This is a genomic window from Paenibacillus ginsengarvi, from assembly GCF_003626695.1.
Lineage (GTDB): Bacteria > Bacillota > Bacilli > Paenibacillales > NBRC-103111 > Paenibacillus_AB > Paenibacillus_AB ginsengarvi.
Genome location: NZ_RBAH01000009.1, coordinates 57,672 through 115,342 on the forward strand (window position 1 = coordinate 57,672; position 57,671 = coordinate 115,342).

Genomic DNA, 57,671 nt, shown 5'->3' on the forward strand with positions numbered 1-57,671 from the left:
GGCGGCAGGGGGGACGCAGCAGCTTATTGTGACAGCGCTGCCCAAGTCGGCCAGTTCGCCGATTTCGATCGAAATTGTGAGACAGCTTGGCGGCATCCCTGAGCTTGGAGCGGTGCTTACCGTATTAACCGGGCTCGTCGGCAGTATGATCGGGCCGGCATTTTTGCGCGGGATCGGCGTGCGGGACGACGTGGCGCTCGGAGTTGCAATCGGAACCGCCTCCCACGGTATAGGGACGGCGCGAATCATTCGGGAATCCGAGCTTCAGGGCAGTGCGGGCGGACTGGCTATGGGGCTTGGCGGCATCGTTACGTCGCTAATATCTGTGCCTTTGTACTGGCTTCTTCAATAAGCGTTCGCGGCGAATAGACGAAAAAAAGTTCCCGAATCGAAAAAACGAATCGGGAGCTTCCCTTTTTTCAGGAATGAACGTGCTGCTTGATGGCGCGATCGAGGCCGTTCCAGCCGAGCAGCGAACAATTGTGACGGGCTCTGAGCTTGTGGATGCCGGACAATGCGAGTGCATCTCCAAGCTCCTCTTCGTCCTCCGGCACTTCGCCGTTTTTGATCATATCGGTAAACAGATGAATCAGATGTTCCGCTTCCTCAACCGTCTTGCCTTTCACCAGATCGGTCATCATCGAACACGAAGCCATGCTGATCGAGCATCCTTCGCCTTCGAATTTGACGCCGCTGATTTTGCGATTTTCGTCGATCGTCATGTACAGGACCATTACATCGCCGCAGGTCGGATTTTTATATGGGAATTGGATCGCGCCTTCCCCTTCGAGCTTGCCCTTGTTGCGGGGATTTTTATAATGATCCATGACGATTTGCTTGTACAAGTTTTCCAGCATGAGTCGTTCACCTCGCGAAAGTTACAGAAACCACCTTTAAGCGCATAGTCGGTTTTCTGCACCAAGAATAAACTGCCAGTAATGAATCATCACATTTATTGATTTATATATTCTACACCAATTACAGCGATATGAAAACCGAGTGAGCTGCAAATTTTCGCCGGCCCCGCCCGGATGATATTCGTTTTCATGGACAAACTAGGTGGCGGAGCGTATGAAAAAGGGGGGATCTGGGGTGCATTTGAACAAGCAGGACTTGACGGTTATCAAGATGGCCTTAACCATTGCCCAGAAGTTCGATCATAGCCAGCAAGCCTCTTACAGTTATCGCGAGGTTCTCGCTAAGCTTGCAAACGGGGGATTCTACCGCTCGGGCGAAGCAGAAAACCGTTATGCGGAGCGGGATGAAAGGTCGAGCTTCGATTACGACGATGCCGCGGAAATATAAAAAACTTTCCCGGGAAAGCGCAGGAATTGACATAAGACGAGCGGATTTTTATCGGAATAGTCTGAATATTCTATCTGAAGTGACAAAAAGTTAACGGTTTTGACTCGTTTCAGGGGAGTATCGCTATCCCCTGGGGAATAACGGAACGTGTCGATAATCTGCTTGTTCCAGCTGTGCAGCCTTGCCAATAAACAGAAGATCAGGCCACTCGGAATTGTTTCCGGATGGTCTATTAAACGTTTAAAACTGTTCCCGGGACTGTTGTCATGCGAACGTGTATTCTGTACAATTGAAGAAACGGACGCGTGTTTTAAGGGGTGGCTGAAATGCTAAGAAAGAAGCAGCTAACGCAGTTGATTCAGGAGTTAAGAACAAACGAAAATATTGTAAACTGGCACGAAGTCGAGCCGGTTGAAGCCAAAACAAAACCTATGCCGGGCAGCGTGGATACACGAATTAAAGCCGCTTTAGCCAAACGGGGAATAGAGCAGTTGTACACACATCAGTACACGGCCTACGAAACTATACGCCAATGCGAGAATATTGTAGCTGTAACTCCCACGGCGTCGGGGAAAACGCTCTGCTACAACCTTCCGGTTTTACAGGCGATAGCCGAAGACGACGGCAGCCGCGCTTTATATTTATTTCCTACAAAGGCCCTGGCCCAAGACCAAAAAAGCGAATTAAACGAAATCATTACCGAAATGGGGATCGACATCAAAAGCTTCACCTATGACGGCGACACTTCCCCGGCTATTCGGCAACTGGTTAGAACGGTAGGTCATATCGTAATTACAAACCCCGATATGCTGCATGCCGCGATCCTTCCGCATCATACCAAGTGGGTAAGCTTGTTCAGCAATCTGAAATTTATCGTTATTGACGAATTGCATACATACAGAGGGGTATTCGGCAGCCACGTAGCCAATGTGATACGCAGACTGCAAAGAATTTGCAAATTTTACGGCAGCAATCCCCTTTTTATTTGCACTTCCGCGACCATTGCGAACCCGAAGGAGCTGGCCGAACAGCTTACGGGACAGCCGATGCGATTAATCAACGATAACGGCGCGCCAAGAGGCAGAAAACATTTTGTTTTCTATAACCCGCCTGTGGTTAATAAGGCGCTTAATATTCGCAAAAGTGCCGTCGCAGAGGTAAATCATTTTGCCAAGGAATTTTTAACGAACAAAGTACAAACCATCATATTCGCCAGAAGCCGGGTCAGAGTAGAAATTATATTAAGCCATCTGCAAGAATTGATTAAAAACGAGATAACGTCCAAGTCCATAAGGGGATACAGGGGCGGCTACTTGCCGAACCAACGGCGGGAAATTGAGCGCGGGCTGCGCAGCGGCGATATACTGGGAGTTGTAAGTACGAATGCACTGGAGCTAGGCGTAGATATAGGACAATTGCAAGTATGTATCATGACTGGATATCCCGGCAGCGTGGCGAGTACGTGGCAGCAGGCCGGCCGGGCCGGAAGACGTCACGGTGAAGCGCTGGTCCTGATGGTCGCCAGCAATACGCCCATAGACCAGTACATCGTCCAAAATCCTGAGTATTTCTTCGACCGGTCCCCCGAGTCGGCCCGTATTAATCCGGAAAACCTGCTTATTCTTGTCGATCATCTGCGGTGTGCGGCGTATGAGCTTCCATTCAAGAAAGGCGAACCGTTCGGACCGAGCGACATCGAGGATGTTTTGGACTATTTAGTTGAAGAACGGGTGCTGCATCGAGCGGCGGATTCTTATTTCTGGGCGAATCAGTCTTTCCCGGCAAGCGAAGTCAGCTTGCGCTCAGCTGCACAGGAAAACGTAGTCATCATCGACCAGTCGGACGTAGCGAATGTAAACATAATCGGGGAAATGGACCGATTTAGCGCAATGACGCTGCTGCACGACGAAGCCATTTATTTGCACGAAGGGGTACAGTATCAAGTTGAAAAGCTGGACTGGGATCATAAAAAGGCGTACGTTCGGGAAGTCGACGTCGAGTATTATACAGACGCGAATCTAGCTGTTAAACTAAAAGTGTTGGGCATTGACCGCACGGAGAACAGGCGGGCAACTTCGATTAATTACGGCGATGTTCAGGTTAATGCGATGCCGACTATTTTTAAGAAAATTCGCTTAAGCAGTTTTGAAAATATAGGCTACGGTCAGATCAATCTGCCGGAGGAAGAATTACATACTAGCGGCACCTGGATCGAGCTAAAGGATAGTTTAAACACCGACACCAAAACGCTGGAGCAGCTGCTTTTGGGGATATCTCATGTGCTGCGGCATATAGTACCTATTCATGTCATGTGCGACCGGAACGATATTCATGTAGTTTCGCAGATTCGGGCTGAACATACGCAACTACCTACCGTTTTCATCTACGACCATTATCCGGGCGGTATTGGACTAGCCGAAGACGTATACAAACGTTTCGACGAGATTAAAGCAGCAGCGAAAAACCTGATAAAAAAATGCCCTTGTGAAGATGGCTGCCCTTCCTGTATAGGCACTGAAATAGACGGGCTCCATGCCAAGCAAAAAAGCATAGAACTGTTAGGAGCCCTATGAGAAGTCGTGCTTGAATATATCATTAACGCCCTTAGAGAATCGAGGTGAATCCCGGATGAGCTCTCTAAAAGAACGACTGGGTCGGCTTAAAAAGAGCGCCGGCGTCCAGGAGGAGGCTTCCGGCGCGGTTTCGCGGCCGCCGGAGCGGGAGAAGGAGCCGGAGCCGCAGGAGCCCGCCGGGCTCGGCGCCGCATGGGAGCGGCTGGATGCAACGATGCAGCATAATGACTGGGGACAGTTCATTATGCGGTCCCGGCGGTACCCGCTGCAGCACGCGCACGGCACGTACCGCCTTGGAGAACTGTGCGGAGAGGCGGAACCTCTCGTCGCCCTCGCTGCGGCGGGCACGAGGAAGACCGGAGGCCAAACGGGGCGGCGCGGGAAGTCCGCGGTTGCCGAGGCTGGCGCCGATTTGGAGCCATACGCCCTGTCGGTTCTCCACGGAAGGCTGCTGTTTCTCGATACCGAGACGACAGGGCTGGGCGTCGGAGCGGGCAACGTGGCGTTCATGATCGGGATCGGCTTTTACGAGCAGGACTGTTTCGTGGTTGAGCAGCTGTTCATCCGCAATCCCGCCGAGGAAGCGGCGATGCTGCAGCATTTGCGCCAGCGGATGGAGCAGCGGGACATGCTCGTTTCTTATAACGGTAAATGCTTCGACTGGCCGATTTTGAAAAACCGGTACATCTTGAACAGGCAAAAGGAGTACGCGGTGGACCCGGTCCATTTCGATTTCCTGTATCCGTCGCGGAGCTTGTGGCGCAATACGCTGCCGTCATGCCGGCTCAGCATGGTCGAGAAGATGAGGCTGGGCCTAAGCCGTCTGGACGACGTTCCCGGCTCGCTTGCTCCGGCGCTGTATTTTCAATATTTGGCGGAAGGCGATCCGGCGCTGCTGGCTGGCGTATTCGACCATAACGAAATGGACGTTCTCACGCTGGCCTGTCTAGCCGCCCATTTCGCGAAGCTGCTGCAAGGCGAGGTGTCCCGCGCCGGAATGGACGCAGAAGAGCTGTACCGGCTGGCGCTCTGGTTCGACAAGCTGGGCCGGGCGGATGAGGCCGACGAGGTATTCCGCGAGCTGCTCGACCGGGAAGCGGAGCAAGCGGCCGATTACTGGCTGCCCGTTGCCGAGTTTTACAAGCGGCAAGGGCGTTACAGCCCGGCCATTTCGCTATGGGAGAAAACGATTGAGCGAAAGCGGCTTTCGCGAATGGCGCCTCTCGTTCCTTACATCGAGCTGGCGATGTTCTACGAGCACCGCGATAAAAATTACGAGCAGGCGCTCGCTTACGCGGAACAGGCGCTTGAACGGGCCAGGGAGAGAATGTCGGCGGCCCGGATGAACGAGGACGGGGCCGAGGATCTCGAGGCGGTCCGTAAGCGTGTCGAGCGTTTGCAAGCGAAGCGGGACGCCGCCTTGCGAAAAGGAAACGCGGATCGTAAGGACGTTCCTGTCAAGTCCGGGAAAAAGGCGGCGAAGGCCGGCCCGCGAACGGCAGTTTGGCAAGAGCTGCTGCCGATTGAAAGTATAGAGAGGCGAAATGCCGGCAGGACGGAGCGGAGGGCGGAATCCAGATGAACACAAGCACAAAGGCCGGTTTTTTAATTGATCTCGACGGAACGATGTACGCCGGGCATCGTTCGATCCCGCATGCTGCGGCATTTATCGATACGCTCAGGGAGAAGGGGCACCCGCTGTTGTTCGTCACGAACAATTCGTCCCGGACGCCGGAGGCGGTTGCGGACCACCTGGCCTATCACGGGATAACGGCGTTTGCGCAGGATATTGTCACCTCTTCGCAGGCTGCCGCCCGTTATGTTGCGGAGCGCGGACGGGGACGCCGAGTGTACGCGATCGGCGAGGAAGGGCTGCGCGCCGCTTTGCTCGAGGCGGGGATGGAGCTTGTGGACGATCGTCCCGATTATGTCGTGCAGGGGATTGACCGCGAGTTTTCGTACCGGAAGCTGGAGCAGGCTGTCGGTTACATAGCAGCCGGAGCCGAATACGTGCTTACGAATCCGGACCGGCTGCTTCCGGCGGACGGCAAGCTTGTTCCCGGCGCCGGCGCCATAGCCGCCTCGATTCGCGAGGCGCTGAAGCAAACGCCAACCGTGATCGGCAAGCCGTTCGAGCCGATTATGCGATATGCGCTGGAGCGCCTTCCCTGCGACGGCGAAGTGTGGGCGGTCGGCGATAACCCGGAAACGGACATCGGCGCCGGGAAGGCGGCGGGCCTTAAGACAGCGCTTGTTTTGACCGGTGTCGCCACGCCCGATAATGTGGACCGCCTGCTGATGGAAACGCGAGTTCGGCCGGATCTTGTCTGTACGGACTTGGCGGAGCTGCTGGATCGTCTCGGAATAGCCGGGTCCCGCTAGCGCTTCCTGCTGCATACGTTGCCGATGAGGGTATGAAAGGGGCATCCGCGTGGGCAAAATATGGAAAAATGCGTAAAAAGGAAGGTGCCCCGCATGCCCGAGCTTCCGGAAATGGAGACGTACCGAACGCTGTTGTCGCAGCGCATCTTGCACACTCCTATCGCTGCCGTGCAGGTGGAGCGAGAGAAGTCGATCAATGTGCCGGTTCCGACGTTCCGCGATCGAGTGGAAGGCCGAACCATAACCGGCATATCGAGACGAGCGAAGCATTTGCTTTTTCATTTGGACAGCGGTTCGGTTTTGCTGCTGCATCTCATGCTCGGCGGCTGGATGTTTTACGGCACCGAACGCGAGAAGCCGGACAGAACGACGCAGGTCGTTTTGTCGTTCGGGGAACGCTCTCTGTATTTTATCGGGCTTCGTCTCGGTTATTTGCATCTGCATACGACCGAAGAAACGGCCGAAAGGCTGTCCGAGCTAGGGCCGGAGCCGATTGCCCCAGATTTTGACGCGAAGGTTCTGGGACGGCTTCTTACCAGCAAACGCACAACGCTCAAGCAGGCGCTAACCGATCAGAGGACGATGGCTGGAATCGGCAACTGTTATGCCGACGAACTCGCCTTCGACGCTGGAATACTACCTACGCGGAGAACGAATACGCTGTCGGCGGCAGATCACGAGAAGCTGTTCCACTCGATGCGAAGCGTGCTGGCGGAGGCGATCCGATTCGGCGGATATATGGAAAATCCGCTGTTTCCCGGAGACGCCTTGACCGGCGGCTTCGATTCCCGCTGCAAAGTGTACGACCGCGGAGGCGAGCCTTGTCTGCGATGCGGCAGCCCGCTCGTGCAGGAAGAGCTCGCTTCCCGCAAAGTGTTTTACTGCTTGCAGTGCCAGGAGTGAAGGGGGGCGGGCCGCTTGAATTACGGAGCCCATGTCAGCATACGCGGCGGTTTTCTGGAGGCGGCGAAGCTGGCCCGTCGAATCGGCGGGACGTCGTATCAATATTTTCCGAAAAATCCGCGCAGCTTGACGCTGAAAAAAGTGGATAAACGCGATGCGGAAGCATGCGCCGCCTTTTGCCGGGAGCATTCGCTGCAATCGATCGCGCACACCCCTTATCCGACGAATTTGAGTGCCGACGCGGGCGAGCGAAGAGACTCGGTCGTAGCGTCGCTGCTGAACGATCTGGAAATCGCCGATGCTTGCGGATCGGTCGGCATCATTGTTCATTTCGGCATCTATAAAGGCGCGGTGCAGCTGGACGGCTACAAAAATATTGTGAACACGCTGAACGAGGTGCTGCTTCGCTGGAGCGGTACGACGAAGCTGCTTATCGAGAATCAGTCCGGGGAACATGCGAGAATGGGCATGACGTTTGAGGAACTGGTCGGCATCCGCAATTTATGCGCCAAGCCGGAGTATGTCGGCTTTTGTCTGGATACGTGCCATGCGTTCGCAAGCGGGCTCTGGAACGGAGCGAATTGGGCGGAAGTCCGCGCCAAAGGCGAAGCGCTCGGCTATTTTCAGCATCTGAAGGCGGTTCACTTGAACGATTCTGTTTATCCGTTTGGAGCTTATAAGGACCGTCATGCCAATATCGGAAGAGGGGAAATCGGGGAGGCGGCTTTTCGCGATTTTTTGACCTCGATGCGCTCGCTGCCGATTCCGGCCGTGCTGGAGACGCCGGTGACGGAAGCGATAACGCATGAGCGCGAAATCGGAGAGCTGTACCGGTTATCGGAGGGGAAACGATGATCGATCTGTATATGGACGATGCCCGGGCTTGTCCGAAGGGGTTTGTACTGGCGAAAAATGCGGCCGAATGCAACGAGCTGCTGCTCGGCTGCGACGTTCGCGTCTTGTCGCTCGACTACGATCTGGGCTGGAACGAGCCAACCGGGATGGACGTCGTCCGTTTTATCGTAACGGAGCGTAAGTATCCGGCCGTCATTTATTTGCATACGTCGAGCGCAGCCGGCAAGCAGGCGATGTACCAGGCGCTTTATATGAACAAACCGCCGCATGTCCGCATCTATAACCACCCGGCACCGGATCGCGTGCTGCACCAAATCGCCGAAGGAAATTTCCAAGTGGAAAACGATGGCGAAGCTGCGCTACAATGAGTAAGGTGCTTTAACGGGGTTATGAGTTATTCCGTCCAAAGCTCCTATGAACTCATTCATCGCATTGGATATGGAGGAAGGGGCTACATAGCATGATCCGCTTGGACAACATTCATTTTATTCGCGGCGAACGCAACATCTTAAACGATGTCAGCCTGCATATGAAGCAAGGGGAAAATTGGGTCATTCTCGGCAAAAACGGCTCGGGCAAAACGACCGTGCTCGAGCTTATAACCGGCTATCAGTTTCCGACATCGGGCAAAGTGCGCGTGCTTGGACAGCCTTACGGCGAAGTGGATTTGCGGCTGGTGCGTCACAAAATCGGCTACATTAGCCAATCGCTTATGGAGAAGCTGACGATGCGCGACCCGGTATGGGAAGTCGTGGCGACGGGCGAATACGGCTTTTTGCGGTTTTATCAGGACATTCCGGACGAGGTCAAGCAGAAGGCGATCGAGAAGCTGGAGCAGGTCCGGCTGCCTCATGTGGCGGAGCAGCCGCTGGGCACGCTGTCGCAGGGGGAACGGAAAAAAATTATGCTCGCCCGCGCACTCATGACCGACCCGTCTGTACTCATTTTGGACGAGCCGTGCTCGGGACTCGACCTGTTCGAACGCGAGCAGTTGCTTGAAGATATTCAGGAGCTCGGCAAGTCGGGACTGCTTATGGTATACGTGACGCACCATATCGAAGAGATCGTTCCTGTCTTCACCCATATCGCGCTCATGGATCAAGGCCAGATTGTTGCCCAGGGCGAGAAAAAACAAGTGCTCACGAAAGAGCTGCTGCGGGATGCGTACCACGTGCCGGTTGATATCGAATGGTTCAAAGACCGTCCTTGGATTCATGTTGTGTAATAACGGATTATTTTATTTTATGGCGTTAAATAGGTATGGGATTAAACATAGGGCGGAGGTGCTTTCATGAACGAACTAGCCGACTCCGCGGACGTGTCGCGATTTGTCGTTACGTCCAATCGCGGATTCGCGGCTTACGCGCAGGACGAACTCCGCTCGCTTACGCCGGGAACGAAGTTCGACGAGTTGATCGCGGCGGAAACGTACGTGATGCGTATTCCGCTGGACCGCGAAACGGCGATTCGCCGCATTACCGGCAACGAGCCGATCTTTCTGCGGCATATGTTTCCGATCGACGAAACGGTCGCTTACTCCGGAGGAAACGAGGACATAGGAGCGATTGCAGCCGCCGTTGCCAAGCTGGCCCCTGCCGCGGGCCGCTCGGCAGCCATCCAGATCCGCAAAGCAGAGCGCTTGTCGCCTGGCTTTGAAATGAGCGAGCTGAAGCTGGGGATTGTGAGTATGCTGCACGAAACGTACGATGCGGATGCCGTAGCCAAGGATGCGGATTACATCGTATCTGTGTTTTTGACGGAGGAAGCCGCCTACATCGGCATCTCCGAGCCGGAGCAAAATTTGTCCGATTGGCCGGGAGGCGCAGTCCGCTTCCGTAAGGAGGAGGGACAAGTATCGCGTGCCAAGTTCAAGCTGCTCGAAGCGGAGTACGAATTCGGACTCGACTTGAGCCGTTACGCCAAGGCGCTCGACATCGGAGCAGCTCCAGGTGGCTGGACGTCGCTGCTGCTGGAGCGAGGCGTGGAGGTAACGGCGGTGGACCCCGCCGATTTGCATCCGGACCTGCTTGGTCATCCGAAGCTTACGTTTATGAAACGCAACGCGGGCGATGTCAAGTTTTGCGAGCATTCCTATGACCTGCTGGTTTGCGATATGAGCTGGAGTCCGAAGATGATGGTGAAGCTGATCCTGCCCCTGCTTGAAGCGCTTAAGCCGGGAGGAGCCGCGATCATTACGCTCAAGCTGATGCACGGCAAGCCGTTCCAGACCGTCAAAGATTGCGTACGGGCGATGCAGCCGGGAATGGAGCTGGTCAAGGCGAAGCAGCTTTTTCATAACCGGGACGAGCTGACCGTCTTTTTAACCAAAAAATATTGATCTTCGTTGTATGTTATGTTATATTAAAAGGCAATTATAGTAGTAAAGTTGATGAAGAGGAAGAGTACTCGCTTTCCCTGTTCCCAGAGAGTCGGCGGTTTGGTGCGAGCCGATGTGCAGACGGCGAAGAATATCACCTTGGAGATGGAACCCGAACTTAGGTAGGGAACACGGATTTCCTCCGTTACAGGGAACGGCATATGATGGTATGCCGGTCAGAAGCGCCGAAGCTTCGTTTCAGGCTTTATGCCGCAGCGAATTCGGAATTAGGGTGGTACCGCGAGAACGCTCTCGTCCCTTGAGGATGAGAGCTTTTTTTGTTTTCTAAAATTGTTCGATGAGGTGGTTTAGATGGGGATTACCAAGTAGGATACCAGGATATTGTGCAAGCCAAGTTCAGATTGAACGGACATATTCACCGGACGCCGCTCGTTCATTCGCAAACGTTCAGCCGGATGACCGGTACGGAGCTGTATATGAAGCTGGAAAATATGCAGCGGACCGGGGCGTTCAAAGTGCGGGGAGCGATGAACAAAATCGCGACCTTGACCTCGGCCGAAAGGGCAGCCGGCGTCGTAACCGCTTCGGCGGGCAACCATGCGCAGGGCGTGGCGCTCGCGGCGGCGCAACTGGGCATACCGTCGATCGTCGTCATGCCGTCCGGAGCGCCCGAGGCGAAAATCGTGGCAACCGAAGGGTATGGCTCGAAAGTGATTTTGCATGGAACGAGCTACGACGATGCTTATGAAGAAGCTCTGCGTCTATCGCGTTCGAATGGCGCTACACTCGTACACGCCTTTAACGATCCATATGTGATCGCAGGTCAGGGAACGGTAGGGTTGGAGCTGCTGGACGATCTGCCGAATGTGGACGCGATTCTAGTTCCCGTGGGCGGCGGTGGTCTCATCTCCGGCATAGCGCTCGCGGCGAAAACGGTGCGTCCGGATATCCGCATCATCGGGGTGCAGCCAACGAACGCCAGCTCCGGCCACGATTCCTGGCGCAGCAGGTCGATTGTGCGCGTCGAGAACCCGACGTCCGTCGCCGACGGGCTGCTCGTCAAAAGGCCGGGCGATCTGACGCTGCCCATGATGCTGAAGTACGTCGACGACTTCGTGCTCGTCTCGGAGGAAGAAATCGCCGAAGCGATGGTGATGCTTCTCGAACGGGCCAAGGTGCTCGCCGAAGGCGCTGGGGCCGTCTGCCTCGCTGCGGTCATGAATCGCTCGCTGGGTCTCGAGAAGCGCAATGTGGCGCTTGTGCTGAGCGGCGGCAACGTCGATCTGCTGCGCTGGGCTCATACACTTTCGCCGAAGACGGTTCACCATGCTTGATCCGGGAGTCGCTGGCATAGTTGCCGGGCGCTTTGCATAAAAGGAAGTATGCTTCAAAGGGGAGGTTGCGAAGTTGACCCATTCCGCCGGGGAAAACGGAGATCAGTACAGGCCGGGAGCACGCTTTGTGATCCATACACCGGTCGCCACCTTATGGGGGGAGCCGAACCGGAACCGCCCGCTTGACGAGGCTTCCGTCGCCGCCGTAACCGATATTCGGGCATGGGCGCAAGCGATGACGCTCGAGCAGAAGCTATGGCTCGTCGGCAAGCTCGAGACGCAGGCCTTATACGGCGAGAAAGCAATATTGCTGGAAACAAGGGGCGACTGGGCGAAGGTGATCGTGCCGGAGCAACCCACTTCGCGCGACGAACGGGGATACCCCGGCTGGTTGCCGCTGTGGCAATTGTCGCCGGAAAGCGAGCCGGCAGCGAGTCTGGACAGCCCGACCGCAGTTATACGGACCCGATCGGCCTTTCTGTTTGACGATCCCGAAGGCAAGCAGCCTTTTCTCGAGGTAAGCTTCAATACGAAGCTTCCGGTTGCAGAGGAGCTTGGCTCGGTTTTCGCTGTATGCACGCCTGCGGATGGGGTCAAATATGTGCCGAAGGCGAGCGTGCTGTACATTTGCGGCAATGGTCCCGGAGATGCGGCTCCTCCGATCGGAGAGCAGCTTGTACATATGGCGAAGCAGTTTCTTGGTCTACCGTATTTATGGGCCGGCCTTTCCGGTTTTGGCTTCGATTGTTCGGGATTTACTTACTCGCTTTACCGCTTTTATGGCATCCCTATCCCGCGCGACGCCTCGGATCAGAGCAAGATCGGCCGTGCTGTCGACAAAGACGGTTTGCGGGCCGGGGATTTGCTTTTTTTCGCCCATCAGGACGGCAGTGGGAGCATTCACCATGTCGGGATGTACGCGGGGGACGGCGAAATGATCCATGCGCCGAATTCGGCGCGGTCGATTGAGCGCATTTCGCTGGAAGCCGATCCGTACAAGCACGAATATGCGGGAGCAAGACGGTATTTGCCGGAAACCCGCTGACGAGAAACGGCATGAAACGACGCCGGTTGGCAAGAAATGGTGGAAACGTACCGTCGTTTTCCGTTATAATGGGCTATACATCCATTACTATGGGGGGAAACGATGGATCGTTTTTTTGACGATACGGGAAGCGGCGTCCGCTTGGCGGGCACCGTGTTCGGCGGCCGGTACCGGATCGTCCGGCCGTTAGGGGAAGGCGGCATGAGCGCCGTTTATTTGGCGGAAGACTTGAAGCTGCCGGGCAAAAGATGGGCGGTCAAACGGACGCGCGAGTACGGCATCTCCGAGCTCTCCGCTTCGCGGGAAGCGGCGGTGCTTATGAAGCTGAGCCATCCTTATTTGCCTCATGTCGTCGACTTTTTTCCGCCGGATGAAGAAGGATACAGCCATCTCGTGATGGAATATATCGACGGCGTTACGCTGCAGCAATTGTTCGAGCAAAACGGGGGCGAGCTGCCGCTGCAAGCGCTCATTCGCTACGCGGTTCAGCTTTGCGAGCTGCTTCACTATTTGCACGGACTGGAGTCGGGACCGGTCATTTTTCGCGACATTAAGCCGTCGAACATCATGGTCGATACCCAGGATCATGTGCGTCTGATCGACTTTGGCATCGCCAGAAAGCATACGCCGGGGCGCGAGACGGATACGGTTGCGCTTGGGACGATCGGGTATGCCGCGCCTGAGCTGCTGGAGCAAGGATATTCCGACTATCGGTCGGATCTGTATTCGCTTGGAGCGACGCTGTACTACTTGCTCAGCGAAGGGCGTACGTTTCATGCCGCAAGGCAGCCGCTGGAGCTCTCCGGTCAGACTCGCGAGCGTATGGTGGCCGAGCTGGTGAACAAGCTGCTCGACGATAGGCCGGATAAACGGCCGCAATCGGCGGCCGAAGTGAAAGCGATGCTCGAGATGAGTCTGGAATCGGACAAGCCTCGGACTTATGCAGATTCCGTTAAGGATCAGGCTTCGCTGCACGAAGCGCGCCGAATCCGAATTGTCGTTGGTGGCTTGTACGCGGGAGCGGGTGCGACCTTTACCGCCGTCGCGATCGCTTCGCTGCTGAGCGATGCGGGGGTCACGAATGCCGTCGTGGAACATCCCGCCGTGCGGCCCGATCTGTACGGGCTGCTGGACGGCGAGCGGAATGCGCCAGCTAACTACGACTACTGGTCTGCGAGGCCGGACAGCGGCCGGACCATTTGGCGCAGCGGTAGAACCGAATGGGTGGCGCTGCATCCGGACGAAGACAAGCTCCATCCCGTGCCGGTTCATCATCTCGAGCAGCGTCTGTTCCGGATTCACGCGGCGGTCACGATTCTCGATATCGGGGACCGGTGGCACGAGCCGGGCGTATCCGAGCTGCTGGATGAGTCCGATATCGTCGTCGCCGTTGCCGATCCGTTGCCGTCGCGCTGGATGCTGGCGTCGACGAGGGCGAACTGCGAGCTGCTGATGAAGAGGCACGAGATGATGAATAACGTACATTTTATCGCCAACAAGTCGATCTCGTTCAGCGGAGGCAAAGAATGGCTCGCCTCCTATCCGATCCGGCCGTCGGCCATCATCCCCGGCGTACCTCTGGAGGAAATCGTCCGCTGCTCCTGGAAAGGCGAGCCGGTGCAGCAGCAAGGAACGGTGAAGGCAACGCTTCAAAAAGCTCTGGGCCCGTGGCTTGGCCAGACTGTGCAGCCGACCGGCAGGCGGGATAACGGACGGTTTGGCGGTGGGAACTGGCTCGGCAAATTTTTTTCGGCCCGCTCTTGATCCAAAGGAATTGTATGGTATAATCAGTATAAATTTGAATTTGCTAGCGGAAGCACCGCAGACTACGGTATTGGATACCGTCGTTTGGGGTGCTTATTTGTTTTTTCGCCCGGACTTGCCCGCGAGCATACGCTTGCAGGTTCCGGTCACCGCCTGGCAAAGGCAAGCAGGCAAGCGTTCTCGGGAGGTGTTGGGCCTTGACCCGCAAGCAGGCGATCGCAGTTGCCATAGCCGGCGCCGTTGCCGGATTCGTATCGATCGCATCGGGGCTTTGGACGATGTATGGTCCTTGAAATGAACCAAGAAGGAGGTGATGTTACTTATGTCTGGCAGGTTGGAGCTTGTTATATACGATCGGGATGCTGGATATTTGAAGCTCCTGACGGAGTATATCCGCGAGACCGAATGGAGTCGCACGCTGACCGTCAAGCAGGCAACGAAGCCGGAAATGCTGCGTGAATATGCACAAGACGGAAGCGCGGCCCTCTATGTCGTTCATTCTGATTTTGGCGAAGCGGATACCGGATGGGGGTTCGTTATCCGTCTATACGAAACGAAGCAAGAAGCGGATGAGGCGGCACCCGGCATGCCGGGAATTTATAAATATCAGCCGCTGCACCAACTGCTTGGCCGTATTCTCGGTTTGTACCGGGCGCAGGCGGAATCCGTCAGAGCGTCTTCGACCGGAAGACGGACGCCGGTGTACACCGTGTTCTCAGCGGCAGGCGGCGTCGGGAAAACGACGATAGCGCAGCATATGGCCCGAGCGATTGCGGCACAAGGCGAGCGATGTCTGTACTGGAACATGGAGCTTGTCCCCGGTTCGGTATTGCCGAAGGAAACGGACGGGGAGCAGGCTGCCCGGTTCGTATACGGGCTGCGGACGAATGCCGCTTGGACGACGGACAGCTTGAACGGCCTCCTTTACCGGGCGGAGCCGTATGGATTCGATTATTTTCCGGGGTTTCGCAAATTTCGGGAAACGATCGAGCTGACGGCGGAAGACGCAGGCAAACTGATCGGACATTTGAAGCAGCTTGGCCGCTATGACGCTATCGTTTTCGATTCGGATACATCCTTGGGCGAACGTGTACGGGGGACCCTGTCGCTTAGCGACGCTGTTCTCTGCATCGTTACAGAGGACGGAGATTCAGCGGCCAGAAGCTTCAAGCTGCTTGCGGAATGGGAGGAGGCGTTCGGCGACGCCTCGTTGACGGACCGCAACAAATTGCGGTTCGTACTGAACAAGCATACCGGATCGGTATCAGGCACACTGCCTGCGCCCTCCGACATGACGCCATCCGCTGTGCCGCTTGCGGGGAAGCTGCCTTATGTGCCGGCATGGAAGCAGAAGCACGGGGCGTCCGGCAAGCCTTCGGCCGAACCGTTATTTACCGAAGGCATTGTAAGGCTTCTAAGCGAATTGCGCCGGACCGAAGGAGGGATGTCGAATGTCGATCGACTCGATTACGCGGACGCTTCGCGAAACGGTTCGTAACAAGATCGACTTGTCCGGGGCGCATTCGGACGAAAGCTTTACGCGTCTGATCGAAGAGACGGTGCTGGCTTATTCCGGCGAACGCTATTTGTCAGCCAGAGACCGGTTATCCGTAGTCAAGACGATATTCAACTCGTTTCGAGGTCTCGATGTACTACAGCCGCTGATCGACAGCGGTGATATTACCGAGATCATGATCAATGCGCACGATGAAATATTCATTGAGCGTAACGGCCGCATCGAGCGCCACACAGCGCAATTCGAATCCGCGGAAAAGCTGGAGGACGTCATTCAGACGATTGTGGCGAAAGTGAACCGGGTTGTCAACGAATCGAGTCCGATTGTGGACGCCCGCCTGGCCGACGGGTCGCGCGTCAATGTCGTGCTTCCTCCGATTGCGTTGAAGGGGCCAGCGATGACGATCCGGAAATTTCCGGCAAGTCCGCTTTTGATGGGCGATCTCATCGCCCGCGGCGCCATAGACGGGCCAGCCGCCGATTTTTTGGCGACGCTCGTTAGGGCCAAATACAATCTGTTTATCGGCGGCGGCACCGGTAGCGGGAAAACAACGTTTCTGAACGCGCTGTGCGCCTTCGTTCAGCCGGATGAGCGCATCATTACGATCGAGGATTCGGCCGAGCTGCAAATTCAAGGCGTGCCGAACTGGGTCCGGCTGGAAACGCGCAATGCCAACACGGAAGGCAAAGGGGCGATTACGATCCGCGAGCTCATCCGCTCTTCGCTGCGGATGCGGCCGAACCGGATCATCGTCGGCGAGGTGCGCGGCGCCGAATGCTTTGATATGCTGCAAGCGATGAACACCGGTCATGACGGCAGCTTGTCGACCGGCCATGCTAACTCGGTGGCGGATATGCTGAGCCGTCTGGAGACGATGGTACTGAGCGGAGGCGGCGCCTTGCCTGTCGAGGTTGTCCGCAAGCAGATCGATTCCGCGCTTGATGTAATGATCCATTTGACCCGGTTCCGCGACCGGAGCCGCAAAGTGACTGAAATTACCGAGCTGGCCGGATTTGAGAACGGCGAATATCGGCTTAACCCGCTGTATACGTTCGTCGAGACGGGCGAGGACGAAGCAGGCAACGTGATTGGCGGTCTGGTACCGACAGGGAACAGACTGCAAAACGTGCAGAAGCTGAAGCTGTCCGGAATCGAAAGCTGAATGCTAACGAAAGGAGGAGCACATGCAGAGCATCCTTGTAGCGCTCGTTTGCGGCGCTGCGTCTTATGCCGTTTACTTGATGATCGTCAAGCTGAAAGGAACGACTATTTGGACGCGGTTTCAGGCGATGGAGAGCAAGCGGGACTTTTCGCGCCGCAAGCAAGCAGCGCCTTCCGGCAGCTACGACGAATACGCGATGTCCGTTTCGCAAACAACAACCGCATGCTTACTGGCGGGAATCGTATTGTCCGCCATAGGGTTTCTGTTCTATAAAAATATTGCGATATGCGCCGTCTTGTCGCTCGCCGCATTCTACTATCCGCGAATCAGGCGGAAGCAGCTTATCCACAAGCGGAAGGACGAACTGAGACAGCAGTTCAAGCATGCTTTGTATTCGTTATCCTCGGCATTGTCTGCAGGGAAATCAGTTGAGAACGCTTTTTTGGAGGCGCGCGGCGATCTGCGTCTGCTGTACCCCGATCAAGCGACCGATATGATCGTGGAGCTAGATCGCGTGAACCGGCGCACGGAGAACGGGGAGCCTGTAGAAAAATCGCTGCTCGATTTCGGCCGGCGGAGCGGCATCGAGGATGTGCAGCAATTTGCGGAAGCTTTCGCCGCTTGCAAGCGGACCGGAGGCGATCTCGTCGAGGTCATGCGCCGCACCTCGAATCTGATCGGCGAGAAGATGGAGATCGAGCAGGATATTCGGGTTATGGTCGCGCAAAAAAGATTCGAGGCGAAAGCGCTCGGTTTCATCCCGTTCATCATCGTCGCCTTCCTGGCGTTCAGCTCGCCGGACTATATGGAGCCGCTCTACACGGGAGCGGGCCGGCTCATTATGACGGTCTCGCTAGTCATACTCGGGGCCAGCCAGTGGCTGGCGCACACCATTATGGATATCGGGACGTGAAAAGATGGATTTGCTCCGGCTTATGATTCCGCTGTCCGCAGCAATTGCGGCCAAGATCAGACTCGTGGAACGGCTGTCCTCCGGACGCTGGAATATTTATCGCAAAATGATCGGCTTGTACGGCGAAGACAGCGAACTGCGGCATACGAAACGGTTCGCGGCCGATCTCATATCGGTCGTTCTTCTGGGTCTGCTTGGCGTGGCCGCGATGGGGGCTGTGACCCGGGGCGATCCGTACGTGATCGTATCGATGGTTTCCCTTGTCGTGCTTGGCCCGCTCTTTATGATTCGTCGGCTGGATCGGCAGGTAGCCGGCAAAAGAAGAAAGCTTGTGATGGAGCTGCCGGAATTTTTGAACAAGCTGACGCTGCTTGTGAATGCCGGTGAAACGGTGCAAGGGGCGATTATCCGCTGTGCCGAATCCGAGCCGCCTGTACGCGGAGGCGGACCTTTGCAAGCCGAGCTTGCCATGCTGGCAAACCGGCTGCGTAATAACGAGTCGCTTCCGGTTGCGCTGGAGAAGCTCAGCAGACGATGCGGCATTGCCGAGATGTCGCTATTTACGACAACGGTGCTGATGAACTACAGGCGCGGCGGGGACGTGTTCGTCGTATCGCTGCGCTCGCTGAACCGGGATTTGTGGGAGAAGCGGAAGGCGATGACGCGCACGCTCGGCGAGGAAGCTTCGTCGAAGCTTATCTTTCCGATGCTACTGATCCTGCTTGCGGTTATGGCGATCGTCGCCGCCCCTGCGGTTATGCTAATGGATTAAGGAACTTTGACGGATTTACCGATCTGGCTGTTTTAAAGTTCCCAAAAACAAAAATGGAGGAAAACGGGATGAACTTGAATACGCTCAAACAACAAATCATGCAGTTCTGGGAAGAGGAGGACGGGCTCGGCACGCTGGAGCTGCTGCTTATCGTAGCGGTGCTCGTCATTGTAGCCGTAGCGTTCCGTAAATGGATTCTAGGCTTTATTAAGAAGCTTTTCGGCGAAGCGAATCAAGAGCTCGGGAGCACTGGGACGAAGGACTGCTTGACTTCGCCGGATTCTTGCAAAAGCCCATGAGGACTCGTCGCGTCGGCTCTCCCGCTATCGTCAGTTCAGCGGAGGCGCTTCGCAAACATGCGGCTACACTGGCTCGTTCGGAAAAAGGCAGCTATACGCTGGAATCAGCGCTCATCTATCCGACGATTTTGATTGCAGTCGTTTCCCTTATATTCGTCAGCTTATTCGTTTACAAGCAGGCGAGTTTGTATGAGACCGCATCGGAGACGGCCGAGAGAGCCGCCTTCACTTGGGACAACTCGGGTAAAGATTTCGAATCCGGCTATGTGCTGCCGAATCGGCATGACGGGCTGTACTGGCGTACCGGAAGCGACGGTTTAAGCGGCATGTTTTCGTTTGGCGGCGGCTTCGGCTTGCAAAAGGTAGAGCTTCCGGCCGGCTCTAACGGCAATGTCTCATCCGCCGCCGCAGCACCGGCCGGGAAGCTTGCGAGGGCGGCGGGCGAGCTGCCTGGCCTTTTTGAAGGGGAACTGACGTATCGTCACGGCATTATCGACAGGGAAGTGACCGTACGCCTGGAGCAGACAGGAACGCTTCCCTTTATGGCCAAGACATGGATGCATTCGCGAATGGACGCGGAAGTGCGCAGCGTCGTGACAGAGCCGGCCGAGTTGATCCGCAGCATCGACTTTGTGCGAACGTTCGTCGTTCGCGTCAAAGACCTGCTCACAAAGTCGAAGGCGGAGGAGATCGTTCCGGCTGAAGCGCTCCAGGAGGAGCAGCGGCGGCTTGTGTTTGCCCGCGCGGCCGAGGCTGCGGAATACGTAAGGGGCATTACCGGAGGAAAAGTGACGGAAGTGAAAGCGCCCAGCGGGCGAAGAATACTCGATGCGCTGGACGCCGACGGCCTCATGCATGAAGTGAAGCTCGGCTATACGTCCAAGTCGAAAGATATCGAGTCGCAAATCGTCAAGGACGTCGAGCTGATGCGGCAAAGCACGGAGGTGAAAGGAGCCGTATGGCACTTTTTCCGTAAGGAGAAGGACGGCAAGATCGGACCGTCCAAGCCGCTGCGGCAATATTTGGAACAGCAAGGCATTATAGTCGTCATTCATCAGTAACATTCGCTTATTTCATATCCAGAACTGAACCCCCAAAAGTGAAAAAGCTTTTGAGGGGGCTTCAAAACTCGCTGGGAGGCCGCCCGCATGTGGAAATCAAGAGCCGGATCGGTTTCCATCTCGCTCATTTTACTGATTGCGCCTTTATTTACGTTTCATGCCGCCTTGATTGACGCGGCCCGCGTGCAAATGGGAGAACGTCAAGCCGAGACGGCAACGAAGACTGCGCTTCGCTCGGTGCTGTCCGCCTACGATCCGACGCTCAGAGGATACGGCTTGTTCGCCGTCGGGCTTAATCCGGCAGCAAGCTCGGATTTGTTTGAGCAGGTGCTAACCGAGAACCTGAACACCGGCGGAAACGGCTCGTTCAGCGTGGTTCAGCCTTCTTTCGTATCCGCAAAGCTTCAGCCGCTGTATACGCTGGGCAATCAGTCCGTGTTCGGCAGGCAGGTGCTGGAGGAAATGAAGTACCGGGCGCCTGTCGAGTTCGCGCTTGGCGTTACGGACAAGCTGACCGGCAAATCGGGAGCGGCATCGATGCTTGGCGGCGTATCGCAATTCGCAAAGCAGGCGGGTAACATCGAGACACTGATCGAACAGCGGGATGACGAGCTGGACGCGGCCTGGTCGGCCTCGCGCGAAGCGGTCGCGAAAGCGTCGACCTACGAAGCGTATTATGCGAAAAAGCTGGAACGGCTGGACGAGCTATGCCGGTTGATCGGCCTTCGCACCGCGGAAGATCTGAATCGGGATATTCGCGCTCTGAAAGCGCAGGCCGATTCGCTCCAGCAGGCGATTCGGGAAAGGCAGGCAGGACTTGCCGGACTGCTTCAGGCGGGTGTTCAAGCCGTCGAACAACTGATCGCGATTCAGCAAGCTATTGGTGAGCTTGAAAGAAAACTAGGAGATATTCAGAAGCAAATCGGCGATCTGGAGCTTATTCTGCGGTATATCGCCGAGTATACACTGCTGATGAACACGACGAAGCTGGAGGCGGAGCGGGACCGGATCGCGATGAGCGACAGAGTGAGCCGGATTTTCGAGAAACTCGACCGGGCCAAATCGCTGGACGATCAGATTCGCGCGGAGCTCACTGTGCCGGCCGATTCCGGCATCGCTGTGGATGCCCTGGCAGCGGCAACGATGCCGGATTCGTACTACGTCAAGTACAAAACCGGTGCCGGCGGGCTCGGGGCGTTGTTCAGCGGCTTTGAAACCGCATTGTCCGTCACGGCGCTATTTGTCGGTGAAAACAAATTCGATTCGGCGAGGAAACAAGATCTGGATGCATCGAACGAGGCATACGGGCAAAAGGCGCAGCAATTCGCGGCGGAGCAAGGCGCTGAGGAAAACAAACGCACGGCAGCGAAAGACAGCGTATCGAAGCGAAAAAAAGAAGAAAAGCTGCGGTATGCGCAAATTTGGGACGAGCTTCGCAAAATTTGGGCGGATTGCGGCAGCGATTCGACGGCAGCCTATGCAAGGCTTGAAGTGGGAGATCCGGCCTCGGGGGAAGTCTCTTTGAACCGCAAATATGCGGATTACAACCGGATCGAATCGGCTCAGGCTGCGGCGAATGCGGAGATGGGAGATTCGGATACGGCGATTCAAAAAACGACGGGGTTGATCGACAAGCTGCTTGGCGGCATCGGCTCGGCTGCCGGCCAATTTCGCGACGAGTTGTACTACAATGAATACGCGCTGACGAAATTCAACTACCGAACTTACGGGAAGGAGATTGGACCGGACGGCTATCCCAAGCCGGATTACGAAAGCTCGCAGCGGGAAAGTCACGAGCTTGAGACGCAGGAAGCGGAATATTTGATCTACGGGCTCAATTCCTGCCTGAAAAATCAGTCGGCCGCCTACGCGGAAATGTTCGCCATCCGGCTGGCCGTGCGGACGGCGGAAGCGCTGATGGCCCCGGAATCGAAGGTCGTAACGATGGGCAATCCGCTGCTGACGTTGTTGTGGGCGCTCGCGGAAGGAGCCGGCCGTGCGTACGTGGATATGACGAAGCTCGTCAGCGGCGAGGAAGTGCAGGTTAGCGATAAAACGCCAGCCGCGCTAACGATGAACTACAAAGACTACTTACGGCTGTTCCTGATGCTCCATACGAAGCGCGAGCCGATGATGACACGGATGCAGAGCTTGATCGAACTGAACACGAATCAGGACTTACGGCAATCGGCCGCGTACATGCAAGTTCGTACGGAAACGAGGGTTGGGTTATGGTTTATGCCATTTACGCTGTCCGCGTTCGGCTACCCGGTCCAGGGCAACCAAGCTCAAGTGACGAAGTCTGCGATGCTTTCGTATTAACATGGCCTGGGGCCCGAGACACTAAATTTTGAAGCCAGGGGGGAATTCGGATCAAAGAAACGATCGGGCCTCCCGCCAGATGCGGGAGCTGGCATAAGCTTGTTCGGGGGGAAACAGGCAGCGTAAGCCTGGAGGCTACCGTCGTCTTCCCCTTTTTTCTAGCCTTCGTATTAGCGCTCGTATGTTTGATTAAGCTGACTGTGGCAGATATGGCTTTGCAGCACGCGGTGACGGAAACCGCCAAGCAGATGGCGGCGAGCGCCTATCCGGTCGAGCTTCTGGCGAACGAAGCGAAGCAGGCGTATTCGCAGAGCAGCGTCGGCGTTACGGCCGGAGAGTGGCTCGGCAAAATAACCGCGGCCCGCGATAAGCTGCTGCAAGGCGAGCAGTGGGCGGAGGATTATAAAGCGTTCATTCCCGATTTTGCCGTGCAGCTCGTCGAGTGGGAGCAGGTGAAGCGGGAGCAGACCGAACAGATGGCCCAGGATGAGGTCGCTCAATTCTTTGAGGAAAGGATTGCGCCTTTGATCAGATCGGCTTTCAAGCAAGCGGTACTGCGTTATGCGGATGCGAATGTGCTGAAGGCAGATAGGCTGACCGTCACTGAGGTCGAGCTGCCGAGCTTTACGGAGCCGGATAAGAAGTTTATCGGCATTACGGCACAGTATGCTGTGAAGCTGCCGATACCGTTTGTAAACAAGTCGATCACGCTTCGCAAGAAAGCGTATGAGCGAATATGGACCGGAGCTTGAATGCGGTTAGGAGGAGCCCTATTGATCATTGCAGCATTGGCGGTACTGCTGGCGCTTACGCTTTATCACGATTGGAAAGAAAATAAAATACCGAACCGTTACACCGTGGCCGGTATCGCAGCCGGGCTGCTGTACCACGGCTCGCTTGGCGGATGGAGCGGCCTGTTGAACGCAGCTCTCGGTCTTGTAACCGGCTTCGGCATCATGCTTGTGCTGTATGTATTCAAAGCGGTAGGCGCGGGAGATGTGAAGCTGTTCGGCGCGATCGGGGCGATGACCGGAGGGGCATTTGTACTGAACGGCGCCATCAATTCGATCTTGTTCGCGGCCGTTATCGGCCTGGCTATGATTGCTTATCGCCGGGAGCTGGCGGCAAGACTCGGCAACACGTTCGCCTTGCTGTTTAATCTGCTGCTCCAGCGGGATACGGCAGGGCTGGTCGCCTATCGGAGCCAAGCGGCGACATTCCCGTTTATGTATGCGGTGCTGCCCGGTATCGCCTTCACCTTTACCTATTGCTATCCCGCCTTATGAAGGAGGCCACGATGGAACGAACGCTATATGGTTTCCGCTATGATTATATCCGGCATCGCGGCACTTGCCTCGTCTTGTGGGGGGAAGAACCATTAAGCCGCAGCGCGTTGGCAAGAATCGAGCTGCTTATGCTGGAAAATAACGAAATAGCCGGGCTGCTTCCTTTCGAGGCGGAAGAAATCGATAAGACGGTCAGACTGCGTTATAACATAACCGGCAAGACCATGCTTTCGAAGTGGATGAAGACCGGAAAAATGAACCTGGCCTCTTACTACAAATTGCTGCTCCGGTGCGCCCAGGCGATCGACGACGGCAAAAGCTACATGCTGCGGGAAGAGGGATACTGGCTGCACGAAGATTTTATGTTCGTCGATGACGGCGGCGAGGGCGGCCCGGATCTGGTGTATGTCCCCGCTGCAAGTGTGGGTGGCAAGCCCGGTGTGCGGGAGCAATTCAAGGAGCTGGCGCTGCGGCTGTCAGCCTGTATCGAGTTTATCGAAGGGCCGGGATTTTCTTCGCTTATGGCCGCGCTTCATCGCGAACGATTGGAATTTGGAGAAATCCGTAAGCTGCTCGGCGACTTGCTTCGAACGGACAATGCGGAACGTTCTACATCTGAACGAAGCCGAGTGGGGGCCGCTGGTGTGGAGCAACTGCCGAAAGCCGAGCCGAACGAAGCTTGGGCACGGGAGGCAGCGTCCGAACCGAGCGATGACGATACCCGTGTCCGGCTGCCGGATTGGATCAGGCCGGGGCCGTTTCCCGATTTTGGCGTTTCGCCGGATGAAAAACCCAGCCGGGCACCCGTGACCGATGATGAGGAGGACGGGAAACGGCCAATCCCGGAATCTGACGATACTACGCAAACCGCCAAGCAAAAATGGCTCGGCTTCGCCGCCGCTGCCGCTGTGCTCCTGCTGCTGTGGAGCTTTTACCCGGAGAACGCGCCGGAAGGGGCGGTTAACATTTGGGGCGGACTGACGCTGCTCGTTTTGGACGCGGTTTTCGTCTGGATTCGGCTTCGTCCCGCGTTTGCCCCTTCCAAGGGATTACAGACGCTGGCTCGCTCCTACAGGGAGATGGAGGAGCGCGAGATGACCGGCTTAACGGGATATTTGCCGGTAAAGTCCAAGAAAAGCGTGACGATGACGGCTTCGATTCCGGCCGTGCGCGAACCGAATCATCCTGTTAGTCAAGCGGCGATTTCCTTACCCTACAAGCCGCCGAGCGACACCGCAAGTGATCGCACTACTCTACTGCGCCCCCCGGATGCAACGGTTCTGCTCCGACCGGGGGATCGCCAAGGCGAGCATGGGGCCGGCGGCGATCCAGAGCAGAAGCGGCAGTGCCCTTATCTGGAAATAAGCAAAGACGGTGAAACGAAACGTTTCGATATGCCCTGCGAGCGGTTCCTTATCGGCAGGCAATCCGGCGCCGTCGATTATGCTGACGATACGGCCGGCGTGTCAAAACTGCATGTGGAGATCGGACGCGAACAGACCGAATACGCTGCGAAAGATCTCGGCTCCAAAAACGGAACGTTGTGGAACAACGAGCCGATGGTGCCGTACAAAAGCTATAAGCTGAGTGACGGAGACCGCTTGCAAATCGTAGGCACCCGCATCGTTTTTCGGCTCGGGACAGACTCGGAGTGAGCGAAGGCTCCGGGTCTTGTCGCCGTTTTGCAGCAAAAGTTGCTGCAAACACCAGTCCGGATCTTTGAAGCCGCTCCCAAACTATGCTATACTACTAAGTTGATAGCATGAAATTACATTGGGGGTATGTACGTACATGATCAGCACCAACAATGTGACGCTTCGCTACGGCAAACGCGCCTTGTTCGAAGACGTTAACATAAAGTTTACACCGGGCAACTGCTACGGCTTGATTGGAGCGAACGGAGCCGGCAAATCGACGTTCCTCAAAATTTTGTCCGGTGAAATCGAGCCGAATAGCGGAGAAGTATTCATCACTCCGGGCGAGCGACTCGCGGTACTGAAGCAGAACCATTTCGAGTTCGACGAAATCGGCGTGCTGAAAACGGTCATTATGGGCCATAAACAGCTCTTCTCTATTATGGAAGAAAAGGATGCGCTGTATGCGAAGCCGGATTTCTCCGAAGAGGACGGCATGCGCGCCGCCGAGCTGGAAGGCGAATTCCAGGAGTTGAATGGTTGGGAAGCGGAGTCGGATGCGGCTTCCTTGCTGCTAGGTCTCGGTATCGGAACGGATCTGCACGACAGGCAAATGAAAGAGTTGAGCGGCAACGAGAAAGTACGCGTGCTGCTGGCGCAAGCGCTGTTCGGCAATCCGCAAAACTTGCTGCTTGACGAGCCTACGAACCATTTGGACATCGAATCGATCAACTGGCTTGTCAACTTTCTTGGCCGCTTCGAAGGCACTGTTATCGTTGTATCCCATGACCGTCACTTCCTGAACGAGGTTTGTTCGCATATCGCGGATATCGATTTCGGTAAAATTCAGCTTTATGTTGGCAACTACGACTTCTGGTACGAATCGAGCCAGCTTGCGCTCAAGCTCGTCCGCGATGCGAACAAGAAGGTGGATGAGAAACGCAAAGAGCTCGAAGCGTTTATTGCCAGATTCAGCGCCAACGCGTCCAAATCGAAGCAGGCTACCTCGCGGAAAAAACAGCTCGAGAAGCTTACGCTCGAAGATATTCGTCCGTCGAACCGCAAATATCCGTACATCAACTTCAAACCGGAACGCGAAGCCGGTAAAAATATTTTGACGGTGGACCGGATTAGCAAAGCGATTGACGGCGAGAAAGTGCTCGACAAAGTCGGCTTCGTCGTCAACAAAGGGGACAAAATCGCGCTAGTCGGACCGAACGGCGCTGCTAAATCGACTTTGTTCCAAGTTGTTGCAGGTGAGCTGGTAGCGGACGAAGGCGAATACACCTGGGGCGTAACAACGACGCAGGCATACTTCCCGAAAGACAACAGCTCGTACTTCGAGGGCGTAGAGCTTACGCTCGTCGATTGGCTGCGCCAGTATTCGAAAGATCAGGACGAGACGTTTATTCGCGGCTTCCTCGGCCGGATGTTGTTCTCCGGTGAAGAATCGCTCAAAAAAGCGTCTGTGCTGTCCGGGGGCGAAAAAGTCCGCTGCATGTTGTCCAAAATGATGCTTAGCGGCGCGAATGTGCTGTTGCTCGACGAGCCGACGAACCACCTTGATCTCGAATCGATTACCGCACTCAACAACGGACTGATCGATACGGACGCAACGATGCTGTTCGTTTCGCACGACTGGCAGTTCATTCAGACGATCGCCAACCGGATTATCGAGATCACGCCGAAGGGCTTGATCGACCGCCAGATGACGTATGAGGAGTATTTGAATAACGAAGACGTGAAGAAGCTTCGCGAATCGTTATACGCTTGATAGGCGGCGGGGGGACGGCATCGTGGTTCTCCCGCTTTTCCTGTTCCGCCGGAAGGAGGAGCCGGCTGGGCGTCGTATTGTATATATGTATATAGTACCGAACGGCGGTTGCCGATGCAGCCAAGATAGGAGGAGCGCATGTTTGATCCGACGATTTATGAAAACCTGAAAGTCGTGTTCGAAGGAGCCGTTTACGACCTCGATCTGGACGGTCAGATCGTCGTCGTTCATCGCTCGGACCTAATCGACCTGGCCTCGATGTCCAGAAGCTACTTGATCCGGTTTCGGATGAAAGACGGCAGAAGCTGGGCCGAGCTTCGCCTTTCCGCTGAACTGCTGGACATGGCCGGCGAGAAGCTGGAGTGGCGCAACGTGCTGCCGGGCTGCAGACTGGAGCTTGTCTTCGGCCTCACGCTGCGCAACCCGGTTACAGCGTGCAAAAACATTCAGGACATCATGGAGCAAATATGGGGCCGGGACACGACGATCATCCAGACGTTGTCGTTCCGTTACGGCGACGACGGCTCGCGATGCCATAATGAAATCGGCGTCATTTTCGAGCGAAAAATCGGGGAAAGCCAGGTAGCCGACATCCCTGATCTGCTGGAGCACGCAGTCGCGACGCTGCGCCAGCTGGAGCCCTACAACATGGAGGAATGACATGCGGGAGCGGACAGAAGCGGAGCTTAGACGCCAGACCACAAACGGCGATTCGTTCGCCGTTTTTTTGTACACGCCGTTATGCGGCACTTGCAAAGTAGCGGCCCGCATGCTGGATATCGTGCAAGCGATGAGGCCGGATTGCGAGCCCGGGCAAGCTAACGTAAACGGGCTGCCCAAGCTGCTTCTGGAATGGCAGATCGAGAGCGTCCCTTGCCTCGTTCATATCGAAAATGGCCGGATCCGGCGCAAGCTGTACGCATTCGAATCGGTTGAGAACGTGCTGCAATTTCTGGAGCCGATCTACCTGAAATCGAACAGAAAGGATGAACGGAGTTTATGAATGTAAACGATTATGTTACCGTCGAATACAAAACCGGCGCCTATATCGCCAAAGTCGTGGAAACGGCCCCGCCTCGCGCGCTGGTGGAGATTACGGCCGTTCTGAAACATCCGCAGCAAGGCGATCTTCATCATCCGTTTCAGGCGGACGTTCCGCTGTTTCACGAACGCAGAGCGGCGGCAAGCCGGGAAAAGGTGTGGGTGCTTTCATCCACGGTGAAAGCTTATAACGGCAGCGTTCCCGCTTATGACGAATCGCTGCGTGCGGCCTGGGAAGAAATGGTGCGATCGCTGGAGCGGCTGGCACAGCCAGACCAAGGGCAGGAAAAAAACGATGGCGGCTCCGATCTGGCGTTATGGGCGGAGAGAGCGCTGCTGAATATGCGCCAGCTGCAAAAAGATTATTGGCGTTAATTATGCTCGGACTCAGCTTATTGCCGCGAAGGTGGAAATTGGCGTTTTTCCATACTGGCGATTGATGATACAATAAATCGAACATGCGATCATGTGCAACTGGAGGATCTAGTTATGCTGACTATAGGAATTGCCGGCGGAACCGGCTCGGGAAAAACGACGGTGGCCGAAAAGCTGATTGAAGCGCTTGGACCGCAGAAAGTCGTTCTGCTATCGCAAGATTCATACTATGCCGACAATAGTCGTTTGCCGCTTAAAGAAAGAGAGCTGGTCAATTACGACCATCCTGACGCGCTAGACGGCGAGCTGCTGCTGCAGCATCTGCGCCAGCTGAGAAATCATGAGGCGATCGAAATGCCGATCTACAATTTCACCACCCATTCGAGAGAGCAGCAGACCATTGCCGTACAATCGAAACCGGTTGTGATTCTCGAGGGCATTCTCATATTTGCCGATCCGCTTATTCGCCAAGAGCTGGACATTAAGGTATTCGTCGATACGGACGCGGATGTACGCATCCTGAGACGGCTGTCGCGGGATATTCAGGAAAGAGGCCGGTCGGTCGAATCGGTGTTTCATCAATATTTGAACACGGTCAAGCCGATGCATGACGCCTTCGTCGAACCGTCCAAACGGTTTGCCGATCTGATCATCCCGGAGGGCGGTCGCAACAATATTGCGATCGGGTTGCTCACTTCGCGCATTCAAACCTATCTGCAAATGGGCTGAGACGCGCCAAATGACGGTAAGGAGCAAAGGCGAATGAGCGATTCTTGGATTACGATGCGGCAGGTGCCGCAACAGCTGCTGCAGGAGCGGCTCCAGGCCGTGAAGGAGCTGTCCGCTCGAGGCAGCGACGCAGAGCTGTATGAGATTGTAAAGGACACGGAAACGGGCGACCATTATTTACATTATGCGTATATGCATTTGACAGTTGCGGATGGAACGGAAGAATCGTTTCACCAGCTGCTGCCGCTGGAAAGCGATGACGTGCTGGGGATAATGTTCGGCGAGAACGGGTATACGTATCCGGACCATTGGTTGCGCCCTTTTTTGCGAAACGGGCCGGACGGGACGTATGTTTGGTTCGATCCCGCTACCAATCTGGAGGGCGACACGGACGACCACGAGCGGCTGGCTGGAGAAATTGCCGGTATGCTCGGCGCCTGGAAGCAATCGGACCGGCGCGATTCAGAGTCCGTGAAGGAGCTGCTGGATCGGATCGATCGTACGTTGAAGCGGGACGAACCATAACCTGTGGTGCTCAAATGTAGAAAAAAGCGAATGGCATTTGCCATCCGCTTTTTTTTGACATCTATAGCATTTATATGTTTCGGGGCTCCCCGCAAAGTACTTGGAATAAGCCTCGAAGCCTAGGCTTCACTTTGCGGGGTATTTGTTTAGGAAGATCTCACCATACGCTGAATCGGCATGCTTACCGTGAACGTCGTTCCGTGCTCCTCGTCGCTTTCGATCGTAATCGAGCCTTTATAGGAGTCGACTCGTTTCTTCGTAATCGCGAGACCAAGCCCGGAGTGATCGTCCGGTCGTTTCGTGCTGTAACCGGGAACGAACAGCCGCTCCTTTTCTTCGTCGCAGATCGTCCGTCCGGGATTGCGTACCGATACGACGAGGTTGCCCGCCTGGTGCCAGCCTCTCAGCTCGACCCAGCGCTCGGAAACGGGGAGCTTCGCCACCTCGTCGAAGGCGTTGTCTACCAGGTTGCCGATAATGATGACGATGTCGACGGACGTTACGCCCAGATCCAGATTGCCGATCGGCTCGAACTCGTGACGAAAATCGATGTTTTTGTCCATAGCGGTAACAACCTTGGACTGGACGAGCGCGGCCACGGCCGGATGCCCGATCTGAATAATGTCGTTGATTTGCCGGATGCCCCCGATCAGTTCGCCCGTATACCGCTGAAGATCGTCGTATTTCTTCATCTGGAGAAACGTATGGATCGTCTGCACATGATTCAGGAAGTCGTGCCGCTGGCCGCGAATCGTCGTGAACATATCGTTCATTTCGTCGATATACGCTTCCTGGGTGATCCGTATCGCTTCCTCCTTATTTTGCCTGATCATGCGGAAGACGACGATCAGAACGATCAGACTGGCGATCGTCAAGATCAGAATGCGGTTTATAAGGGAACGCGCCTGGTCGTTCAGCATTTGCGAAATGCCGTTGTAATCGAATACTACGCCGATAACATAAGGATAGTTCTCGACCGATAGCGCCGAATCGTCATACGTCACCGGGATGAAGCTTTTGATCACTTTTTTGCCGTTCAGGATCGTAGTCCGCGTGATCGGCTTTTTCAATTCGATTGCTTCTCTTACGTTCACAATATCGTTGTCCCGGTCTGCGTAGCTGTACGTTCCGAACCATATCGGACGGCTGGCGAGAGCGATGTAATCGTTGCCGCTTTGCGATCGCGACACTTTCAGCGGATAACCGAACGTATTGTAGTTGAAGCCGGTCATTTCGAGTATGCTCGGGTTGTCCAGTATCGTTTTGTTCAAAATGACGTCCGGGCCGGCCAGCGCTTCGTACTGCTTGATCTGGATATCCTCGACGTACGGATTAATGATATAGTCGGTCGTTCCGTCGTAGAAGTAACCCCACTTGTCGATTTTGCTCGGGTCGCTGTCGGCATGGGCGATCGGACCGGACCAATAATTCGGAAGCTTTTGTCCTTCCGGTATCGACACGTTGTTATTTTGCAGCAGCTGCCGGAAAGCGGTATACCAGTAATTCCAATGCTTCGTGCTCATATCCAATTCTTTCGGGTCCGACGATTGCACGCCTACGATATCGTCTCCGCGAGGCTGAAGCAGGGTAATATGGGAAATGCCGAGTTCCAGACTAAGCTGGGTCAGCTGTTCGGCGGTCACATTGGCGGCTTTCGGGTCGAGCCTGTCTTTGGCCGCGATGGCGGCGAGCCGAAGCTGTTGTCCGATCATATCCTCGACATAGTTGACGCTTGCTTTATACCGGTCGATCGCGTTGCGCAAGTTGCCGGCTGCCATGAGCGATTGTTGTTCGACGCTGCCGACCAGCCTATTTTTTGTCGTTACGTAAAACAGGACGTTATTGATGCACAGTATCAACAAGACACAGGCGAATACGATATAAAAAAATCGCGATCTCACTTGCCATTCACCTCGTTTGCTGGTCACTACCAATCCCCTGCGCCGAGCATCGAAACAATTGCCCGCCTGATGACCTCGTCAGCATATACCACCATTATAGCTGAAAAGACATAGGAATGTTATCGGAATTTCGACTTTATTCGATACAAAAAATCGGATTACGTCGGATTGTGTCGCAAATGTGATTCGATCCATTTATAAAAACTGTATATGTAAACAAGCGTCGCCCCATATCATTTACTAACGTTGCCTGTCAAAGCGCGCAAAGGAAGGTGGATGAAACATGGAACAGCGACCTTGGCACGACGAATACCCACTGGAAGTGCCGACCGCACTCGATTATCCGTCGGTACCGCTCCCGCTTCTGTTGAAAGACGCTGCGGAGCGGTTTCCGGAACAGCCGGCCCTTACATTTTTCGGGAAAAAGACGAATTACCGGAAGCTGCTCGAACTCTGTTACCGGTTCGCGGACGCGCTTAGCCATATCGGAGTGAAGCCGGGGGACCGCGTGGCCTTGCTGATGCCGAACATGCCGAGTTATATCATCTCCTACTACGGTGTCCTGTTCGCGGGGGCCGTTGTCGTACAATTGAATCCGCTGCATGTCGAGAGAGAACTGCTCCGGCATCTGACCGATTCGGGGGCGGATACGATCGTTTGCGTAGACCTGCTGCTGCCTAGAATCCGCAACATAAGCGAAAAGGCTGGACTGAAACGGATTATTGTAACCTCGATCGGCGAGGAACTGCCTTTTCTGAAAAAAACATTGTACCCGCTCCTGCAAAAAAGAAAAGGATCGGCCGTCCAAGTCGATGTCGACAAAGAGCCGCTATTTTCGTTTCGCCGCCTGCTTCGCGCTGCGAGACCCGTTCCGGCAACGCCGGATATCGACCCGGATACCGATGTCGCCGTGCTGCAATATACGGGAGGAACGACCGGCGCGGCGAAAGGGGTTATGCTGACTCACTCCAACTTGACCGCGAACGTACGCCAATGCAAAGCCTGGATGTACAGATTGAAGGAAGGAGCGGAAATCGTGCTTGCCGCTGTACCGCTATTTCACGTGTACGGCATGACAGTGTGCATGAATTTTGGCATCTCGATCGGAGCCAACCTTCTGCTCGTCCCGAAATTTGAGATCGAGTCGCTGCTGAAAACGATCCATCGCAGCAAGCCAACTATTTTTCCCGGTGCTCCGACCATGTATATCGCCATCAATCATCATCCGCTCGCGTCCGTCAAATACAGGCTGTCGTCGATCAACTGCTGCATCAGCGGTTCGGCGCCGCTGCCGCTCGAGGTGCAGCAGCAGTTCGAAAAGCTGACGGGAGGGCGGCTCGTGGAAGGTTACGGCTTGTCGGAATGCTCGCCCGTCACCCATGTGAATCCAGTCTGGGAGAAGCGCAAAACGGGGAGCATCGGAGTGCCGTGGCCGGATACCGACTGCAAAATTATCGATCCGGAGAGCGGGGAGGAGAAAGCGGTTCGCGAGATCGGGGAGCTCGTAATTCGCGGGCCGCAGGTGATGAAAGGATATTGGAACAAGCCGGAGGAAACGGCCAAGGTGCTGGAGGATGGCTGGGTGCGGACCGGTGACATGGCTTACATGGACGAGGAAGGATTTTTCTATATCGTGGATCGCAAAAAGGATATGATTATCGCCGGCGGCTATAATATATTCCCGCGGGAGGTCGAAGAGGTGCTGTTTGAGCATCCGGATGTTCAGGAAGCGGCGGTGATCGGCGTGGCAGACGCCTACCGCGGCGAAACGGTGAAAGCGTTTATCGTGCGGAAAGCGGGGGTAGGGGTTACGGAGGAGGAGCTGAATGCATTTTGCCGCTCCAAGCTCGCTTCGTATAAGGTGCCGCGAATATACGAGTTTCGCGACAGCTTGCCGAAAACGATGGTGGGCAAAGTGCTAAGGAGGGAGCTGCGGGAGGAGGAGGCCAAAACGCCGCCGCAGACTTGACGGACACCCCTTGCCCGGCGGCAAGTTTGCGTCGCCCAAAAATGCCCCCAGCCGAGCAGCTCGGCCAGGGGCATTTCTACCTTCCGGCGGGATCGTTAGCGGCGATACGGCATATTCGGCGTAGCGGCGGAAGGGTATACGTGACTTTCGGAGTAGCAGTAGACGTGTCTTGGCACAGGAACGCAGTGATGCCGGTTCACAACTTGAATCTGATGGATGACGTTAACGATCTGCGGATGATAGTGGTCCTTGTAAACGACTTGCGGCGGATCGTACACATCGCTCGCCGGACATACGGGTTTATGGCAGTGAGACATTTATTAATTCATCTCCTTTGTAAGGTATGGGATATGATATGATCGTTGCCCGGAGGCCGAATGTGTGGCAGCCTACCCCTTGTACGTAATTGTCTGCCCATATGCGGAAAGGATGTCCGCCTGTGGACAGAGCTTCACAAAAAGAAAATCATAGTCGGCAGAAGCGGACCGATGGTACAATGATTGGGAAATGGAGCGTTAAAGCTTCAAGCCGGGTATACGGGAAGGGGAATGGTATGGATCGTAGGGCGGTTCGGGCATGGGTGATGTACGATTGGGCGAACTCGGCGTTCGCTACGACAATGATGGCGGCGGTGCTGCCGATTTTTTATAGCGATGTGGCGGCTTCGACGCTTCCTAACGAGCAGATGGCTACCTCTTACTGGGGGCTTACGCAATCGATCGCGATGCTCATTGTAGCTTTGCTAACGCCGGTGCTTGGCGCAGTAGCCGATTATACGGGTTATAAAGTCCGTTTTTTGCGTGTGTTTACGTATTTGGGCGTGCTGTCTTCGTTTTGCTTCATCTTCGTCGGGAACGGCGACTATTTGCTCGCTTCGCTGCTGTTTATTTTTGGTACGATCGGCTTTTCGGGAGGCAACGCGTTTTACGATTCGCTGCTGAACGATCTGGTCGAACCGGAGAAGAGGGACTACGTCTCGTCCAAGGGTTACGCGTTCGGCTACATCGGCGGGGGCCTGCTGCTCGTCGTTAATTTGCTGCTTATTCAAAATCCTGGACTATTCGGCTTGCCCAAAGGCTTGCTCGGAACGTACATTTCGTTCGCCTCTGTCGCCGTATGGTGGTTTTTGTTCTCGCTTCCGCTGTTTCGCCGGGTGAAGGACAAGAAGAACGGAACGCAGCATTCGATCGTTCAATATGCTGCTATCGGCTTCTCGCGTCTCGGGAACACGTTCAAACGGATTACGCGCTACCCGGAGCTGCTCAAATATTTGATTGCTTACTGGTTTTTTAATGACGGGATCAGCACCATTATTACGATGGCTACCATTTACGGCAAGGAAATCGGCCTCGGTACGAAAGATCTGATCGCCGCACTCGTCATTACCCAATTCGTCGGAATCCCGTTCACGATCTTATTCGGCAAAATCGCCGAACGTCTCGGCTCGAAGCAGTCGCTTTACATATCGCTCGCCGTTTATATTTTGATCGTCATTTTCGGCTTTTTCATGACCGAAACGTGGCAGTTTTACGCGCTGGCGTTTGTAGTCGGCATGGTTCAGGGGGGCAGTCAGGCAATCGCCAGATCGATATATAGCCGGCTTGTGCCGAAGGACCGTCCGGCCGAATTTTTCGGGTTTTTGAGCGTCTCCAGCAAGTTCTCCGCGATCGTCGGCCCGTTTATTTTCTCCATCGTCGGGCTTATGACCGGTTCGAGCCGTTATGGCATTTTGGCGCTGGTTCTCTTCTTCGCCGTCGGCATCGGCCTTCTCGCCAAAGTCGACTTGCGGAAAGGGGCGGCGGAAGCGGAAGCCGCGAACGGATAAGGAAGAGGCACGGAAACGAAAAAAGAGGACGAGTAGGGAGAATGATCTCCGTCCTTCGTCCTCTTTTCTCAAAGAATCGGCTTCACATGTTTGATTTCGTGATGTTCCGCGCAAGGCTTGCCGGTTTCGTACGACAAGTCGCCGAGAGAGGCAATCAGCCGTTTCCTCGCCTCGGGCTGCTTCGTGCCCGTCATATAAGTTAGCGCCGCGCTCATGACCTCTATTCCGTCCTTCATGGCTTGATCCCACAACTCCCAGAAGTTTTCCGTATGCTGCTCGTTCGGGTCCGAGGGATGGAGCCATACGGCTCCCGACTCGTTCAGAAAATCTGTCGGCGGCAGCCGCTTTTTGAACAAGAACGGCTCGATTTGACCAAACGTAAGCATCGTTTTGATTCGTGCGGGATCGTGGAACAATTTTTGCGCCCGAATCATGTCCCGGTACGCTTCATCCCAGTCTCCGGGGCCAAACGGAGCGGCAATGTCCGGGTAGTGTTTCTTCGACAGTTTGTCGAAGATATCCGCCATAGTTCCTGGCAAGCGGTCTCCGGCATAAATTTCTTTCCATACCGGAGTTTGCTGCGTTTCGATGCCGAGCAGCTTGCGCGCGACAAGAGTATCCAGTATGATCTCGAACCGCTGATGGTTCCACTTCTTGAATCCCGACATATAAAAAACGTACGGATGAGCATTACGGTCCAAAATATGGTGCGTTAAAAAGCCGAGCGCATATATCGTCTCCGGGGCGCGCAAAGGCTTGCCCTGCACGGCGTCCAGCATATCGGCGAGAAACGGGCCGCACCGGCTCGAATGCATGGCGCTGCCGATCGCGGCCATGCGCCGCCGGGTCTGCCACGGCAGAAAGCGGTGGTAAAATAAAAAGTCCGGCCCCTGGCAGCCGAATTGGTATACCCGAAGAAGCTCCGGCGTAGCCGACGCTTCTTCGAGGCCGATCCGGTCCGCCAGTTCGCGGCCGAACAAAAAATGAGTCCAAATGTTGGGCATCGGGCCTTTGGCTCCTTTTAACCTGATAGGCGTTTACCCGTATTGTATCAGGATAAAGGAACGAGCTTCAAGGCGTTGCCCGAGTATATTTTGGCAAGAACGTCGTCCGGCAGATTAAGCGATCCCAGCACTTCCTGATGAACGTTATCGAAATAGTCGCGGCCGTACAAAATGCGGTCCTGGAATTCGAGTATAAATTCTCTCGCGAATTCCGGATCGCGGCTGAACGCTCTCGCTCCCGAGCCTGCGGATATATCGCAGTACAGGTTCGGGTATTTGCGCAGCATTTCGCCGACCTTGCCGCCCGGCTGGACTTTCCCTGTCGGATAAGCGACCTTGTCGTACTGGTCGTCGCCGGATATATGCGCCCAGAAACCGGGAGCATGACCGAGGAAATACGTGTCCGGACAAGCCTTGACAGCCCGCTCGAAGGAGTCGATGCCGCCGCCGTACCACCAGTTCGGACGAGGATACGTCGAGCCGGTAGCGAACTCGTAGTCGATATGTACCGTAACCGGCAGCCCTTTCTCCCCGCAGAAACGGAATAGCCGGATCGCATCCGGATTGTCGTACATCATGCGCAGCTTGATCTCGCCGTACACGCGAACCCCGTACAGACGGATCGCATGATCGAGCTTGTCGATCGCATCGGGACGGCGCGGATCGGGAGCATAGCCCAAAATGAATTTGTCCGGATGCTGCTCCGCATACTGCACGCAGCGGCGGAATGAGATCGGGCCGTCAAGCAGCGATGCGTCGGGGACGTTTTTTTTGTACGCCGGGTTGTATTCGTCATCCGGGCATTCCCAGCTCAGCAGCCAGGTTTTGTCGATGTTGTATTGCTTCATGTTGTCCAAATACCGTTCGATGTTATACCCATACCAGTCCGGATGATTATGGCAGTCGATAATCATGGATTGTACCTCGCTTTATCGGTGGTGGTGTTCGTTACCCACACATATTGTACAGGCTAAATACAGGTGCGGCAATCCTAAAAACGAGAAAGAAAGCCAAAACCTATCGGGGATGACTTATACTGTGATTGACAAGTGAACAGTTAGATGATATACTGTGCATATATTGTAACAGTAACCGGCATGAACATGGATGGAGGCTTATGATGGATGCTCGCCTAAGTGCCTAAGATACTGCGCTCGTAGAGGGACACATTCACTGGAAATCACACGATTTGAGGTGAAGATGTTGTCTTTCGAGCTCGTATATACTGTATATAAGTAAATAGCAGTTAAAACGGTTAATAACTGGAGGAAACCAAATCATGTCCACAAACGTTAGCGAAGTACAGCTGTCTTCCGGCAGCTTTATCGACGTAGTCAAGCAGCGCCGCTCGGTGCGGGTGTTCGATCCTAGCTGGACGATCGGGGAGGAGGAGCTGCGCGACATTTTGCAGACGGCTACGCTGGCTCCGTCTTCGTCCAATATGCAGCCTTGGCGCTTCCTGGTCATTCAGGATGCCGAACTGAAGCAAAAGCTGCTGCCGATCGCCTATAACCAGCAGCAAGTGGTAGACGCTTCGGCTGTTATCGTCGTCCTGGGCGATACGAAAAGCTACGAGAAAGCCGAAACGATCTATGACGCAGCGGTTGCGGCCGGTTATATGACCGAGGCTGTGAAGGAAGATTTCGTCAAACGATCTGTAGGGCTGTACAGCTCGCTCCCGAGCGAAGTGATGAAAGGAATCGTACAAACCGACGGCGGACTTGTCGCGATGCAGCTTATGCTTGCAGCGAAAGCGAAAGGCTATGACACCGTGCCGATGGGCGGTTACGACGCAGCGAGGCTCATCGAAGCTTTCGGCATCCCAAGCAGTTATGTTCCGATTATGCTGATCGCTCTCGGCAAGGCGGCGAAGGAAGGTCATCCGACGACTCGCCTTCCGCTGGAAGAGGTTGTGTTCTGGGATTCGATTTCATAACGTTAGATTGGCCAAAAAACGGGAGCAGGCGCGGTAAGCCTGGCCCGTTCTTTTTTTGTTCATTCAAAAAAATATTTTGCAAATCTGTACTAAAACAGGCAATATAGATAAGAGGAGGTGGCAGTTTTGGAGGCGATAAGGAAAGAAAGTCCGAGTTCGAAATGGTTCGGTTACGCCCTGCAGTCGCTCGCTGTTCTGGCGATCCACGACGGTGTATGCCCAAGCTGCGAGATCGCTCACAAGATGGAGTCTCAGGCTACGATGCTGAGGCGAATCATGGCCCAGCTTGCCAAGTATAACCTCGTTGTCGCCAAGGAAGGCCGCGATGGAGGCTACATGCTCGCGAGAGCCGCCGACCGGATTACGTTTGCGGACGTTTACGAAGCGCTCCAACTGTCCGAACCTCTATCGCAGGCGCTGCTCGACTCAACGTCGGACGGCATTTTCGGCAAGGAGATGCAATGTTATTTTACGAAATTTGCCGGCGAATGGCAGAAGCGGGTCGTCTTTGAGCTTCAGCAGCGAACGATTGCGGATATGATCGAAGGATATAAATAATAATCCGAACCAGGGTCAGAGAGGCTGCGTGCAACAAATGGCATTTATCCAATGTAATTTTAGTTCCAAAACGCTTTCGATCGGCGTCTCGATGAACGTCATTCTTCCCGAGACGAAGCCGGGACAGTCCCCGGACCGGAAAATACCAACCTTGTATTTGCTGCACGGGCTTTCCGACGATCATACGGCCTGGATGCGATATACGGCCATCGAAAGATACGCCCGAACCAAAAATTTAGCGATCGTCATGCCTGCCGTCAATCGCAGCTTTTATACGGATATGGCGGGCGGTTACCCGTACTGGACGTTTGTCAGCGAAGAGTTGCTCGAGGTGACCCGGGCGTTTTTCCCGCTCTCCGACAAACGGGAGGATACATTTGCGGCGGGCCTTTCGATGGGCGGCTATGGCGCGTTTAAGCTGGGGCTTAGAAGGCCGGATCTATTCGCTGCGGTAGCCAGCTTGTCGGGGGCGCTCGATCTGAAGAAGTCGAAGCCGAATTGGATCAGAGACTTCGGCTATATTTTTGGTGCCGATAACGATGTCCCTGCGGATGATGATCTATTCGCGCTGACTGCGAAAACGGCTGCGTCAAGCGGACCAAAGCCGCTGCTTTATCAGGCGTGCGGAACCGAGGACTTTTTGTATGAAGCGAATCTGGGCTTCCGGGATCATGCCCGCTCGCTCGGTTTCGATCTGACGTATGAGGACGGTCCCGGCAATCATACGTGGGAATTATGGGATGCTTACATAAGCAAAGTGCTGAACTGGCTGCCGATTCGTGAGCAATAAGGCCGCAAACAAGAACAAGAGTGCCCTGAACTTGGGGCACTCTTTTTGCGCTAAAAACGTGCTACATGGTGAACCGGGTTTTGTCCTTGCGTCCGGCTTCGTTCGTTTCTTGGTTTGCCGACAAGTCTATGGAAAATTCCTCACGATACTGCTCGATTTGCGAAGGGTGCCCCGCCGGTCCGGTTTTTTTCGGTCGGTTGTTTCGTCCAGCCATCGGTATCACCTCCCGGCCTGTTTGTCGGCTGCTCGCCGCTTCCCTAGCTTGCTCGCCCGCCTTCGGACGCATTCCCCGGCAAGATGAAATTCTATTGGAAGCGGCAATGCGATATAATGAAACATGTCTGCATGCACAGGAAAGAAAGGATGGCGGAACATGACACCAATAAGCCGTGTATATATGCTGGACTTTTTAATGAAATTGCTAAATACGCCAAGCCCGTCCGGATACTGTGAACGTATCGTCTCGATTGTACGGGACGAAGCGGCCTCGCTCGGCTTCAAAGCCGAAAGGACGCCGAAAGGCTGCCTCCTGATTACGGTGCCCGGCCGCGATCCGGAGCCGCTCGGTATATCGGCGCATGTCGATACGCTCGGAGCGATGGTGCGGGCGATCAAACCCGGCGGCACGATCCGGTTTACGCCGGTCGGCGGGTATATGATGCAGTCGGTCGAGAACGAATATTGCCGTATTTTTACCCGTGACGGCAGAGAGTATGAGGGTACCGTGCTGCCGGTCAAGCCCTCAGTTCATGTATATGGCGATGCTCGCGAGATGAAGCGGGAAGAAGCGAATATGGAAATCCGGATCGACGAAAAGGTATCCGGCAAGGACGATGTGCTTGCGCTCGGCATCAACGTAGGCGATTTTATAGCCTGGGAGCCGCGCGCCCGCAGCTTCGAGAACGGTTATGTCAAGTCGCGCCATCTGGATGACAAAGCTTCCGTCGCCGCCGTGTTCGGTTTGCTTCGCTGGCTGCGCGAATCCGAAACCGTACCGGCGCGGACGCTTAAAATTTTCATTACCGTGTACGAGGAAGTTGGTCACGGAGCATCGTATTTGCCGCCCGATATTCATGAGCTGATCGCAGTTGATATGGGGGCGATGGGAGACGATCTGAGCTGCACCGAGCTGGATGTGTCCATCTGTGCCAAAGACTCGTCCGGTCCATACGATTACGAAATGACATCCAGACTAATCGAACTGGCCAAACGCGAGGGGATCAAGTACGCGATCGACATTTACCCGCAGTACGGGTCGGATGCGTCTGCGGCGCTTCGCGGCGGCAGCAATATCCGGGCTGCGCTCATCGGTCCCGGCGTGCATGCATCCCACGGTATGGAGCGGACGCACATTCAGGCGATTGCAGGCACGGCTACGCTGCTCGCCGCCTACGTCACACAAAGTCAGAGCTATTAGAAAGCTTTAACGACGGGCTTATTAGTTCGGGCGAAACGCCATCTTAATGCGGCGCAGCAGTTCCGAGTCTACAACGACGTCATAAGCGGTTGCGGCAAGCGCCTTAGCGCCGAGCAGCATGCCGTCCAAGGCGCGCTCCTTCATGGAGAGGTCGCGGAATTCGGGCGTATGCAGATTAAACGTCTCGTCGATGACTTGCACAAACGGATGAATCGAAGGACAACGGCGGGAAACATTGCCAAGATCAAGAGAACCATGATCTTGGCCTTCTTTAATTTCGCCCGGTTGGATGCCCAACTCGAGCAGATTGCTTGTGAACGTTTCCGATAAAGGCTCGTTAGTTCTGAGTTCGTCATAGGAATACTCATAGTTGCTCGTTTGCAGCGTGCAGCCTGTTTGCAGCGCAGCGCCTTCGGCACAGAGCAGCACCTTGCGCACCGTCTCGTCTGTGCAAGGGCGGTTGCCCGAACGGATGTAGAAGCGCGCAGCCGCATATTCCGGAATAATGTTAGGCGCTATACCGCCGTCGATAATGACTCCGTGAATGCGGACATGGCTTGGAAGCTGCTGCCTAAGCGCATTGATGGAGTTAAACAGCTGGACGACAGCATCAAGCGCATTCACGCCATCCTGCGGATTCGCCGCGGCATGAGCCGCTTTGCCGTGAAATTCGAATTGCAGCGCGTCCATCGCCAGCGAGGAGCCGGACTTTTCGAAGCGATAGAACGGATGGGCCATCAGCGCGATATCGACATCGTCGAACAGCCCGGCTTCCGCCATCGGCACCTTCGCTCCCGTTGTCTCCTCGGCGGGAGTTCCGAATACCCGGATCACGCCTCCGATCGTATCGATGACCGCTTTCAGCCCGATCGCGGCGCCTAGCCCCATCGTGCAGATCAGATGATGTCCGCAGGCGTGACCGAGGCCGGGAAGCGCATCGTATTCGCACAGAAAAGCAACCGTTGGCCCCGGCTTGACCGATTCGTAAGTGGCTACAAAAGCCGTCTTCAATCCGAGTGTGTTCGATTCAACGCGAAAGCCTTGACGCTCCAGCTCGGACTTTAGTCTGGCGGAGGCCAGCATCTCCTCGTGGCCGAGCTCGGGATGATTCCCGATATACAGCGCGATTTCCTTGAGCGTATCCTGCTGCCGATCGATCGCTTGGAGCAGCTGTGACTTCATGATAGATTCCTCCGTTTTGAGCGGTATATACGAATATTGTACCGAATCGGCTCCGCAAATGCGAACGCGGCCATTCTTTTTGTCGCCGTTTGATGGGCCCAATTCGGCTGAAACTGAATATGGTGATCTTATAGCGAGAACGAGCGGAGGTTGATGGCATGAAACGGGAACTTTATTATTTGGCCGTAGGCGATTCGTTGACAGCAGGCAAAGGCGTTGTTTATGAAAACAGCTTCGTTTCGCAATATGTCCGGCTAACGGAATCCGGCCTCGGAAGGAAGGTTTTAGCTGAAAATGCGGGTGTCAGCGGAGAAACGACGGGACAAATCTTGCAGCGGCTGACAGCCGATACGAGCCTTCGGAAGGCGGTCGCGGCCTCCGACATGCTGACGCTGACGGCGGGCGGCAACGATCTGATTCTCGCGGCCAAGCGGTTTGCAGCCGATAGCGACACCCGGCATCTGATGTCCGCGCTGAAGCTGTTCGGGCGCAATATGTCCCGTATTATGGAGGAGATCGAGCAGCTCAAAAAAGAGAGCGGTTCGTACGCCGTCAAAGTAATCGGGCTGTACAATCCGCTCCCGGAATTCGAAGAAGCTATCTTTTGGGTAGACAGGTTCAATCAGCGTTTGCGTTCGTTTCATTCGGGCAGCATATCCGTCGTCGACGTCTACGATTTGTTTCTGGGCCGGGAAGACGATCTGCTGAGCGAGGATCGCATCCATCCGAATACCGAAGGCTACCGGCTGATCGCCGAACGGGTGTATCGCGGCGGGTGAGACCTCTTCCTCAAGGAGCCGCCGATTTCAGCCGCTTGAACTCCTCGGCGAGCAGCGGAACGATCTCGAACAGATCGCCGACGATGCCGTAATCCGCTACCTTGAATATGGGCGCTTCCGGATCTTTATTGATCGCGACAATGATGCGCGAGCCGCTCATTCCGGCCAAATGCTGGATCGCACCGCTGATGCCGCAAGCGATATACAGCTCGGGCGTCACGACTTTGCCGGTCTGGCCGATCTGCATCGAATAATCGCAGTAGCCGGCATCGCACGCCCCCCGAGAGGCGCCGACCGCCCCGCCCAGCGCCTCGGCAAGCTGCTCAAGCGGCTTGAAGCCGTCGCTGCCGGCAACGCCCCGGCCGCCGGATACGACGATTTTCGCTTCGGACAGATCGGTTTTGCCCGACGTGCGCTTCGCAATTTGTTTCACGATCGTGCGCAGCGGAACATCCGGCGCTGTAACCGTTTCGACGGTAACGTCTGTGGCGGGAGCGTCTGCGGCGTTTTCGTATGGAGCAGCCGGCTTGAAGTTGTTCGGCCGGATCGTGACTACCCACGGCAGCTTCGAGAAGCTGCGTTTTTCGAACGCTTTGCCGGCGTAGATCGGCCGCGTGAAGCTGACGGAATCACCGCTGCGCTCAATTTGAATGACGTCCGACAGTTGTCCCGCTCCAAGCTGCGCGGCGAGTCTCGGCGCCATATCTTTGCCGGACGCGGTGTGGCCGAGCACGACGGCGGTTGGACGGATTTGCCGCACAGCCTCGGCGGCGGCACGCAGATGGCGCTCCGTATGGGCGGATAGCTCAGGTACCGGATCTGCCGCGAAGGCGATTCGGTCGGCTCCGGCTGCCGTCAGCATGGCGATATGCGAGGCTGCCTCGCTTCCCGCCACCAGGGCCACGACCGTACCGCCATCGCCGGCGATCAAGCGAGCGGCGGCGACCGCCTCGAGCGACACCTGACGCAAGGCTCCGTCTCTTTGCTCGGTGATGACGAGCACTAGATGATTCATGGTTTTCCTCCTTTATCCGCTTTGTTGGTTAGTAACCCCGACCCGATGGCTTATACATTCAGCTTGGCTTCTTCCGCAAGCGTGCGAGCCAGTGCGTTCGCCTGTTCGGCGGGGGAGCCGCCGATGAGCCGCCCGGTTTGCCTCGAGGGAGGAGGAAGCAGCTCGCTTGCCGCCGTGCAGGGCGACAGCTCATCTTCCGTCAGCCCCAGGTCGGCCGCGCTGAACCGGTTAAGCGGCTTTTTTTTCGCCTTCATAATGCCGGGCAGCGTCGGATAACGCGGCTCGTTTAATCCTTGCTGGGCGGTGAAGCAGGCGGGCAGTGTCGTTTCAACGGTCACCTCGTCCCCCTCGGCATCGCGGCTTGCGACTGCAGTTCCCGTATCGCCGTTCACCTCCAGCCGAGTCACGGCCCCTACGTGCGGGATGTTTAGCAGCTCGGCTACGCGGATCGCCACCTGACCGGAACCGCGGTCGACGGAAAAGTGGCCTGCGAGCACGACGTCGTACGATTTGCCGGACAAGTATGCAGCCAGCAGCGCCGAGATGCCCGCCTCATCCGTTTCCGGTCCCGGCGCTTCGATCAGCGCCGCTTCGTCGGCCCCCATCGCCAGCGCCGTGCGCAGCGCTTCAGTAGAGCGGTCGCCGCCGACGGTCACGACAGTGACCTGCCCCCCGTGTTTGTCCCGCAGCCGAAGCGCTTCCTCGACCGCATACTCGTCGTAAGGATTGATGACGAATTTGACGCCGTCCTCCTCGATCGCTCCGTTTCGGATGCGAATTTTCTCCTCCGTATCAAAGGTCATCTTCATAAGCACGATCATTTGCATCGCCATTCTCCCTTCTGTTCCAATCGGCGGACTAGCCGGCTTTGCCGGCCTCTGCGCGTACGTTGACGGGCTTTTTTGTCATGGGACCAGCCTTGTCGTTAATACAATTAGGTAACGCGCGGTACAAAGACGTCTTTCCGTCTTTTCCGCCGCTTCACTTATCGTCACATGTATATGATGCGGTCGTCCGGATTAATCCGGTTGCAGGGCCGGATACGAAAGGGGCGAGCAGCTTTGATCTGGAAAATCGTCAACTTCGTTCTGTTTCTTTGTGCGGCGGGCGGCGGCATTTACGCCTTTTGGCAGGCGGTCAGCCGGAGAGCGGCTTACGTGAGGCTCGGCAGGCAGGCCGAGCGCGTGCGGTTCGACCGCGAACGATTCACACAGTGGCTCGGTCATGTGTTCGGACATAAGCGGCTGCTTCAGGACAAGAGAAGCGGCATCATGCACGCGGCGATATTTTACGGATTCATTGTCGTGCAGTTCGGCGCGCTCGATATCGTGCTGAAAGGCTTGTTCGGGGTTCATCTGCCGCTTCCCGCCTACGAATGGTTCCTGTTCTCGCAGGAGGTCACGGTCTTTGTCATTCTCGCGGCGGTACTGTATGCGGGGTACAGACGGTACGGGGAGAAGCTGCCCAGGCTGAAGCGCGACCGGAAGATGAGCCTTGTGCTGTATTTTATCGGGACGCTGATGATTTCGGTGCTGCTTACTTCCGCATTCGATCGCGTATGGCACGGAGAAATGTTCTCGTACAAAGCGCCGATCGCCTCGTCGATCGCAGCGCTGCTGGACGGCTTCGTGAGCGCTTTTGCCGGCGGGGTGCTGTATTACGCCGCCTGGTGGGCGCATCTGCTCATTTTGCTCGCGTTTCTCGTTTATGTGCCGCAGTCGAAGCATTTTCATCTGCTGACCGCACCCGTCAATCTGGCGTTATCCCGCGCCTCGCCCCCCGGTAAGCTGAGCCTAATCGACCTGGACGACGAGCAAGTGGAATCGTTCGGTGTCGGGGACATCGAACAGTTTACGCGCAAGCAACTGCTCGATTTATACGCTTGCGTCGAATGCGGGCGCTGCACGAATGTGTGCCCGGCTGCCGGGACCGGCAAGCTGCTCTCGCCGATGCATCTGATCGTGAAGCTGCGCGACCATCTGACCGAGAAAGGGGCGGTCGTCACCTCGAAATCGCCGTGGGTGCCTTCCTTCGTTTTCCCTGGCGGCGGCGATGGCGCTTCCGTGTTTCGTCCGGGCGGGGAGGGGGATCGGATCGGCTGGTTGGGAAAAGGGGTTACCGATATTGCGCCGACGATGCGCCGGCAGCAGGAAGGGTGGCTTCATCCGCACCCCGGAGCACGGGCGGAGGAAGGCGAAGTTGCTCCGTCAATCCGGGAAACCGCACTGATTGGCGATGTTATGACAGCGGAGGAGCTGTGGGCTTGCACGACATGCCGGAACTGCGAAGAGCAATGTCCGGTCGGCAACGAGCATGTCGACAAAATCATCGATATGCGCCGTTATTTGGTGCTAACGGAAGGCAGTGTGCCGACGGACGGAGCGCGTACGATGCAAAATATCGAGCGCCAGGGCAATCCGTGGGGCATCAGCCGCAGCGACCGTTCGAAATGGCTGGACGATCTGGATGGGGTGCAGGTGCCGACCGTCCGGGAGGAGCCGGAGTTCGACTATTTGCTGTTTGTCGGCTCGATGGGGTCGTACGACAATCGGACGCGCAAAGTGACAGCGGCGCTCGTGAAGCTGCTTGCTGCGGCGGGAGTGCGGTTCGCCATTCTTGGCAACGAAGAGAAAAACTCGGGCGACACGCCTCGCCGGATGGGCAACGAACTGCTGTTCCGCGAATGCTGCGAGGCGAACATCGAGCTGTTCCGCAAATATAAAGTGCGTCGCATCGTCACCGCCTGCCCGCACACCTACAACACGCTCAAGCACGAGTATCCCGAGTTCGGTCTTCAGGCGGAAGTCGTACATCATACCGAGCTGCTTGCGGAGCTGCTGAGGGCGCAGAGGCTTAATCCTGCTTATGCGGTGCGAGAGAGGGCGACTTATCACGATTCGTGTTATTTGGGCAGGTACAACGGCTTGTACGATGCGCCGCGGATGATTTTGCAGGCGATTCCCGGTCTCGAGCTGGCGGAGATGGAGCGTACGCGCAGCAATGCGATGTGCTGTGGTGCGGGCGGCGGTCTGATGTGGCAGGAGGAGAAGGCGGGAAAGCGGATTAATATTGCGCGCGTCGAGCAGGCGCTGGAGGTAGCCCCTTCGGTGATCGCCAGCGCTTGTCCCTACTGTCTGACCATGATGGAGGACGGGACGAAAATGCTCGCAGACGGGCGAGTCGCCGCCCGCGACGTGGCGGAGCTGCTGGCAGCTTCCGTATTCGGGCTGCGCGACATGCCGAACGAGGAGGGGACTGCCCGATGAAAACGATCCGTACGGCGGCCGTCATCGGCTCCGGCGTTATGGGAGCCGGGATCGCCGCGCATTTGGCGAATAGCGGCCTGAACGTATTACTGCTCGATATCGTGCCGGAACGATTAACCCCGGATGACGAAGCTTCCGGTAAAAGCCTGGCGGACCGCAGTGTTCGAAACCGGCTGGCTGGCGATGCGCTTACGCGGCTGAGTCATGCGAGCCCGGCCGCCTTCTTCGACGATAGCTGCGCCGGGCGGATCAAGCCGGGAAATGTGGAGGACGATTTCGCCGCGCTTAGCGGCGTTGATTGGATTATCGAGGCGATCACGGAAAAGCTGGATGTCAAAAAACAGCTGCTGACGCGGATCGAAGCCGTCTGGTCGCCCGGCACGGTCGTCAGCTCCAACACGTCGGGCATTTCTATTGAAGCGATGGCGGAAGCGATAGCCGGTCCGATGAAGGCGTTTTTTCTCGGCGCGCATTTTTTCAATCCGCCCCGGTATATGCAGCTTGTCGAGCTGATTCCCGGCTCCTCTACAAACGAGGCTGTCGTGGCGGCGATGAAGACATTTTTGGAACGGCGTCTCGGCAAAGGCGTCGTCGTGGCTAAAGATACGCCCAATTTTATCGCCAACCGGATCGGGACATACGGGCTGCTGGCGACGATGAACATTATGGAGGCGGGTGGGTATACCGTCGGTGAAATCGACGCCGTCACCGGGCCCGCGCTCGGACGGCCGAAAAGCGCGACATTTCGCACGCTTGATCTTGTCGGCCTTGATACGTTCATCCACGTAGCGAACAATGTCGCGGAGCGAACGGACGATGCTGCCGAGAAGCTGGCATTCGCCGTACCGGACCGGCTGGCGGATATGGTCCGAAGGGGATGGCTCGGCGAGAAAAGCGGGCAAGGCTTTTATAAAAAGGTAAAGGAGGGCGGCGCGAGCCGCATTTTGGAGCTGGACCTGGCTTCGATGGCTTACGTACCGGCTTCCCCGGTTCGGTCGGCCTCGCTCGATGCGGCCAAGACAGCCAAGGGAGCCGCGGCCAAAGTGAAAGCCGTGCTCGCAGGCGATGACCGGTACTCGGCTCTCGCCTGGTCTATCGTCAGAGACATGCTGCTTTATGCGGCCGAGAAGGTGGAGCGGATCGCCGATTCGATTGCCGATATCGACAAAGCGATGCGGCTTGGCTTCAATTGGGATCTAGGTCCGTTCGAGCTGTGGGATGCGATCGGTCTACGCCAGTCGGTCACCCGCATGGGGCGGGAAGGCCGCACCGTTCCCGGATGGGTGAAGAACCATCTCGACGGCGGAAACGAGTCTTTTTACGTTCGGCAGCCTGCTCGGACGTTTTATGTTCGTTCGGGTGAGCTAAAAGAGCTGGAGGAGCCCCCGGAGCAGATATCGCTGCGGGCGCTGAAGGCGGCAAAGCGCACCGTCTTGTCAAGTCCTGGCGCCAGTTTGATCGATATCGGCGAGGAGGTCGCTTGTCTCGAATTTCATTCGCCGAACAATGCGATCGGCGCCGATATTTTGACGATGATCCGCAAAAGCGTGGAAACGGTTCGAAACAGCTACAAAGGGCTCGTCATTGCGAACGAAGGACGCAACTTCTGCGTCGGCGCGAATTTGATGCTGCTGCTTATGGAAGCGCAGGAGGAAGAATGGGACGAAGTCGACCGGATAATCCGTCTATTCCAGAATGCGATGCTCGAGCTGAAACGGCTGGAGAAACCGGTCGTGGCCGCTCCCCACCGGATGACGCTCGGTGGTGGCGTAGAGGTGTGTATGGCCGCCGACCGAGTCGTCGCCCACGCCGAGACGTATTACGGACTCGTCGAGCCGGGCGTCGGGCTGATCCCGGCCGGGGGAGGCTCGAAGGAAATGGCGCTTCGCGCCGCCGAGGCGACGATCGATCCGGATGGCGATCTGCAGCCGGCACTGAACCGCGCGTTCGAGACGATCGGCTTGGCCAAAGTGTCCGGAAGCGCGCCGGATGCGGTCCGCATGGGGCTGATGCGCCGCTCTGACCGGTCCGTCATGAACCGGGACCTGCATCTGTACGAAGCGAGACGAAACGTGCTGGACATGGAGCTGAGCGGGTACATCCACGGGGGGCCTCAATCGGTCAAGGTCGCCGGTCGGGACGGGAAGGCTCTGCTTACGCTTGGCGCGCTCACGCTGCTCGAAGGCGGTCGCATAACGAAGCACGACTTTAAAATCGCCTCCAAGCTGGGCCATGTGCTCGCCGGAGGGAATGTTCCCGCAGGCACGGCCGTCACCGAATCGTATTTGCTCGACCTGGAGCGCGAAGCGTTTCTCAGCCTGTGCGGCGAACCGAAGACGAGAGCGCGGATGCAGCATATGCTCGCTACCGGTAAGCCGCTTCGAAATTAAGGGAGGTGACAGGCATGGAAGAGGCGGTCATCGTATCGGCGGTCCGTACGGCTGTGGGCCGGGGGCGGCGGGGATCACTGGCGTTAACCCGTGCGGAGGATTTGGGCAAAACGGTGCTGGAGGCGGCCTTGACCCGAACGCCGGGGCTTGCCAAGGAACAGGTGGACGATATCGTGATCGGCTGCGCCATGCCGGAAGGGGAGCAGGGGCTCAATGTCGCCCGTCTGATGGCACTTTATGCGGGCTTTCCCGTATCGGTTCCGGCCGTGACGGTGAACCGGTTCTGCTCGTCCGGCTTGCAAGCGGTCGCTTACGCGGCGGAGCGGATTATGCTTGGCCATGCGGATGCGATCGTAGCCGGCGGCGTCGAGAGCATGAGCCGCGTGCCGATGACGGGCTTCAAGCCGTCTCCTCACCCGGACTTGGTTGCCGGGATGCCGGAGGCGTATATGAGCATGGGACATACGGCGGAGCGGGTGGCCCTGCGGTTCGGCATAACGCGCGAGGAACAGGACCGTTTTGCGGCGGAAAGCCACCGGAAAGCGCACGAAGCGCAAAGGGCCGGGAAGTTCGCGGACGAGATCGAACCGGTGCGTACGACGATCTATGGCTACGATTCGGTGAAAGGAGCTGCGGCGCAAACGCTCGTATTCGATAGCGACGAGTGCATCCGGCCGGATACGACGATCGAGGCGCTTGCGAAGCTGAAGCCTGCCTTCTCCGCCGGCGGGACGGTAACGGCAGGCAACGCTTCGCCGATCAGCGACGGGGCGGCCGCCTTGACGGTTTTGAGCGGAAGCAGAGCGGCTGCCCTCGGTCTAACGCCGCTGGCGGCGTTCCGTTCGTTTGCGGTGGCGGGAGTCGATCCGGAGCTGATGGGGATCGGTCCCGTGGAGGCGATTCCGAAGGCGCTGCGTCTGGCCGGCTTACGCAAGGAAGACATCCGTTTGTTCGAAATCAACGAGGCGTTCGCTTCGCAGTGCATAGCTGTCGTGCGCACTCTGGAGCTGGACCCCGCGATTGTAAATGTAAACGGAGGAGCGATCGCGTTAGGGCACCCGCTCGGCTGCACGGGCGCGAAGCTGACGGCAACGCTGATCCGGGAGCTTCGCCGCCGCGGCGGAGGTTATGGCGTCGTGTCGATGTGTATCGGAGGCGGTATGGGAGCGGCCGGTGTTTTTGAAGTATACGCCGATTAAACGGGAGGGTGGAGGGATGAGCGCGATTACAAAAGGCGGCAGCTTTGTCATTGAATCCGCTTCATGGGAACAAATCAAAACGCCGGAGGATTTTTCGGAGGAGCAGCTGATGATCGCCGATGCTGCGGAGCATTTTATCGAGAACGAAGTGCTGCCTCGGGATAGCGAGCTGGAAAAGCTCGATTACAAGCTTACGGTAGAGCTGTTGCGCAAGGCGGGGGAGCTAGGCTTGCTCGGCGTCGATGTGCCGGAGCGATACGGCGGGCTCGGGCTCGATAAAGTCAGCTCGACGCTTATTAGCGAGAAGCTTGCGAAAGGCTCCTCGTTTGCCTTGTCGGTAGGCGCGCATGTCGGCATCGGCACGCTGCCGATCGTGTTTTTCGGCACGCACGAGCAGAAGCAGGCGTACTTGCCCGATCTGGCGGACGGGACGAAAATCGCGGCTTACTGCTTGACGGAGCCGTCATCCGGCTCGGATGCGCTCGGAGCGAAGACAACGGCAACGCTGTCCGAGGATCGTACGTATTACGTGCTTAACGGAGCGAAGCAGTTTATTACGAACGCCGGCTTCGCCGATCTGTTCATCGTTTACGCCAAAATCGACGGCAAGCATTTTTCCGCCTTTATCGTGGAGCGGACGATGGAAGGGGTCAGCATCGGTCCGGAAGAGAAGAAGATGGGTATCAAAGGATCGTCGACATGTCCGCTTATTCTCGATCAAGTCAAGGTGCCGGTTAGTCGTTTGCTCGGCGAGCCGGGCAAAGGGCATGTCATCGCTTTCAACATATTGAACATCGGCCGGTTCAAGCTTGGCGCCGGATGCGTCGGGGCGGCCAAGGAAGCGATCGCGCTTAGCAGCGCGTATGCGAACGGCAGAACGCAATTCGGCAAGCCGATCTCGTCGTTTCCGTTAATCGGCGAGAAGCTGGCGAATATGAACATCGTCACTTATGTGCTGGAGAGCATGATCTACCGGACGTCGGGCCTCATCGATGCGATCCTCCAAAACATCGACCACGGCAGCGATCAGGCAGGGGTTCAGTCGGCCAAAGGGATAGCCGAATACGCGCTGGAATGCTCGATCGTCAAAGTATTCGGCACGGAGGCGCTGGACTTCGCGGCAGACGAAGGCGTACAAATTCACGGCGGCTACGGGTTTATTCAGGAATATAAAATCGAACGGATATACCGCGATTCGCGCATCAATCGCATTTTTGAAGGAACGAACGAAATCAACCGGCTGCTCATTCCGGGAACGCTGCTCAAAAAAGCGATGAAGGGCGAGCTGCCGCTGATGGAGCATGCCGGAAGCGTTCAGGAGAAAATGCTCGAGCCTGCGACGCGGGAGGAGGAGGGCGAAGCGGCGTTTGCGGCGGAGCGAAGGCTGCTCGCGACGGCCAAGCAAATTTTTCTGCTGATCGGCGGCCAGGCGGTGCAGACATATGGCCTGGGGCTGGAGGAGGAACAGGAGGTGCTGGCCCGTCTGTCCGATATGATGATTCGCATCTATGCGATGGAGAGCGCGCTGCTTCGCGTGGAGAAGCTGACGCACACCTCGGGCGAGGAGAGAAGCCGTATGGCGGCTGCGATGACGACGGTCTATGTGCACGAGGCGTTTGCGCAAATCGATCTGGACGCGAGGGAGGCCGTAGCCGCGATGGCGTCCGGGGATCTGCTGGCGTTGCAGTTGTCGGTGCTGCGCAAATGGACCCGGCATACGCCGCCGGATACGATCCGCTTGAAGCGGTACATTGCGGAGCGGGTGAAGTCGGCCGAGCGATACGTCGTTTGGTAGCATAAAACGCGGCGTAAGGTCCGGGCACGGCACACAAGGCGATAACCGCCCGCGGGCATTGGAGGGAATAACGGCATGGAGGGCGATCTGGAGCTTAGACGGTTTGTGAAGAAGATGGAGGAGGCGGCCAAAGGGACATTCTGGGAAGAGCTAGGCTGCGTGCTCGTGCGCGCGGAGCCCGGCATCACGGTCGTGACGCTGGATGCCGGCAGCCGCCATCTAAACGGCATCGGCATCCTGCACGGGGGCGTTCACGCCTCGCTGCTGGACAATACAATGGGCATTACCGCAATGGTCGCCAGGCCGAACGACAAAATCGTCACAACCAACCTGAACGTGCACTATTTATCGCCGCTGGGTCCGGGTCCGGTGACGGTGACCGCCGAGCTGATCCATGAATCCCGCAAAATGGTGACGGTATTCGGCAAGATCGAGGATGAGTCGGGCCGGCTCGGTTCGTGGGGGAGCGGTTCTTTTCGGGTGTTGGCTGCGGACTGACGCTGTACTTCAAACTGTGTCATATAACAGAAAACGAAGTGGGGCGTTCGACGGCATAGTGCTAAGCTATGCCGTTTTTGTTCGTTGGGCCGGCAAATTCACTGCCGGAGCCGTATTTTTGTGTGCAATCGTTTGGGCGCTTGACTGATTTTGCAGCAAAAAAACGTTCGCTTTCTCGAAACTGTTGTTATATAATATGATTATTGAATCATTGATCTGTCATAGTACAATGTAAAGGGCGTGAACATGAACCATGCTGCCGAACGTGAACCAGTTTTTCGATTCGCTGCCGAAGAAGCAATGCTCCAAATGCGGCTCCGTTATGGAGGAGCTGTCCGAATGTTATACGCATGTATGCAACGAATGCAGCGGCCAGAGCATTTATCCGCTTTCCTTTAAGCCGGACCCGAAGTATAATCCGAAGGCGGTTTAAAGCTTTACCGAAGAGCGATGGCGGGACGATTGTCGTCCTTCCGTCGCTTTTTGCTTTTCATGGAAGTCGGAGCCGTTATGACGATGGGCCTGACCATAACTGTTTCGACAAACTGCTTAATGCCATTAACTACCGTTCCGAAGAGGGGGTTCCGCTATCGCTGGCGGAACAGCCTGACCGAGCGAAGGAAGTGAAACAGCTAGGAAGAGGGCGTTATTATGTCTGTTTATCACTTCCTCATTGCCGAAAGGGCTTTCTTGTGGTACGATTCGAAGTGATTTCAATAAATAAATACATGTATTATACAGATTATTAGAGACATACAGAGGAGTGTTACGACATGACAAAACAAGCGCGGGTAGCTCTACTGAACGACCGGAAAGCGGTATCGACGCTGCAATCGTACGGTCTGAACGCCTTCGGCAAATATGCGGGAGAAGTGCTGGCTCACGCCGGGATGGGGTATACGGAACTAACCGATGTGCAGGAGGTAGCCGCAGAGGGATACGATATAGTCATTGCCGGCGTTTGTGCCGAGGACGACAGAACGGCCCAAGCGATGACGGCTTATCTGGAAAGCGGCGGAATCGTTTTAACGTGCGCGGGGCTGAACATGCTGGGTTCGAAGCTCGGATACGCCAAAGCGAAGGAGCTTGATGCCGGATATGCGTATTTGGACGGCCAAGGCGACGGCGGCGTACCGCTGCGTTTTTTGGCGGCCTCGCCCTGGGTACGCGTCAAGGAAGACGCTATACAGTCGCAGGAAAGCGGACAGATCGTACGCGACCGCCCGGACGGCGAATATGCGGCTGCGGCGCTGCAAACGTTTCAGGTCGGACAAGGCCGGCTGTACCGGTGGTCGGTTGACATATGGAGCACCATCGTCAAGCTGCAGCAGGGCAAAGGTCCTGTGCTCGAGGACGGCGTTCCAGCAGCGGACGGAACGGGAGCTGTGAACGACAACATTTTGAAGGCGGATGATCAGGCTGCCGTCGATTGGGAGCTGGACCGGCTCGTTACGGAGACGGGAATGCCGTATTTCGCTTATCCGTACGCCGATCTGTGGCGTGAAGCGTTCCTCGGCCAGCTGCTGCAAGCGATCGTCCGCGAAGAGATGACGCTGCCTTTTGTCGGCTATTATCCGGACGGCATTTCCCATGTGCTGATGATTTCCCACGATAGCGACATCAATAAAGACGAGCATGCCGAGAAGACGCTTGAGCTGTTCGACGAGCTTGGCATGAATACGACCTGGTGCATGCTGGAGCCCGGTTACGGAAAGCCTATTTATGACAAAGTTAAAGCTGCCGGTCATGAGCTTGCCTTCCATTACAATGCGCTCGAATCGCAAAAAGGATTGTGGGCGGAGCCGGAATTCGCCCGGCAATTGAACTGGCTGAAGGAAGCGGCCGACCTAACGGAAGTAACCTCAAACAAAAACCATTACACCCGTTTCGAGGGCTGGGGCGAGCTGTTCGAATGGTGCGAAAAGCACGGAATCGCCGCCGACCAGACGCGCGGGCCGAGCAAGAAGGGCAATGTGGGACTGCTGTTCGGAACATGCCACCCGTATTTCCCGATCGCTTGGCATAACGACGGAAACCGGATGTACGACGTGCTGGAGATGAGCTTTCTGACCCAGGATCTGGAGCTGTCCACTTTGTCCGACAATTCGGTCATCCGCCCGTTCCTCGAGCAGGTGAAGCGTGTAGGCGGCGTCGCCCACTTCCTCTATCATCAGGTTCATATTCATAGATGGGAAGCGGTGCGAGATTCGATCCGAAAGCTGGTTCGCGAAGCGCGTGCAATGGGCTTCGAATTATGGACAGGAAAAAAAGTGAACGACTGGGAACGGTACAGAAGATCGCTCCGGGTCAAGCTTGAAGCCGACGGCTCAATTCGTTTCGAAGCGGCTGAGCCTTCTGGCGGCGTAGTTGTCTACGTACCTGTAAACCCAAGCAACACAAGCGATTCCAGCACTCCTACCGAAATGCGCTTCGGGGTTCCGTGCTACAGGAAGGTCATGTGAATCGGAGCGTCTTGCAGGATGTACCCCTGACGCAATAAAGACCTTTTAAAGACATATTTTGCGTCATGCAAACCTTGTATTCGGAAAACTTTACGAATATCATTAACGTATGGGGTAGTCTTGAAAAACGCTCATCCGTTTCGACATGAGAGGCAACTAACAGGAGGAATGACAGTGAAGACAAGTCATGTTGCTACCGGGAGCGCGGATCATGGCATTGGGCAACGTTTTCGTAACGCCGGCAAAGCGCTGGTCCGTTACAAATGGTTTTACTTGATGATGCTGCCTGGCATTTTGTATTTCATCATCTATCATTACATTCCGATGGGTGGACTTCTGATCGCGTTTCAGAAATACAATTTGTCCAAAGGTATTTTTGGCAGCGAGTGGGTCGGCTTCGACAATTTCCGGACCGTATTTTCGTCGCCGGATTTTCCGAATCTGATCAAAAATACGCTGATTATCAGCGTGTACCGGATCGTGTTCAATATGGTGCCGGACGTTTTGCTGGCGCTGATCCTGAACGAAATTCGCGTGCAATGGTTCAAACGCGCGATCCAGACGATCACGTACGGTCCATACTTCCTGTCGTGGATCATCGTTTACGGTCTCGTTTTTTCGTTCCTTGCGCCGGATTCGGGTCTCATCAGCACCTGGTGGCGCGATCATATGGGCGAAACGCTCAATCTGCTGACGGATAAAGATTGGTTCCGTCCGATCCTCATTTTGACCGATATTTGGAAAAGCACCGGCTATGGGGCGATTATTTATTTGGCCGCGCTTGCTACCATTAACGGGGAATTGTATGAGGCTGCGGTCGTGGACGGCGCCGGACGGTGGAGACAGCTGTGGCATATTACGCTGCCGGGCATTCGCGAAGTATTCGTGCTTTTGCTTATTCTTCGGATCGGCCACATCATGGAAGCCGGTTTCGATCAGGTTTACATTTTCTTGAACGCACGGGTATATGAGGTTGGGGACATTATTGATACCTGGGTATTCAGGCGCGGTATCGAGAATTTGGAATTCAGCGTCGCATCTGCCGTCGGTTTCTTCAAGTCAGTCATCGGGTTCGTGCTGGTCGTCGCGGCAAACAAGATTTCCAAAAAACTCGGCGGGTCCGGAATATGGTAGGAGGTCCATACAATGTCATATATTCTTAAACGTTCCAAATCGGACTATGTTATCGACTTTATCATTTATGCGGCCATGACCTTATTCGGGCTCGCCACTTTGTTTCCGCTTTATTATGTCGTGGTTATGTCGATCACGCCTATCGCGGAAGTGCTCCGCAACGGCGGGTTCGTCATTTGGCCGAGCGACTTGACACTCGACGCTTACAAGTTTATTTTCAGCAGTAACCGGATTCCGACCGCGCTTTGGGTCACGATTCGGATTACCGTCATCGGTACGTTTTGCAATTTGCTCATTACGACGTTTTTGGCGTATCCGCTTTCGAAAAAGTTTTTGCCGGGCCGCAATTTCGTGCTGATGGGTATCGTGTTTACGATGCTGTTCTCCGGCGGGCTGATCCCGCTTTACATTATCGTGAAGGAGACGCATCTGCTCAATACGATCTGGGCGCTTATTATTCCCGGTCTCGTTTCCGCCTTCAACCTGCTCATCATGAAGACGTACTTCGAGAATTTGCCGGCGGAAATCGAAGAAGCTGCGAAGGTGGACGGCTGCGGCGACGTGCAGACGCTGTTCCGCATCGTGCTTCCGCTGTCGGCGCCGATTATCGCCACGCTCGGTCTGTTTTATGGGGTCGGTCACT

Annotated in this window: 54 protein-coding genes and 1 other annotated feature (2 of these 55 cut by a window edge); of the genes, 45 read left to right on the forward strand and 9 right to left on the reverse strand. The window is 55.9% G+C overall.

Going from position 1 to position 57,671, the window contains the following annotated elements; translation table 11 throughout:
* Nucleotides 1-352: the 3' portion of an LrgB family protein gene (locus tag D7M11_RS14070; RefSeq protein ID WP_120747870.1), read on the forward strand. 341 nt of this gene lie to the left of the window's left edge; 352 of the gene's 693 nt are visible here — the last part of the coding sequence; its start codon lies beyond the left edge, outside the window; it ends in the stop codon at nt 350-352.
* Nucleotides 353-419: 67 nt separating this feature from the next.
* Here D7M11_RS14070 and sufU read toward each other — a convergent pair whose 3' ends face one another.
* Nucleotides 420-857, reverse strand: coding sequence for a Fe-S cluster assembly sulfur transfer protein SufU (sufU, locus tag D7M11_RS14075; protein ID WP_120747871.1), 438 nt, complete (start codon nt 855-857; stop codon nt 420-422).
* A 214-nt stretch (nt 858-1,071) separates the two neighbouring features.
* Between sufU and D7M11_RS14080 the strand changes: the two genes are divergently transcribed.
* From D7M11_RS14080 to D7M11_RS14215, 28 genes are all read left to right on the forward strand, one after another.
* A complete protein-coding gene (locus tag D7M11_RS14080) occupies nt 1,072-1,305 on the forward strand; it encodes a hypothetical protein (RefSeq protein WP_147433435.1) in 234 nt (77 codons plus the stop codon).
* Nucleotides 1,306-1,631: 326 nt separating this feature from the next.
* Nucleotides 1,632-3,878: a DEAD/DEAH box helicase gene (locus tag D7M11_RS14085; RefSeq protein WP_120747873.1), complete on the forward strand. Its 2,247-nt coding sequence runs from the start codon at nt 1,632-1,634 to the stop codon at nt 3,876-3,878.
* Nucleotides 3,879-3,933: 55 nt separating this feature from the next.
* Nucleotides 3,934-5,460: a ribonuclease H-like domain-containing protein gene (locus D7M11_RS14090; RefSeq protein WP_120747874.1), complete on the forward strand. Its 1,527-nt coding sequence runs from the start codon at nt 3,934-3,936 to the stop codon at nt 5,458-5,460.
* A complete protein-coding gene (locus D7M11_RS14095) occupies nt 5,457-6,260 on the forward strand; it encodes an HAD-IIA family hydrolase (RefSeq protein ID WP_120747875.1) in 804 nt (267 codons plus the stop codon). Before D7M11_RS14090 ends, D7M11_RS14095 begins: the two co-directional genes overlap by 4 nt.
* 93 nt (nt 6,261-6,353) lie before the next feature.
* Nucleotides 6,354-7,163 carry an Fpg/Nei family DNA glycosylase gene (locus D7M11_RS14100; protein ID WP_120747876.1) on the forward strand — a complete coding sequence of 270 codons (810 nt, stop codon included), beginning with the start codon at nt 6,354-6,356 and terminating at the stop codon, nt 7,161-7,163.
* Nucleotides 7,164-7,178: 15 nt separating this feature from the next.
* The gene (locus D7M11_RS14105; RefSeq protein ID WP_120747877.1) at nt 7,179-8,018 is read left to right on the forward strand and encodes a deoxyribonuclease IV; all 840 of its coding nucleotides are present in this window, start codon (nt 7,179-7,181) and stop codon (nt 8,016-8,018) included.
* Nucleotides 8,015-8,386 (forward strand): cyclic-phosphate processing receiver domain-containing protein, encoded by a 372-nt coding sequence (locus tag D7M11_RS14110; RefSeq protein ID WP_120747878.1) that lies wholly within the window; start codon nt 8,015-8,017, stop codon nt 8,384-8,386. Before D7M11_RS14105 ends, D7M11_RS14110 begins: the two co-directional genes overlap by 4 nt.
* A 92-nt stretch (nt 8,387-8,478) precedes the next feature.
* Nucleotides 8,479-9,243 (forward strand): ABC transporter ATP-binding protein, encoded by a 765-nt coding sequence (locus tag D7M11_RS14115; RefSeq protein ID WP_120747879.1) that lies wholly within the window; start codon nt 8,479-8,481, stop codon nt 9,241-9,243.
* 66 nt (nt 9,244-9,309) lie between these two features.
* On the forward strand, nt 9,310-10,356 hold the full coding sequence (locus D7M11_RS14120; RefSeq protein ID WP_120747880.1) for an SAM-dependent methyltransferase: 1,047 nt from the start codon (nt 9,310-9,312) through the stop codon (nt 10,354-10,356).
* 42 nt (nt 10,357-10,398) lie between these two features.
* Nucleotides 10,399-10,658 (forward strand) — a binding site (T-box leader).
* An 81-nt stretch (nt 10,659-10,739) separates the two neighbouring features.
* The gene (ilvA, locus tag D7M11_RS14125) at nt 10,740-11,690 is read left to right on the forward strand and encodes a threonine ammonia-lyase (RefSeq protein ID WP_158606597.1); all 951 of its coding nucleotides are present in this window, start codon (nt 10,740-10,742) and stop codon (nt 11,688-11,690) included.
* Between the two features lie 73 nt (nt 11,691-11,763).
* Entirely contained in the window at nt 11,764-12,735 is a 972-nt protein-coding gene (locus tag D7M11_RS14130) for a C40 family peptidase (protein ID WP_120747882.1), read from the forward strand.
* A gap of 102 nt (nt 12,736-12,837) precedes the next feature.
* Nucleotides 12,838-14,499, forward strand: coding sequence for a serine/threonine-protein kinase (locus D7M11_RS14135; protein ID WP_120747883.1), 1,662 nt, complete (start codon nt 12,838-12,840; stop codon nt 14,497-14,499).
* A gap of 322 nt (nt 14,500-14,821) precedes the next feature.
* Nucleotides 14,822-15,997 carry a P-loop NTPase family protein gene (locus D7M11_RS14140; protein WP_120747884.1) on the forward strand — a complete coding sequence of 392 codons (1,176 nt, stop codon included), beginning with the start codon at nt 14,822-14,824 and terminating at the stop codon, nt 15,995-15,997.
* Entirely contained in the window at nt 15,951-17,177 is a 1,227-nt protein-coding gene (locus D7M11_RS14145; protein WP_120747885.1) for a TadA family conjugal transfer-associated ATPase, read from the forward strand. Before D7M11_RS14140 ends, D7M11_RS14145 begins: the two co-directional genes overlap by 47 nt.
* Before the next feature lie 22 nt (nt 17,178-17,199).
* Nucleotides 17,200-18,090, forward strand: a complete 891-nt coding sequence (locus D7M11_RS14150) for a type II secretion system F family protein (protein ID WP_120747886.1) — start codon at nt 17,200-17,202, stop codon at nt 18,088-18,090.
* 4 nt (nt 18,091-18,094) lie between these two features.
* A complete protein-coding gene (locus D7M11_RS14155; protein WP_120747887.1) occupies nt 18,095-18,862 on the forward strand; it encodes a type II secretion system F family protein in 768 nt (255 codons plus the stop codon).
* Nucleotides 18,863-18,930: 68 nt separating this feature from the next.
* Complete coding sequence (locus tag D7M11_RS14160; RefSeq protein WP_120747888.1) at nt 18,931-19,161, forward strand: Flp1 family type IVb pilin; 231 nt, start codon at nt 18,931-18,933, stop codon at nt 19,159-19,161.
* Entirely contained in the window at nt 19,158-20,222 is a 1,065-nt protein-coding gene (locus tag D7M11_RS14165) for a TadE/TadG family type IV pilus assembly protein (RefSeq protein WP_120747889.1), read from the forward strand. Before D7M11_RS14160 ends, D7M11_RS14165 begins: the two co-directional genes overlap by 4 nt.
* An 87-nt stretch (nt 20,223-20,309) precedes the next feature.
* Nucleotides 20,310-22,544: a hypothetical protein gene (locus D7M11_RS14170; RefSeq protein WP_120747890.1), complete on the forward strand. Its 2,235-nt coding sequence runs from the start codon at nt 20,310-20,312 to the stop codon at nt 22,542-22,544.
* A 209-nt stretch (nt 22,545-22,753) separates the two neighbouring features.
* Nucleotides 22,754-23,296 (forward strand): hypothetical protein, encoded by a 543-nt coding sequence (locus tag D7M11_RS14175; RefSeq protein WP_240041107.1) that lies wholly within the window; start codon nt 22,754-22,756, stop codon nt 23,294-23,296.
* A 21-nt stretch (nt 23,297-23,317) separates the two neighbouring features.
* Nucleotides 23,318-23,830, forward strand: a complete 513-nt coding sequence (locus D7M11_RS14180) for an A24 family peptidase (protein WP_158606598.1) — start codon at nt 23,318-23,320, stop codon at nt 23,828-23,830.
* A gap of 11 nt (nt 23,831-23,841) precedes the next feature.
* A complete protein-coding gene (locus D7M11_RS14185; protein WP_158606599.1) occupies nt 23,842-25,485 on the forward strand; it encodes a DUF6382 domain-containing protein in 1,644 nt (547 codons plus the stop codon).
* 136 nt (nt 25,486-25,621) lie between these two features.
* Nucleotides 25,622-27,238 (forward strand): ABC-F family ATP-binding cassette domain-containing protein, encoded by a 1,617-nt coding sequence (locus D7M11_RS14190; protein ID WP_120747894.1) that lies wholly within the window; start codon nt 25,622-25,624, stop codon nt 27,236-27,238.
* A 138-nt stretch (nt 27,239-27,376) separates the two neighbouring features.
* On the forward strand, nt 27,377-27,898 hold the full coding sequence (locus D7M11_RS14195; RefSeq protein WP_120747895.1) for a hypothetical protein: 522 nt from the start codon (nt 27,377-27,379) through the stop codon (nt 27,896-27,898).
* Between the two features lies 1 nt (nt 27,899).
* Nucleotides 27,900-28,241, forward strand: a complete 342-nt coding sequence (locus tag D7M11_RS14200) for a thioredoxin family protein (protein WP_120747896.1) — start codon at nt 27,900-27,902, stop codon at nt 28,239-28,241.
* The gene (gene kapB, locus D7M11_RS14205; RefSeq protein ID WP_120747897.1) at nt 28,238-28,654 is read left to right on the forward strand and encodes a sporulation phosphorelay system protein KapB; all 417 of its coding nucleotides are present in this window, start codon (nt 28,238-28,240) and stop codon (nt 28,652-28,654) included. Before D7M11_RS14200 ends, kapB begins: the two co-directional genes overlap by 4 nt.
* Before the next feature lie 114 nt (nt 28,655-28,768).
* The gene (gene udk, locus D7M11_RS14210) at nt 28,769-29,383 is read left to right on the forward strand and encodes a uridine kinase (RefSeq protein ID WP_120747898.1); all 615 of its coding nucleotides are present in this window, start codon (nt 28,769-28,771) and stop codon (nt 29,381-29,383) included.
* Nucleotides 29,384-29,416: 33 nt separating this feature from the next.
* Nucleotides 29,417-29,908, forward strand: a complete 492-nt coding sequence (locus D7M11_RS14215; RefSeq protein WP_120747899.1) for a hypothetical protein — start codon at nt 29,417-29,419, stop codon at nt 29,906-29,908.
* A gap of 146 nt (nt 29,909-30,054) precedes the next feature.
* Here the strand turns inward: D7M11_RS14215 and D7M11_RS14220 are convergent, their stop codons facing one another.
* Nucleotides 30,055-31,836: a sensor histidine kinase gene (locus D7M11_RS14220; RefSeq protein ID WP_147433436.1), complete on the reverse strand. Its 1,782-nt coding sequence runs from the start codon at nt 31,834-31,836 to the stop codon at nt 30,055-30,057.
* A gap of 256 nt (nt 31,837-32,092) precedes the next feature.
* On the opposite strand from D7M11_RS14220, the gene D7M11_RS14225 reads away from it, so the two are divergent.
* Complete coding sequence (locus tag D7M11_RS14225; RefSeq protein ID WP_120747901.1) at nt 32,093-33,778, forward strand: long-chain-fatty-acid--CoA ligase; 1,686 nt, start codon at nt 32,093-32,095, stop codon at nt 33,776-33,778.
* A 95-nt stretch (nt 33,779-33,873) separates the two neighbouring features.
* Here D7M11_RS14225 and D7M11_RS14230 read toward each other — a convergent pair whose 3' ends face one another.
* A complete protein-coding gene (locus D7M11_RS14230; RefSeq protein ID WP_120747902.1) occupies nt 33,874-34,095 on the reverse strand; it encodes a hypothetical protein in 222 nt (73 codons plus the stop codon).
* Nucleotides 34,096-34,331: 236 nt separating this feature from the next.
* Between D7M11_RS14230 and D7M11_RS14235 the strand changes: the two genes are divergently transcribed.
* Complete coding sequence (locus D7M11_RS14235) at nt 34,332-35,603, forward strand: MFS transporter (RefSeq protein WP_338042489.1); 1,272 nt, start codon at nt 34,332-34,334, stop codon at nt 35,601-35,603.
* Nucleotides 35,604-35,671: 68 nt separating this feature from the next.
* Here the strand turns inward: D7M11_RS14235 and D7M11_RS14240 are convergent, their stop codons facing one another.
* Nucleotides 35,672-36,607 carry a zinc dependent phospholipase C family protein gene (locus tag D7M11_RS14240; RefSeq protein WP_120747903.1) on the reverse strand — a complete coding sequence of 312 codons (936 nt, stop codon included), beginning with the start codon at nt 36,605-36,607 and terminating at the stop codon, nt 35,672-35,674.
* A gap of 47 nt (nt 36,608-36,654) precedes the next feature.
* Nucleotides 36,655-37,521 (reverse strand): amidohydrolase family protein, encoded by an 867-nt coding sequence (locus tag D7M11_RS14245; RefSeq protein WP_120747904.1) that lies wholly within the window; start codon nt 37,519-37,521, stop codon nt 36,655-36,657.
* Nucleotides 37,522-37,886: 365 nt separating this feature from the next.
* Between D7M11_RS14245 and D7M11_RS14250 the strand changes: the two genes are divergently transcribed.
* The 3 genes from D7M11_RS14250 (at nt 37,887) to D7M11_RS14260 (ending at nt 39,891) form a co-directional block, all read left to right on the forward strand.
* Nucleotides 37,887-38,543, forward strand: a complete 657-nt coding sequence (locus D7M11_RS14250; protein ID WP_120747905.1) for a nitroreductase family protein — start codon at nt 37,887-37,889, stop codon at nt 38,541-38,543.
* Between the two features lie 126 nt (nt 38,544-38,669).
* Complete coding sequence (locus D7M11_RS14255) at nt 38,670-39,101, forward strand: RrF2 family transcriptional regulator (RefSeq protein WP_158606600.1); 432 nt, start codon at nt 38,670-38,672, stop codon at nt 39,099-39,101.
* Between the two features lie 37 nt (nt 39,102-39,138).
* A complete protein-coding gene (locus D7M11_RS14260) occupies nt 39,139-39,891 on the forward strand; it encodes an alpha/beta hydrolase (RefSeq protein WP_120747907.1) in 753 nt (250 codons plus the stop codon).
* 61 nt (nt 39,892-39,952) lie between these two features.
* On the opposite strand, the gene D7M11_RS36395 is transcribed toward D7M11_RS14260, so the two are convergent.
* On the reverse strand, nt 39,953-40,105 hold the full coding sequence (locus D7M11_RS36395) for a hypothetical protein (protein ID WP_158606601.1): 153 nt from the start codon (nt 40,103-40,105) through the stop codon (nt 39,953-39,955).
* Nucleotides 40,106-40,264: 159 nt separating this feature from the next.
* Here D7M11_RS36395 and D7M11_RS14265 point away from each other — a divergent pair, with 159 nt between their 5' ends.
* Entirely contained in the window at nt 40,265-41,308 is a 1,044-nt protein-coding gene (locus D7M11_RS14265; RefSeq protein WP_120747908.1) for a M42 family metallopeptidase, read from the forward strand.
* Nucleotides 41,309-41,329: 21 nt separating this feature from the next.
* On the opposite strand, the gene D7M11_RS14270 is transcribed toward D7M11_RS14265, so the two are convergent.
* Nucleotides 41,330-42,490, reverse strand: a complete 1,161-nt coding sequence (locus D7M11_RS14270; protein ID WP_120747909.1) for a M20 family metallopeptidase — start codon at nt 42,488-42,490, stop codon at nt 41,330-41,332.
* Nucleotides 42,491-42,648: 158 nt separating this feature from the next.
* On the opposite strand from D7M11_RS14270, the gene D7M11_RS14275 reads away from it, so the two are divergent.
* The gene (locus D7M11_RS14275; RefSeq protein ID WP_120747910.1) at nt 42,649-43,269 is read left to right on the forward strand and encodes a GDSL-type esterase/lipase family protein; all 621 of its coding nucleotides are present in this window, start codon (nt 42,649-42,651) and stop codon (nt 43,267-43,269) included.
* A gap of 10 nt (nt 43,270-43,279) precedes the next feature.
* Here D7M11_RS14275 and D7M11_RS14280 read toward each other — a convergent pair whose 3' ends face one another.
* Nucleotides 43,280-44,284 carry an electron transfer flavoprotein subunit alpha/FixB family protein gene (locus D7M11_RS14280; protein ID WP_120747911.1) on the reverse strand — a complete coding sequence of 335 codons (1,005 nt, stop codon included), beginning with the start codon at nt 44,282-44,284 and terminating at the stop codon, nt 43,280-43,282.
* Between the two features lie 50 nt (nt 44,285-44,334).
* Nucleotides 44,335-45,111, reverse strand: coding sequence for an electron transfer flavoprotein subunit beta/FixA family protein (locus tag D7M11_RS14285; protein ID WP_120748054.1), 777 nt, complete (start codon nt 45,109-45,111; stop codon nt 44,335-44,337).
* Between the two features lie 234 nt (nt 45,112-45,345).
* Between D7M11_RS14285 and D7M11_RS14290 the strand changes: the two genes are divergently transcribed.
* The 9 genes from D7M11_RS14290 to D7M11_RS14330 all read left to right on the forward strand — a co-directional run.
* Nucleotides 45,346-47,550 carry a (Fe-S)-binding protein gene (locus tag D7M11_RS14290; RefSeq protein ID WP_193556194.1) on the forward strand — a complete coding sequence of 735 codons (2,205 nt, stop codon included), beginning with the start codon at nt 45,346-45,348 and terminating at the stop codon, nt 47,548-47,550.
* Nucleotides 47,547-49,940, forward strand: coding sequence for a 3-hydroxyacyl-CoA dehydrogenase/enoyl-CoA hydratase family protein (locus tag D7M11_RS14295; RefSeq protein ID WP_120747912.1), 2,394 nt, complete (start codon nt 47,547-47,549; stop codon nt 49,938-49,940). The genes D7M11_RS14290 and D7M11_RS14295 overlap by 4 nt, the downstream gene beginning before the upstream one ends.
* A gap of 14 nt (nt 49,941-49,954) precedes the next feature.
* A complete protein-coding gene (locus tag D7M11_RS14300; protein ID WP_120747913.1) occupies nt 49,955-51,139 on the forward strand; it encodes a thiolase family protein in 1,185 nt (394 codons plus the stop codon).
* Nucleotides 51,140-51,155: 16 nt separating this feature from the next.
* On the forward strand, nt 51,156-52,934 hold the full coding sequence (locus D7M11_RS14305; RefSeq protein WP_120747914.1) for an acyl-CoA dehydrogenase family protein: 1,779 nt from the start codon (nt 51,156-51,158) through the stop codon (nt 52,932-52,934).
* A gap of 75 nt (nt 52,935-53,009) precedes the next feature.
* Nucleotides 53,010-53,432, forward strand: coding sequence for a PaaI family thioesterase (locus tag D7M11_RS14310; RefSeq protein WP_120747915.1), 423 nt, complete (start codon nt 53,010-53,012; stop codon nt 53,430-53,432).
* Nucleotides 53,433-53,685: 253 nt separating this feature from the next.
* Nucleotides 53,686-53,865: a protein YhfH gene (gene yhfH / locus D7M11_RS14315; RefSeq protein ID WP_120747916.1), complete on the forward strand. Its 180-nt coding sequence runs from the start codon at nt 53,686-53,688 to the stop codon at nt 53,863-53,865.
* 340 nt (nt 53,866-54,205) lie between these two features.
* Nucleotides 54,206-55,894 carry a polysaccharide deacetylase family protein gene (locus D7M11_RS14320; protein WP_120747917.1) on the forward strand — a complete coding sequence of 563 codons (1,689 nt, stop codon included), beginning with the start codon at nt 54,206-54,208 and terminating at the stop codon, nt 55,892-55,894.
* A gap of 174 nt (nt 55,895-56,068) precedes the next feature.
* Complete coding sequence (locus D7M11_RS14325; protein WP_240041109.1) at nt 56,069-57,028, forward strand: ABC transporter permease; 960 nt, start codon at nt 56,069-56,071, stop codon at nt 57,026-57,028.
* 12 nt (nt 57,029-57,040) lie between these two features.
* A protein-coding gene (locus D7M11_RS14330; protein WP_120747919.1) for a carbohydrate ABC transporter permease crosses the window boundary here: on the forward strand, nt 57,041-57,671 show its 5' portion. Its footprint extends 257 nt past the window's final position; 631 of the gene's 888 nt are visible here — the first part of the coding sequence; its start codon is at nt 57,041-57,043; the stop codon falls past the right edge of the window.

Excerpts from the sequence above, each read along its gene's own strand:
- D7M11_RS14170 (WP_120747890.1), top strand. The coding sequence starts at position 20,310 with ATGTGGAAATCAAGAGCCGGATCGGTTTCCATCTCGCTCATTTTACTG.
- D7M11_RS14260 (WP_120747907.1), top strand. The coding sequence starts at position 39,139 with ATGGCATTTATCCAATGTAATTTTAGTTCCAAAACGCTTTCGATCGGC.
- D7M11_RS14295 (WP_120747912.1), top strand. The coding sequence starts at position 47,547 with ATGAAAACGATCCGTACGGCGGCCGTCATCGGCTCCGGCGTTATGGGA.
- udk (WP_120747898.1), top strand. The coding sequence starts at position 28,769 with ATGCTGACTATAGGAATTGCCGGCGGAACCGGCTCGGGAAAAACGACG.
- D7M11_RS14085 (WP_120747873.1), top strand. The coding sequence starts at position 1,632 with ATGCTAAGAAAGAAGCAGCTAACGCAGTTGATTCAGGAGTTAAGAACA.
- D7M11_RS14250 (WP_120747905.1), top strand. The coding sequence starts at position 37,887 with ATGTCCACAAACGTTAGCGAAGTACAGCTGTCTTCCGGCAGCTTTATC.
- D7M11_RS14200 (WP_120747896.1), top strand. The coding sequence starts at position 27,900 with ATGCGGGAGCGGACAGAAGCGGAGCTTAGACGCCAGACCACAAACGGC.
- D7M11_RS14285 (WP_120748054.1), bottom strand. The coding sequence starts at position 45,111 with ATGCAAATGATCGTGCTTATGAAGATGACCTTTGATACGGAGGAGAAA.
- D7M11_RS14100 (WP_120747876.1), top strand. The coding sequence starts at position 6,354 with ATGCCCGAGCTTCCGGAAATGGAGACGTACCGAACGCTGTTGTCGCAG.
- D7M11_RS14215 (WP_120747899.1), top strand. The coding sequence starts at position 29,417 with ATGAGCGATTCTTGGATTACGATGCGGCAGGTGCCGCAACAGCTGCTG.
- D7M11_RS14280 (WP_120747911.1), bottom strand. The coding sequence starts at position 44,284 with ATGAATCATCTAGTGCTCGTCATCACCGAGCAAAGAGACGGAGCCTTG.
- D7M11_RS14320 (WP_120747917.1), top strand. The coding sequence starts at position 54,206 with ATGACAAAACAAGCGCGGGTAGCTCTACTGAACGACCGGAAAGCGGTA.
- D7M11_RS14115 (WP_120747879.1), top strand. The coding sequence starts at position 8,479 with ATGATCCGCTTGGACAACATTCATTTTATTCGCGGCGAACGCAACATC.
- D7M11_RS14225 (WP_120747901.1), top strand. The coding sequence starts at position 32,093 with ATGGAACAGCGACCTTGGCACGACGAATACCCACTGGAAGTGCCGACC.
- D7M11_RS14155 (WP_120747887.1), top strand. The coding sequence starts at position 18,095 with ATGGATTTGCTCCGGCTTATGATTCCGCTGTCCGCAGCAATTGCGGCC.
- D7M11_RS14160 (WP_120747888.1), top strand. The coding sequence starts at position 18,931 with ATGAACTTGAATACGCTCAAACAACAAATCATGCAGTTCTGGGAAGAG.
- D7M11_RS14140 (WP_120747884.1), top strand. The coding sequence starts at position 14,822 with ATGTCTGGCAGGTTGGAGCTTGTTATATACGATCGGGATGCTGGATAT.
- D7M11_RS14145 (WP_120747885.1), top strand. The coding sequence starts at position 15,951 with ATGTCGATCGACTCGATTACGCGGACGCTTCGCGAAACGGTTCGTAAC.
- D7M11_RS14165 (WP_120747889.1), top strand. The coding sequence starts at position 19,158 with ATGAGGACTCGTCGCGTCGGCTCTCCCGCTATCGTCAGTTCAGCGGAG.
- kapB (WP_120747897.1), top strand. The coding sequence starts at position 28,238 with ATGAATGTAAACGATTATGTTACCGTCGAATACAAAACCGGCGCCTAT.
- D7M11_RS14265 (WP_120747908.1), top strand. The coding sequence starts at position 40,265 with ATGACACCAATAAGCCGTGTATATATGCTGGACTTTTTAATGAAATTG.
- D7M11_RS14300 (WP_120747913.1), top strand. The coding sequence starts at position 49,955 with ATGGAAGAGGCGGTCATCGTATCGGCGGTCCGTACGGCTGTGGGCCGG.
- D7M11_RS14245 (WP_120747904.1), bottom strand. The coding sequence starts at position 37,521 with ATGATTATCGACTGCCATAATCATCCGGACTGGTATGGGTATAACATC.
- sufU (WP_120747871.1), bottom strand. The coding sequence starts at position 857 with ATGCTGGAAAACTTGTACAAGCAAATCGTCATGGATCATTATAAAAAT.
- yhfH (WP_120747916.1), top strand. The coding sequence starts at position 53,686 with ATGCTGCCGAACGTGAACCAGTTTTTCGATTCGCTGCCGAAGAAGCAA.
- D7M11_RS14090 (WP_120747874.1), top strand. The coding sequence starts at position 3,934 with ATGAGCTCTCTAAAAGAACGACTGGGTCGGCTTAAAAAGAGCGCCGGC.
- D7M11_RS14310 (WP_120747915.1), top strand. The coding sequence starts at position 53,010 with ATGGAGGGCGATCTGGAGCTTAGACGGTTTGTGAAGAAGATGGAGGAG.
- D7M11_RS14175 (WP_240041107.1), top strand. The coding sequence starts at position 22,754 with ATGGCTTTGCAGCACGCGGTGACGGAAACCGCCAAGCAGATGGCGGCG.
- D7M11_RS14110 (WP_120747878.1), top strand. The coding sequence starts at position 8,015 with ATGATCGATCTGTATATGGACGATGCCCGGGCTTGTCCGAAGGGGTTT.
- D7M11_RS14095 (WP_120747875.1), top strand. The coding sequence starts at position 5,457 with ATGAACACAAGCACAAAGGCCGGTTTTTTAATTGATCTCGACGGAACG.
- D7M11_RS14150 (WP_120747886.1), top strand. The coding sequence starts at position 17,200 with ATGCAGAGCATCCTTGTAGCGCTCGTTTGCGGCGCTGCGTCTTATGCC.
- D7M11_RS14190 (WP_120747894.1), top strand. The coding sequence starts at position 25,622 with ATGATCAGCACCAACAATGTGACGCTTCGCTACGGCAAACGCGCCTTG.
- D7M11_RS14240 (WP_120747903.1), bottom strand. The coding sequence starts at position 36,607 with ATGCCCAACATTTGGACTCATTTTTTGTTCGGCCGCGAACTGGCGGAC.
- D7M11_RS14230 (WP_120747902.1), bottom strand. The coding sequence starts at position 34,095 with ATGTCTCACTGCCATAAACCCGTATGTCCGGCGAGCGATGTGTACGAT.
- D7M11_RS14185 (WP_158606599.1), top strand. The coding sequence starts at position 23,842 with ATGGAACGAACGCTATATGGTTTCCGCTATGATTATATCCGGCATCGC.
- D7M11_RS14235 (WP_338042489.1), top strand. The coding sequence starts at position 34,332 with ATGGATCGTAGGGCGGTTCGGGCATGGGTGATGTACGATTGGGCGAAC.
- D7M11_RS14305 (WP_120747914.1), top strand. The coding sequence starts at position 51,156 with ATGAGCGCGATTACAAAAGGCGGCAGCTTTGTCATTGAATCCGCTTCA.
- D7M11_RS14270 (WP_120747909.1), bottom strand. The coding sequence starts at position 42,490 with ATGAAGTCACAGCTGCTCCAAGCGATCGATCGGCAGCAGGATACGCTC.
- D7M11_RS14275 (WP_120747910.1), top strand. The coding sequence starts at position 42,649 with ATGAAACGGGAACTTTATTATTTGGCCGTAGGCGATTCGTTGACAGCA.
- D7M11_RS14135 (WP_120747883.1), top strand. The coding sequence starts at position 12,838 with ATGGATCGTTTTTTTGACGATACGGGAAGCGGCGTCCGCTTGGCGGGC.
- D7M11_RS14120 (WP_120747880.1), top strand. The coding sequence starts at position 9,310 with ATGAACGAACTAGCCGACTCCGCGGACGTGTCGCGATTTGTCGTTACG.
- D7M11_RS14195 (WP_120747895.1), top strand. The coding sequence starts at position 27,377 with ATGTTTGATCCGACGATTTATGAAAACCTGAAAGTCGTGTTCGAAGGA.
- D7M11_RS36395 (WP_158606601.1), bottom strand. The coding sequence starts at position 40,105 with ATGGCTGGACGAAACAACCGACCGAAAAAAACCGGACCGGCGGGGCAC.
- D7M11_RS14080 (WP_147433435.1), top strand. The coding sequence starts at position 1,072 with ATGAAAAAGGGGGGATCTGGGGTGCATTTGAACAAGCAGGACTTGACG.